The sequence below is a fragment of the Sphingomonas hengshuiensis genome, from assembly GCF_000935025.1.
GTDB classification, from domain to species: Bacteria; Pseudomonadota; Alphaproteobacteria; order Sphingomonadales; family Sphingomonadaceae; genus Sphingomonas; species Sphingomonas hengshuiensis.
The window spans coordinates 1,880,972-1,938,642 of record NZ_CP010836.1; the positions used below are offsets into that span (position 1 = coordinate 1,880,972).

Consider the following 57,671-nt stretch of genomic DNA (forward strand, 5'->3'; position numbering starts at 1 on the left):
GGCACCGTGGTGAACAACGGGGCGACGGTGCAGCTCACCAGCATCGTCAACATCACCGGCAATTACAGCCAGGCGTCGGGCACGCTCGCGCTCGGGCTCTCGTCGCTCCAGGTCAGCGGCGTGGCGAACCTCAGCGGCGGCCGCATCACGACCGACCAGTTCGATACCTCGGCAAATTACATCGTCGGCAACAGCGCCGGGACCTTGGTCTCCGGTGGCGCGGGCTCCAGCTATTCGGGCGTCAGCATCTCCTCCGGCATCACCGGGCTGGCCGTGACCACCGCGACCGGCACCATCGGCAGCACGGTAAGCCTGCTGCTCTCGGCGCGGAATGACTATATCGGCGGTTCGCTCGCCAATCTGGTGAACAGCGGCGCGATCACCGCCGTGACCACCGCCGCCTATGTCGCTGCCTCGGGCAGCATCGGGACGCTGTCGAACACCGGCGTGCTCGACGGCACCCTCTATGGGCTGAACAACAACGGCACGATCGGCCTGATCGACAATAACGGCGCGATTGCTGGGGTTGTCGGCGTGTACAACACGGGCGAAATCGGCACGATCCTGAACAGCGGGAGCATGATCGACACGCCTGCGGTACTGGCCGCCGGGCTGAACAATGCGGGCACGATCGGCTCGGTCGTCAATCTTGGCACGATCAGCGGCGAATCGCGTGGGCTCTACAATAGCGGTACGATCGCAAGCGTCGCCAACAGCGGCACGATCGCCGGCGCGCTGGCCGTCTACAATGGCGGCAGCATCGGCAGCTTCACCAATAGCGGGCTGGTGCTGGATACCGCCGCCCCGACCAGCGCGGCGCTCAACAATGCGGGAACGCTGGACGTCGTGACGAACAGCGGCACGCTCTCGGGCGCGACCTATGGCGTCCTCAACAGCGGCACGATCGGCCAGTTCAGCAACAGCGGGCTGATCCAGGCGACGATCGCGATCTCTAACCAGTCGACGGGCGCGCTGCCAGTAATCGCCAACACCGGCGTGATCGCGGGCAATATCGAGAACGCCGCGGCACAGGCGCTGACCTTCACCGGCGGGAGCGGGTCGAGCGCCGGTACGCTGACCGGGCTCGCGGGCGGACGCGGCACGATCACCAGCGCGGGTGGGGTGGCGTTCACCTCGGGCAACATGCTGCTCAACGACGATATCGTCGCATCCGCCGTGACGAACAGCGGCGCGGTACTGGGCCTCGCCGAGAGCGCAGCAATCACCGGCGATTACAGCCAGACCGCAGGATCGCTCTTGCTGGCGACGGGCAAACAGCTCAATGTCAGCGGCGCGGCCAGCCTCACCGGCGGCAGCGTGGCGACCACCCTGCCCGATGCGGCCAACTATCTGGCGGGGACGTCGGCGGGCACTTTGGTCACCGGCGGAGCTGGCTCCAACTATACCGGGGTCTCGGTCACCACCGGCCCGATCACTGGCCTTGCCCTCAGCGCAGGCGCGAGCGGCAACAACCTAGTCGTTACGGCGCAGAACAACTATATCGGCGCCGGGCTCGCGAGCCTGACCAACAGCGGCAGCCTGGTCGCCGACTACCCGGTGTATGTGGCGGCTAGCGGCAGCCTGGGCGCGCTCAGCAACAGTGGCACGCTCAGCGGTTCGATCGCGGCGATCTACAATGCCGGCACGCTGGGTCCGATCACCAATAGCGGCCTGATCGAGGGCAATATCGAGAATATCTCGGCACAGGCGCTGACCTTCACCGGCGGCACCGGCTCCACGATCGGCACGCTCACCGGGCTCGCAGGCGGACGCGGCACGATCAGCAACAGCGCGGGCGCTGTCGTGTTCGCCTCGGGCAACATGCTGCTCAATGACGATGTCGTGGCGAGCGCCGTCACCAACAGCGGCGCGGTGCTGAGCCTCGACAACAGCGCAGCGATCACCGGCGACTTCGCCCAGACCGCTGGCTCGCTGGTCCTCGCAACCGGCAAGCAGCTCAACGTCAGCGGCGCGGCGACCCTTTCCGGCGGCACCGTCTCGACCAGCCTGATCAGCGCGGCCAATTACTTCGCGGGCAGCGCGGCGGGCACGCTGGTCACCGGCGGCGCCGGATCGAGCTACACCGGGGTGTCGGTCGTCACCGCACCGATCACCGGGCTCGCGCTCACCTCGGGCGCCAGCGGCAACGACCTCGTCGTGACCGCGAACAACAATTATATCGGTGCGAACCTCGCGAGCCTTGCCAATAGCGGCAGCCTCGCCGTCGATTATCCGGTCTATGTCGCCGCCAGCGGCAGCCTCGGCGCACTGGCCAACAGCGGCACGCTCAGTGGTTCGATCGCCGCGATCTACAATGCCGGCACGCTGGGCCCGATCGCCAACACCGGCGTGATCGCGGGCAATATCGAGAATGTCGCTACACAGGCGCTGACCTTCACCGGCGGCACCGGGTCGACGATCGGCACGCTGACCGGCTTGGCTGGTGGACGGGGTACGATCACCAACAGCGCGGGCGCTGTCGTGTTCGCTTCGGGCAATCTGCTGCTCAACGACGATGTCGTGGCGAGCGCCGTCACCAACAGCGGAGCGGTGCTGAGCCTCGACAGCAGCGCAGCGATCACCGGCGACTTCGCCCAGACCGCAGGCTCGCTGGTCCTGGCGACCGGCAAGCAGCTCAACGTCAGCGGCGCGGCGACCTTCTCCGGCGGCACCGTCTCGACCAGCCTGGTCGGCGCGGCCAATTACTTGGCGGGCAGCACGGCGGGCACGCTGGTCACCGGCGGGGCCGGGTCGAGCTACACCGGCGTGTCGGTCGCAACCGCGCCGATCAACGGGCTCGCACTCACTTCGGGCGCCAGCGGCAACAACCTCGTCGTGACCGCGAACAACAATTATATCGGTGAAAACCTCGCGAGCCTGGCCAACAGCGGCAGCCTCGCCGTCGATTATCCGGTCTATGTCGCCGCTAGCGGCAGCCTGGGTGCGCTCAGCAACAGCGGCACGCTCAGCGGGTCGATCGCGGCTATCTACAATGCCGGCACGCTGGGCCCGATCGCCAACACCGGCGTGATCGCGGGCAATATCGAGAATGTCGCTACACAGGCGCTGACCTTCACCGGCGGCACGGGGTCCACGATCGGCACCCTGACCGGGCTCGGCGGCGCGCGCGGCACGATCAGCAACAGCGCGGGCGCTGTGGTGTTCGCCTCGGGCAACATGCTGCTCAATGACGATGTGGTGGCATCCGCCGTCACTAACAGCGGCGCAGTGCTGAGCCTCGACAACAGCGCAGCGATCACCGGCGATTTCGGCCAGACCGCAGGCTCGCTGGTCCTCGCAACCGGCAAGCAGATCAACGTCAGCGGCGCCGCGACCCTCTCCGGCGGCACCATCTCGACCAGCCTGGTCAGCGCGGCCAATTACCTCGCGGGCAGCGCGGCGGGCACGCTGGTCACCGGCGGCGCCGGATCGAGCTATGCCGGGGTGTCGGTCATCACCGCACCCATCACCGGGCTCGCGCTCAGCGCAGGCGCCAGCGGCAACAACCTCGTCCTGACCCCGATCAACAATTATATCGGCGCGAGCCTCGCCAGCCTGACCAACAGCGGTAGCGTCGTCGCCGACTATCCGGTCTATATCGCCAGCGCCGGCAGCCTCGGCACGCTCAGCAACAGCGGCACGCTAAGCGGATCGATTGCGGCGATCTATAATGCCGGCACGCTGGGTCCGATCGCCAATACCGGCGTGATCGCAGGCAATATCGAGAACCTGTCGACCGCGGACCTGCGCATCGCGGGCGGGTCCGGCACGGTGTTCGGCACGCTCACCGGCTATGCGTCGGGGAGCCAGGGCACGATCAAGAACCTGCTGAGCAACATGGTGGTGACCGGCAACCTCCTGCTCAACGATGCGGTCAATGTCGGTACGCATAGCCTGATCAACAATGGCGGCACGCTGCGCATCAACGGCGTCGTTCCGGTCACCGGCAATTATAGCCAGACCGGGGGAACGCTGCTGGTCGGCGTGACTTCGACCGCGGCCTATGGCCAGTTGCAGGTCAGCGGCACTGCCAGCCTGACCAATGCGACGGTCAAGCTGGTCGCGCTGGGTACGGGCACCATCGCAGCCGGCGATTCCTATACGGTGGTCAAGGCGACCGGCGGGCTTACCTATAGCAACCTCACCGCCTCCGCCGGGGCATTTGGCGGCACCTTCTTCTCCGTCGCCAGCGGCGGTGCCACGGGACTGGTGCTGACCGTCAGCGAATCGGTCCAGCCGACCAGCTTCACCGCGACGGGCGTAGTGGCAGGGGGTTCCGGCGTCGGGACCGGCGCGGCGCTCGACGCGATCGCGGATCAGGGCGGCACCGCGGGTACTCCGATCATCACCAACATCCTGATCCCGCTGGCTGCGCTGACTCCGAACGAGCAGGAGCGGGGCATCATCCAGCTCTCGCCCACGCAGTTGACGCCGCAGGTGGTCGCGATCGCGGTGTCGCCGGCGGTCAATGCGATCGTCCAGCACCAGGAAGTGCTGGCGGCCAATGCCAGCGGGCGCGAGGAGCGCGGCCTCGCCGCCGGGTCACAGGGCCAGCGCGGCGCCGTGTGGGGGCAAATGCTCTTCAACACGGCGAAACGCGGCGTCGACACCGGGGCCTCGCCCTATAAGGCGAGCAGCTATGGCGTAATGGTCGGCGCCGACCTGTTCGCCACGTCCAACCTCGTCGCGGGCGGCGCACTAAGCTGGGTCAACAGCACCGCCGACGGTCGCGCCGACCTGACGGGCAGCAGGACCCGGCTGGACAGTGTCCAGGCTACCGGATATTTCACCTGGCAGCCGGGCGATCCAGAGACGGCGGGCCTCGCGATCGACGGCCAACTCGGCTTCGGCTATAATTTCTATCGCCAGCAGCGCCGGATCGATTTCCTCGGAAAGACGGCGAAGGCCTCGTTCGACGGTCAGCAATATCTGGGCAATCTGCGGGTCAGCTACACCGTCCCGCTCAGCGACACTGCATCGGTCACGCCGTTCGCGGGGGTCCGCGAGGTGCATCTCAAGAACGCGGGTTATGCCGAGACCGGCGGCGGGTTGAGCAATCTTCAGGTCCGCTCGCTGAATGTCGACTCTTTCGGGCATGAGGCAGGCATCCAGGCATCGGGCATCTTTGACAGCGCTTCGGGCCGGTTCCTGCCGTCGCTGAAGGTCGGTTGGGTGCATAATTACACCAACGGCCCGATCCCGCTGACCGCGGTCCTGGGTGGCGTGGCATTCACCAGCACCTCATCGCGGGGCGCACGCGATGGTGCGAGCCTCGGCGCCGGGCTGTCCTTCCTGAAGGACGACCGCCTCCAGATTGGGGTGCAATATGATGGCGAGGTGCGTCGCGCCTTCCAGAGCCATTCCGCCACGATCCGGGTGAAGCTGAACTTCTGACCCCGAAGTGCGCGGAAGATCAGTAACGGTCGTACGATACGGCGCCTGACCCCGGTCAGGCGCCGCGCCGGCCCGTGATCGCTCGCAGCGCTTTCAATCCCAGCGTGCTGTACGCGCGCGGATCGGCCTTTGCGGGATCCTGTTCGGCTTCGACCACGATCCACCCATTATAGCCCGCCGTCTCCAACGCGCTGAATAGCGGAGCGAAATCGAGGTCGCCGTCCCCCGGCACGGTGAACATGCCCGCGATCACCCCGTCAAGAAAACTGCCGCCCGCCGCCGCGGTGGCGGCATGCCGCGCGGCGCGAACGTCCTTGCAGTGGACATGCGCGATCCTGTGCGGATGGTCGCGCACCACTGCGACGGGATCGATGCCCCCATAGTGCGCATGGCCGGTGTCCAGCGTGATCCCCACGCCCTGCCCCGTTACCGCCAAAAGCCGCTCCAGGTCGTCGCCATTCTCGACGACCGTGCCGAGGTGATGGTGATAGGCCAGCCGCAGCCCCCGTCGGGCGACATGAGCGGCGACCCGGTCGAGCTTGCCACCAAAGCTCGCCCAGTCCGACGCCGCCAGCCGCGGCGGCCCGTCGAGCCGGCTCGTCCTGTCGCCATGGACGGCGTTGCTCGTCTCGGCGAGCACGACCACGCCGGCGCCGGTCCGGGCGAGGAGGTCCAGATGCGGGGCCATCGCCGCAATCTCCGCATCGGCGTCGCGCGTCAGGAGGCTCGCGCCATACCATCCGCCCACCAGTGCGAGCTCGTAACGCGCCAGCAGCGGCGCCAGCACCGCCAGATCGCGGGGAAAGAGATGCCCCAGTTCGACCCCCTCGAACCCGATCGCCTGCGCATCCGCCAGAATCGTCTCGAGCGTGGTGCCGCCGCCCAGTTCGGGCAGGTCGTCATTCGCCCAGGCGATCGGGCTGACGCCCCAGCGGAGCGTCATGCGCCCTGCCCGTCGCGCGCGCGGTCATAGGCGCTGCGGGCGGCCTGTACCTCGGGCTGGCGCGAGACTTCTGCCACCGCCACGTCCCACCAATGGCCACCAATGTGCGTGACGCGCGCAGGATCGGCGCGGATCACCAGCACGCTGCTACGCCCCGCCGCCCGCGCCCGCGCCATTGCCGCGCCGAGCGCCCCCACATCGGGCACCGCCTCCGCCAACGCGCCCAGGCTTCGGGCATGGGCGACGAAATCGATCACCGGCGCCTCTAGCGTGTTGTTGAACGCACGCCCCGCAGTCGCGCGCTGGAGCCGGTCGATACAGCCAAAACCGCGATTGTCGACCAGCACTACGATCAGCGGGAGCCCGAGCGCCACCGACGTCGCCAGTTCGGCGTTGAGCATCATATAGCTGCCGTCGCCGACCATCACGATCACCTCGCGATCGGGCATCGCCATACGCACGCCCAGCCCGCCCGCAATCTCATAGCCCATGCAGGAGAGGCCATATTCGGCATGGTAGCCGCCGGCGCGGCGTGTGCGCCACAGCTTGTGCAACTCGCCCGGCAGCCCGCCGGCGGCGCAGACCACCACTGCGTCCGGATCGGCGGCGGCGAGCACCGCGCCGACGACCTGCGCGTCGGACGGCATCGCCGCGTCGGGCGCCGTCGCCGCGTCCAACGCCCGGTTCCAGGCCGCCACCTCGCCGAGATACGTGGAACGCCAAGCCGCCGGAACGTGCCACCCGTCCAGCGCCGCCGTCAGTGCCTCGATCACGACCCGGGCGTCGGCGAGCACGGGTATCGCGTCGTGCTTGGCCGCGTCGTGCAACGCGATATTGACCTGGCAAAGTCGGGCTCCGGGCGCGAACAGCGTGCGCGATCCCGTGGTGAAGTCCTGAAGCCGCGTGCCGATACCGATGACCAGATCGGCACCCCGCGCCGCGCCGTTGGCGGGATCGGTCCCGGTGACTCCGATACCGCCCAGCGCCTGTGGATGGTCCCAGGGCAGCGCCCCCTTTCCCGCCTGTGTCTCAGCGACCGGAATGCCGGTAGCCGCAGCGAACGCCGCCAGCGCAGCTTCCGCGCGGGAATAGAGCACGCCCCCGCCCCCCACGATCAGTGGCGCGCGCGCCTCGCGGATCGCGGCGACCAGCCGCGCAAGCTCGCCTGCGTCGGGCGCCGGCCGGCGGCGGTGCCAGATGCGGGTGCGGAACAGATGCTCGGGATAGTCGAACGCCTCGGCCTGCACGTCCTGGCACAGCGCCAGCGTCACCGGGCCGCATGCCGCTGCGTCGGTCAGCACCGCCATTGCACGCGGCAGGGCGTCGATCAGCTGCTCGGGCCGGGTGATGCGATCGAACAGCCGCGAGACGGGGCGGAAACAATCGTTCGCCGATACCGTCGCGTCGCCGAAATCCTCGAGCTGCTGAAGCACCGGATCGGGGCGGCGGCTGGCGAAGACGTCGCCGGGCAGGAACAGCACCGGCAAACGGTTGAGATGCGCCACCGCCGCCGCCGTCACCATGTTGGTCGCGCCCGGCCCGATCGAACTGGTACAGGCCATTGCGCGCTCGCGGCGGTGGGCCTTGGCATAGGCGATGGCGGCATGCGCCATGCCCTGCTCGCTATGCGCGCGAAACACCGGCAGCGTGTCTGGCGCGCCCGCCAGCGCCTCGCCCAGCCCGGCGACATTGCCATGGCCGAAGATCGCCCAGACGCCTCCGAAAAAGGGCAGGATCGCCCCGTCCACTTCGCTGTGCTGTGCCGCCATCCAGCGGACCAATGCCTGCCCGGCCGTAAGCCGGACGGTAGCGGGCGCGATCAAAGCGCCGCGCGCGCCTGGCGCCATGCCTCCACCAGCGCGCGGAAGTTCGCCGCGATCCGCTCTATCGCCTCCGAGTCGTCGATCGTGCCGGTCAGCCATTGCTGCGCGCTATCGTGCCAGATCGTCCGACCAACGGCAAAGCCCTTCACGATGGTGAAGGGCGCCGCCGCCGCGAATCGCTCGACCAGCACCTGCGGCGTTGCCGAAAGCCCGAGCAGCAATACCCCCTGGCAGAGCGGGTCGTGTCGCGCGATCACGGCGTCGATCGCCGCCCAGGTGGCGGGATCGCCGTCGGGCTCGAGCTTCCACCAATCGGGATAGACGCCGAGCGTGTAGAAATGCTCCAGCACCTGCGCCGTGGTGTCGACCGCAACCAGGCCGTGCGCCGACACGATCACTTCGACGAGCAATTCGTGGCGTGTGCCGCGACAGGCATCGAACAGCCGCAGCAACTGGCGATCCTGCATCGCGCGCAGTTCCGGGGGATCGTCGAGACGATAATAGACGAGGCACTTCACCACCTGCTGCACCGGCCATTCGCGCAGCGTGATGCCGACATCCGCACCGCCCTCGAACTGGAGCGGCCGCGACCCCGGCACTTCGATCGGGCTCCCAACCCAATAGGGCAAATCCGCCGCCGCCTCCAACGCGCGGGCGCCGTCGCGACCGTCGAGCAAGGTGCCGAAGCGGGTGTCCCCCTGCGCCAGCCGGTGCGTGGCGCGCAGAACCAACGATTTGAAACCCGCGATCCGGTCACGCGGAACGCCAAGGTCGACGACCATCTCGTCGAACTGGCTGCGATGATCGACCGCCAGCACCGTCAGCGCGTCATAGCGGCGCGCGCGGTGCGCCGCCCAGTGATGCTGCGCCAGTCCGACGTCCGAGCGCAGGCGGAACGGCCAGTCGGTGCGGGCAAGGAACGCCTGAAGCTCATCCCAGCCCGGCATCGCCGGCGCGCAACCATGCCGCGACACGACCAGCGCTCCGCAGGCATTGCCCCATCGGCAAGCGACCGCCAGCGGCTCGCCGCGCAGCCAACCGCGGAGCAACCCGGCCATGAAAGCGTCGCCCGCGCCGAGCACATTGAACACCTCGATCGGGAAGCCGGGTACGGCCAGCCCCTGTTCGATTGCATCGGGGATCGCGCCTTCGAACGCGACGCATCCCTGCGCGCCGCGTTTCATCACGATCGGCGCCCGGCTCTGGGTGCGGATCGTCTGCAGCGCAGTGATCGTGTCGGTCGCGCCGCCAAGGATGTGGATCTCCTCCTCGGTACCGACGATCAGGTCGACCAGCGGCAGCACCTGCTGGAGTGTCGCGGTGACATGCGCATCGGGTACGAAACGCTGCTCGCCCATCGCCGGTTGAGCGACACCCCAAAGCACCGGGCGATAGTCCACGTCGAACACCACGCGCCCGCCCTGTGCCCGCATCGCCCGTGCCGCCGCCACGCTGGCAGCGAACACGCCCGGGCGCGACAAATGCGTGCCGTTGATCAGCACCGCCCCCGTCGAGGCGAGCAGCGCGGGATCCACGTCCGCCGCGCACAGCGCCATGTCGGCGCAATCCTCGCGATAAAAGAGCAGCGGGAAGGTCTCGGCGTCGCGGATACCGAGCACCGCCAGCGCCGTCAGCCGATCGGGATCGGTCCGCACGCCGCGCGTGTCGACGCCCTCGCGATCGAGCTGCTCGCGGATGAAGCGGCCCATATGATCGTCGCCGACCCGTGTCACGAGGCCCGCGCGAAGCCCCAGCCGTGCCGCGCCAACCGCCGTGTTGGTCGGGCTGCCGCCGAGATATTTGGCGAAGCTCGCCATGTCCTCCAGCCGCCCGCCGACCTGTTCGCCGTACAGGTCCACGCTGGAACGCCCTATGGTGAGCAGGTCCAGTGATGTCGGGCTATCAATCCTGCCGCTCGTCATGTCCGCCCATCGATTGCTCCTGACGAAATTCGTATTTCATACGGAGAGACATCGCAACTCCCGTTCCATATTGCGCCGCGCTGTTGCGTAGGTGGGCCAAGCTGTGGAATGGGCAAGGCCGAAAGGAACGCGGCATGCACGCAATTGCGCTGATCGGCGCTGGGCGGATCGGGCGTATCCATGCGGCCAATATCGCCGCGCATTCACGGTTGCGGCTGCTGCATGTCGTGGACCGGGATGTCGACGCCGCAGCCTCGCTCGCGGAGCGCCATGGCGCGCGAAGCGCAGACGCCGATGCCGCAATCAACGACCCGGAGGTGGCCGGGATCATCGTCGCGAGCGCCACCGACACCCACATCGCCTATACGATCGCCGCCGCCGAAGCGGGCAAGCCCGTCCTATGCGAAAAGCCGCTCGACCAGAGCCTTGCCGCCGCGGTTGCTGCCGCCGACCGGCTGGATGCTCTTGGCGCGCGCGTGTTGCTGGGGTTCAACCGGCGCTTCGACCCGCATTTCGCAGCGCTGCGCGCGCGGCTGGCGGGCGGTGCAGTGGGGGCGCTGGAGTCGCTGCATATCGTCAGCCACGATCCCGCCCCGCCGCCGCCTGCCTATGTCGCGGGATCGGGCGGCATGTTCACCGACATGGTGATCCATGATTTCGACATGGCGCGATGGCTGCTGGACGAGGAGCCAGTGGGGGTGTTCGCCAGCGCATCGTGCCTGATCGATCCGGCGATCGGCGCGGCGGGGGATGTCGACACCGCGCGCACCGTGTTGCGCACCGCCAGCGGGCGGCTGTGCAGCATCAGTTCCAGCCGTCGCAGCGGCTATGGCTATGACCAGCGGATCGAGGCGTTCGGCGCACGCGGCATGCTGCGCGTCGGCAATGTCGCCGAGACGATGGTGGAAACCTGGCACGAGGAGGGCGCGACGCGCGACCGGCTCCAGAATTTCTTCCTCGATCGCTATGCCGCGGCCTATCGTGCCGAGCTGGACCATTTCGCCGAGGTGATCGCCGGCGCGGCGCCCGCGATCACCCACCGCGACGGCGTGGCCGCGCTGGCGCTGGCCGCGGCGGCAACGCGGTCGCTCCACATCGGTCGGATGGAAACGCCCTGACGCCCTACGCCAGCAGCGCCGGGCGTCGCGCTGCAAGGTCGACGATCAATTCGCCGAACATCGCATTGGCCCAGGCGAACCAGCTTCGGGTGAACTTCGCCGGATCGGCGGCGGCGAACGCCTCGTGCATGAAGCCGGTGTCGGCATGGGTGGTCTTCAGCACCTGCAGGCACCGGCGGATCACGGCGTCGTCGTCGCTGCTCAGCCCGCGAACGATCAGCGACATCGGCCAGATCATGTCCAACCCGACATGCGGCCCGCCAATCCCCTCACCCGCCGGCCCGCGGAAGAAATAGGGGTTGGCGTCGCTCCAGCACCGCGCCTCGGTCCGCCGGAACAGCGCGTCGTCCCGGGGCACGCAGCCGAGATAGGCGAGCGACGACAGGCTGGGCGCATTGGCATCGTCCATGAACAGCGTGTTGCCATAGCCATCGACTTCATAGGCCCAGACCGCATCGGGGCCCGCCCCGATCCGGCCATGCGCGCGCAGCGCCACCGTGACCTGATCGGCCAGCGCGACCGCCTCCGCCGCCAGCGCCGCGTCGCCGCACGCCTGGTGCGCGATCTCGGCCAGCCAGCGCAGCGCCGTCACTGCGAACAGGTTTGCCGGGATGAGGAACGGATAAGTACAGGCGTCGTCGGACGGGCGGAACATCGAATGGATCAGCCCGATTTTGCGCGTCGGGGCGCCCTGCCCCTCGAGGATCAGCGTATCGGTGGCGCTCTCTGCCGCGCGCTGGAAGCGATAGGGGCCCGGGCCGTCCAGCCTTTGCTGAGCGCGGAAGGTATCGACGATCGTCCGCGCAGCCTTTGCCCATAGCGCATCGAACGGCGCGGGATCGCGCGTCGCGCGCCAATAGCCATGCGCCAGCCGCAGGACATGGCATAGCGAATCGACTTCCCATTTCCGCTCGGCGACGCCGGGCAGCATCGTCGTCATGTCGTCCTTCGCCCAGGATAGCGGCGTCGCCGCGCCGGGGTCCCGCGTAAAGGCATTGGCATAGGGATCGATCAGGATGCAGCGGGCATGCCGCGCGATCAGCCCGTGGAACAGCCTGCGCAGCGCCGGGTCGCGCCGCGCGAGCGGGAGATAGCCGTGAACCTGCGCGGCGCTGTCGCGCAGCCACAGGCACGGGATGTCGCCGGTGATCAGGAAGGTGTCGGGCCGCCCCTCGACAATGCCTGTCTCCACGGTCGTATCGAGCGTGTTGGGATAGCAATTGGCGAACAGCCAGGCGAGTTCGGGGTCGCCGATCCGCGCCGATACCCGCGCAATCTCCGCCTCCACCGCGGCGCTGGTGAAGCGCCGTTCCGCCGGAACCGGGCGCTGCGAGACCCGTGCATCGCGCGCCAGCGAGGGGAGCGGGGCCAGCATTCCGATCATGCCGCCCAGCACCGCACGGCGATCAGTCTTGTTGGAGCAAATATGAGTCATGCCGGGCATCCCATCACAGGAATAGAAAGAAATCTAGCAAATATGCTCATCTTGGAATATTTGAACCGGTGTACTCTGGAAATGCGAGGCACGGCACATGATCGATCGGGCGGAAGACACAAGTTTGATGTTCGCCGAGGCTGGCGAGGCCGCCGCCGCCGTGGCCCGGTTGCTCGACCATAACCAGTTCGCGATCACCGCGCTGGCGGAACGGCTGCGGGCCACCCCGCCCCGGCTGGTCGTCACCTGCGCCCGCGGCTCGTCGGATCATGCCGCGACCTATGGCAAATATCTGTTCGAGGCGATGCTGGGAATTCCGGTGGTCTCCGCTGCGCCATCGATCGCGTCGGTGTTCGATGCGCCCGCCGGGGGGGCGCCGGACACGCTGTGCATCGCCATCTCGCAATCGGGCCGCAGCCCCGATCTGCTCGCCACGGTCGAAGCGCATCGGCGCACGGGCACGCACATCGTCGCGCTGGTCAACGACGAGGAGTCGCCGCTGGCGGATGCCGCCGACACGATCATCGCGTTGCGCGCCGGGCCGGAAAGGTCGGTCGCGGCGACCAAATCCTGCCTCGCGGCGATGGCCGCGCTCGCGGCAATCGTGGCCGAGACGGCACAGGACGCGGCGCTGCACGCGGCGGTGCGCACCCTTCCCGCTACGCTGCGCACGGCGTTCGCACAGGATTGGTCGCCGATGGTCCAGTCGCTGACCGGGGCACGCAACCTGTTCGTGATCGGGCGTGGCTATGGGCTGGGGATCGCGCAGGAAATGGCGCTGAAGCTCAAGGAAACCTGCGCGCTCCACGCCGAGGCGTATAGCGCCGCCGAGGTGCGTCATGGCCCGATGACGATCGTGGGCGCGGATTTCCCGATCCTTGCCGTCGCCGGCTCGGATCGCGCCGGGGACAGCGTCCGCGCGGTTGCCGCCGAGTTCGCCGCTCGCGGCGCGCGGATATTGCTGGCCGATGCGGGCGACGCCGGGGGCATTCTCCCCACAGCGGCGGCGCATCCGGCGATCGAGCCGCTGCTGGCGCTCCAGAGCTTTTACCGCGCCGCCAATGCGCTGTCGCTGGCGCGCGGGCTCGACCCCGACGCGCCGCCGCATCTGGCCAAGGTCACGCGGACGGTCTGACCGCCCCGAACGATGGCGGACGATCGGCCGGATCGCGCCCGAAGGCGGGGTTCGGCCGATTGCCCATCTGGAACACCAGCCGACCGCCCTTCGCGAGCTCGGCATGGTCGATCCAGCTCTTGCGCCACGGCGTGCCGTTCCAGGTAACGCGCTGGACATAGACCGTATCGGGCCCCACGCCCGGCGCCTCGACCACCAGCGTCTTCCCCTCACCCACGTTCAGCGTCGCGCGACGATGCACCGGCGACCCGAACACATACACGCCGCTGACCGGATCGACGGGATACAGGCCCAGCGCGCTCATGATGTACCACGCGCTCATCTGGCCGCAGTCCTCATTGCCCGAAAGCCCGTCGGGCGCCGCGCGATACTGGCCCTGCAACAGCATCCGCACGCGCGCCTGCGTCTTCCATGGCGCGCCGCAATAGGCATAGAGATAGGCGACGTGGTGGCTCGGCTCGTTGCCATGCGCATATTGCCCCACCAGCCCGCTGACATCGGGAGGCGCGTCGACAGGGAGCGTGCTGTCCGCCGCGAACAGCGCGTCGAGCTTCGCCTCGAACGCGGCATCGCCGCCGAACAGGTCGATCAGGCCGTACACGTCATGCTGGTTCAGGAACGTCGCCTGCCACGCATTGCACTCGGTGAAGTCGCGCCAGTGGTTGGTGTCATGCCCCAGCGAACGCGGATCGAACGGCTCGGCCCAGCTGCTATCGGCCAGTCGGGGCCGGATGAACCCGGTTCCGGCATCGAACAGGTTGCGATAGTTGCGCGAACGCGCCCGCAGCGCCGCCGCATCCGCCATCGCCCCCGCCGCCTCGGCCAGTCGCGCCATCGCCCAGTCATCATAGGCATATTCCAGCGTCTTGCTCGCAGCCTCGGCCACCTTGTCGCTGGGGATGAAGCCCAGGCGGCGATAGGGGTCGAGCCCCTTCACATCCTCGTCGAACGCCAGCTTGCGGAAGCGCGGCCACACGCCAGCATAGTCGATGCCGGGCACCCCCTTCGCCGCAGCCTCCGCGATCACCACCGCCGAATGCCAGCCGATCATGCAATGCGTCTCGATCCCCTGGAGCGGCCAGATCGGCGGGCCATGCGGGCTTTCCAGCGTCATGCGGGCAAGCCCGCGCACGAGATCGGCGTTGCGCTGCGGCTGCACCAGCGTCAGCAGCGGGTGGAGCGTGCGATAGGTGTCCCACAGCGAATAGGTGCTGTAGTTATGGCTCCCCGCAGGCACTTGGTGGACCGCGGTGTCCATGCCCCGATACCGCCCGTCGACATCCGAAAACAGCGTCGGCGCCAGCAGCGCGTGATAGGCGGCGGTGTAAAATATGCGCGCCTCGTCGGCGCTGGCGGGCTCGACCTGCATCCGCGCCAGTTCGGCTTCCCACGCGGCGCGCGCCTCGCGGTGGACGCGCTCGAAATCCCAGTCCGCCGCCTCTGCATCGAGGTTGCGGATCGCGCCCTCGATATCGACGCCCGACAACGCGACCTTCGCCAGCAGCGGCGCGGCACCGGCGTCGGGAAACATCAGAGCGACCTTGAGCGCGGCGCCGTCGATCGCGGCGGTGCCCGCCGCCGCTTCGGAATCACTGCTGAAGAAGCGCGCTTCGGCAAAGGGCCGCGACAGCCGCATCGCGAAATGGATCACGCGGCCACCGGCCCATTGCTGGACCCGGCGGCTGCCCACCAGCATGTCGCGCCCGACCAGCCGCAGATGCGCGTCGGTGACGGGGGTGGGCTTGGGCGGATCGAAGCCGATGCTCGCCGCATCGGGCTCGTCGCGCGATCCATGCGCAAGGTCGACCAGCAGATGCCCGGCGCCCGGAAAGCGATAGCGGTGCAGCCCGACGCGATCGGTGACGGTCAGTTCCGCGCCGATGCCGCTATCGGGAAAGGCGACGGCGTAATAGCCCGGAGAGGCGCGCTCGTCGGCGTGCGAGAAGCGCTGGCGATAGCTGCCCTCGGGCTTTTGCAGCGATCCGGGCTCCAGCACCACCGGGCCGGTGCGCGGCACCACCAGCACGTCGAGCAGGTCGCCAACGCCGGTGCCGCTCAGGTGCGTATGCGAAAACCCCAGGATCGAGCCATCGTCATGATGATAGCCCGAACAGGCATCCCATCGGGCATTGTCGGTATCGGGGCCAAGCTGGACCATGCCGAAGGGCCGGGTCGCACCGGGATAGGTGTGGCCGTGCCCGCCGGTGCCGATGAACGGATCGACATGGCGGCACAGGTCCGCCCCGGGGCCGGCGGGTGCCGCAAGGGCAGCCCGACCGGTCGTCGTGGCGGCGGCCGCGATTGCCAGCCCTCCGGTCAGCAGATCACGGCGCGTCGATTTCATGGGTATCGTCCTCAGAACTTGTAGGTGCCGGTCAGCAGCGTCGTCGTGCCCGAATTCACGATGTCGGATACGGCGAGACTGTCCTTACCGATATGCGCCCAATAGCTGTAGTTGTTGAAGACGTTCGCCACCGACAGGTCGAGCTTGAACGCCCGCGTCACTTCCAGCCCGGCATGCAGGTCGACCCGGTTGGTCGGGCGGACCCAGGTATCGTCCCAGGTCGAACCCTTGCCCAGCGTGTCATACACCGAGACATAGGCGCCGCTGTGGGTGTAGTTCACGTCGAAGCTGACCGGCCCGGCCTCGTAGAAGAGCTGGACGTTCGCCATCAGGTCGGGCGCGTTCTGGATGCGGTCCATGCGGGTGCTGTCGCCGAGCACGTCGACCTTGGTCCATTGGCGCGTCACGTTCGCCCCGATGCCCAGGCCGCTCAGCAACCCCGGAAGCGCCGACAGCTTCTGCCGTGCGCTCGCCTCGATGCCGTACACGTCGCCCGACCCGCCATTTTGCGGCTTGTAGGTGATCGTGCCCGTCGTCACGCCCAAATTGCTGCCGGTGACGATGCCCGCGCTGCTGCCATTGTCGTAGATGTAGTTGCGCAGCCGCTTGTAGAAGCCGGCGAGCATCAGGTGGCCGCCCTGGCCGAAATCCCATTCGCCCGACGCATCGACGTTCAGCGCGCGGATCGCCTTCAGGTCGGGATTGCCCTGCGTCACCGTCGTCACGCCGCCCGAGACATTGGTGCTCGAACCGCCGCCCAGCTGGAGGAAGGGCGGGCGGACATAGCTGGTCCACACCGATGCGCGGTACACCGCGTTGCCGCTCGGGCGGTAGTTCACCGCGACGCTGGGCAGCAGCGCGTCGAACTTCGCGGTGTTGCTGGCGAATGCGCCGGTGCCGGTCACGCCGTTGACCGTGGGCGTGACCCAGAAGGTGTTGTCGATATCGGTATGCTCATAGCGCACGCCGGGGATCACTTCGACATCGCCGAACTTGAACTGCGCCATCGCATAGGTGGCATAGACCTGTTCGGTCGCCTTTTGCGTGTTGCAGTTATAGCTGTTGATCGGATTGCTGCCGCAGGTGTCGATCGTCGCATCGGTCGCGCCGCCCAGCCGGTTGAACAGGTCGAACAGCTTGCTCTGGTCGATTTCCGGCACGTCCCACCCATAGCGGCCCGGCCATACGCTGGAATAGGTGTCCGAGATGATACCCAGCTGGCCAAAGGTCGACGCGCCGCCATAGCCCGACACGGTATAGTCGCGGTTGGTGATCTCGCGCTTGCTCTTTTCGTAGCGAACCCCGCCCTTGACGAACTGGAGTGCGCTGTCGTCGAAGTCATAGCGCAGGTCGAGCTTGGCACCGCCCTTCTTCTGCTCGCTGGTCTGCGGGGTGTATTCGGGGGCGCCGCCATTGGCGGGCATTCCCGCGATGTTGTTGAGCGCGGCGTACATCTCCGACGACAGCAGCGGCGTCGGATAGCCGTTCTGGTAGCCGAACAACGTCGACCCGCCATAGGCGATGCCGTTGCCCGCAGTACGCGCCGCGACTTCGATATGGTTGGGACGCTCGTTGCTGCCCCAGCTGTAGAAGACGTTCGGCGCGACGGTCAGATTGCCCGAACGGAACTCGCCGCCCAGCTGCGCGGTGCCCAGCGTCGCGAGCGCGGGGTTGGTCTCGTACCAGAAGCGCGTCGAGACATTGCTCAGGATCGGCGCATACAGGCCGTTGCCGAGCGGCGTACCGTTGGACCCGGTCTTCTTGTCCATCGCGATGACCTGAGTCAGCGCGCTGTTCTGCTCGGTGTTCGCCTTGGCATAGGTGACGCGGGCGTAGAGCGACGTGGTATCGGTGGGGCGCCAGTCGAATGCCGCGTTGCCGCCATAGCGTTCGGTATAGCCCGACGACATGCCGAAATTGGCGCCGGTCATGATCAGGTTCGACGCGGGATCGATGTTGCTCGGGTTCGAGCCATCGGCGTTCTGGACCGCGAAATCATAGCCGAAATCGCAGCAGCCCGATGCCTGGATCCCGCCGACAAGGCTGTTGGCGTAATGGCGGATGTCATAGAAGCCGCTGACATACAGGCCGAATTGCTGGTCGGCGCCGAATTTGCCCGACAGGTCGCCGGCGACGTTATAGCCCAGGCCGTTCTTGCCATAGGCGCGCGCGCGGCTTTCCATCCGCCCGCCGACCGTCACCGACCCGCGCAGATCGTCGCTATAGTCAAAGGCAGAGGGAGTGCGGAAATCGATCGTGCCGCCGATCGCATCGCCGAGCATGTCTGCCTGCGACGTCTTGTTGAGCACGATCGTCTGAAGGCCCGACGGCGGCAACAGGCTGAGCTGGACGCCGCGGCTGTACGGATTGCCCTGCGCCACCGAGACGCCGTTGATCAGGTTGAGGTTGTATTCGGCGTTCAGCCCGCGGACCGACACGAACATGCCCTCGCCGCGCGAGGCACCGTCGACACCGCCGGCAAAGGCCGAGCCGGTGTTCATCACGTTGATGCCGGGCAACAGCCCCAGCGCCTCGGCAACGTTGTGGACCGCAGTGTGCGACAGATCGTCGGCGGAAAGCACGCTGGTCGTGTTCGACGAGCGCATCTGGAGATCGGTGGCCTCGTAGCGATTGCCGACCACGACAATTTCACCGATCGTGCTGCCGGCATCGTCGGCCTGCGCAGGCGCGGACTGCGCCACCGTCGAATCCTGTGCCGGTGCGGTATCCTGCGCCGCGGCGATCCCCGGTGCGAACACCATGCCGGCCATCAACATCGTGCCACAGAGTAGCCGGACGCGCGTCTCGAACCCGTACATAGAAACCTCCCTGTGCGCCGGCATCGTGCCCGCGCTTTCGTTACGCAGAGGGAATGCGATTGTCATTTCCATGTCAATATGCATTTTCCGTTTGATCTGTATTTGATTTGTAATTTCTATATTTTAATCGGGGGCTGCGGCTTATCGATCACAGGGGGCTCCAGCGGCGCGTGCCCGACGCACCAATCCGCTGCCCGAATCGGGCATTCGAAAGGGAACGCGATGCCGCGATGGACCGCGTTCAGCGCAGGTAGATCGGGTTGCCGACGAGCCAGATACTGCCGTCGCCACGGCGGACATTCGCGCGGAACCAGCGCCGCGCGGCGGGGAGCGTCGTTTCGATGACGCCGTCCTGCGTTATCGCGCCGTTCGCAAGCGGCACAATGCGCCCGTCGACCACCAGTTCGACTCGACCGCCGACGACCCCCGCGACTTGAATCCGGACGGCAATCGGCTTTCGTCCCTGCGCCGGCAGGGTCCCGCCCATCACTGCGCCCGCGGTTCCGCGCCGGGCGGACAGATCGAGCAGCCGCCCCCTGCCCTCGCCCAGATCGATAAACACGCGCCCGCTGCGCAGCCCGGCCAGTACCGCGCCCTGTGAAAGCGCATCGGCATGGACAACGGTGGCGAGACTGCCGATCGGCGCCTGGGGGCCGATCGGCGAGTTGCCGCGATATTGGAGGGCATCATGGTTGTCGCTGCCAGCGACGCCGACGAGCCGGTAACCGCGATCGAGCAGCGCCTCCCACCAGTGGATCTGCTTCTCGATCGCCGCCTCGCGATCGCCGGGGGTTTCGAGCGTCGATCCGCCGTTCACGGCCTCGATCGCGTCGACCTGGGTGTAATCGGTGTCTTTCGGCGCCCATCCGCAGCCCAGGCAATCCTCCCCCGTCGGGCGCGAGGGATGGTTGATCGTCAGAAAGCCGCCGGTTGCGTGCGCGCTGGCTATAAGCTGGGCATCGGTTTCCGCCCCCGGGCGCCCGATATCGGTTTCCACGAACCCCATATAGCCGAGCAGATTGGCATGCCCGTCGCGCGTCGTGAGCTCGCGGCCGGGCAACAGCAGCAGCGTGTCGAAATGCGGCTGGAGATAGCCCATGTCGATGAAGTGCGAGGTGACGTTGTGATCGGTGAGCGCGACGAAATCGAGCCCGTGCGCCGCCGCTTCCTGAAAGGTGTAGAAAGGCGGGCACCCGGCCTCGCGCCCCGCCAGGCTGCGGCACCGCGCATCGCTCTGGCCGCTATGCGAGTGGAGGTCGCCGCGATACCAGCCCGCGTTGGGGCGGATCGGGCGCGGGGAGAAGGACACTTCGTCGAGGTTGCTCTCCCGCGAGAACCAGATGCGCGCATGCCATGCGGAGCGCTCTCCGTCGCGGATGCTGGGCACGGTCATCATCAGCCGCCAGCGGCCCGCCGGGATGGGACCCGGCAGGAACGACGGCGTCGCATAGGCGTCCGCGATCGAGAATTCATATTTGGTGCCGCCGCCCCAGCCGCGAAACCGCTGGGGATCGGCAACGCCGAGCGTGATCGTGGTGCCGCGATCACGCCCCTCGAACGTGAAGGCGACATGGACCTGCGCGGTGCCCATGGGAACGTCGAACGGCAGGTCGCGGGTGGTGGCCCGGTCCCTGCCCTCGATCATCCCGTCGAGCGCGACATCGGCGGCGCGCCCGAATGCGTCGGCGGGCGCACCGGGGTCCGCTGCGGCGAAGTCTGGTGCGGCGGTGGCCGGCGAGGCCATCAGCATCGCCACCGCAAGAAAGCATCGCCGCACCATGACCCCCGTTCCTTACATCTTCAACGTCAGGCTGAGCTGGAAGACGCTGCCGGTCTTCATATAGCCGCCGTTGCGGTCGTTGGAGATATAGGTCTTTCCCTTGCCGACCGTCGCCCAATAGGTGTGCTGGTCCAGGATGTTGCGACCGGAGATGCCGACTTCGAGGTTTGGCGTCACTTCATAGGCAACACCGAAATTGAGCTCGCCGACCGGCTGGACATAGATGTCGGGCTGGCTGTCCTGCACCGTCGCCAGGATGCGGCCGGTGTAATTGTACCACAGGTTCGCCCGGATGCCGCCGCCGCCGTAGAAAATCTCGGCATTGTAGATCAGGTCCGGCGCCTGGGGCAGGCTGGTGGTGCGAACGTCGGTGTTGGTGATGGCATAGGTCGCGCGCGTCTTCTGGTAGGTGACGTTGCCGCCGACACCCAGATTGCCGAGCACGCCGCCGCCGACCAGATCGCCCAGCGTGAAGCGCCCCGAGGCCTCGACACCCTTGGCATTGCCGGTGCGGCCATTGGTCGGGCGGATATAGACGATGCCGTCGATCGTCTCACCGATCGAGCGGGTGCCCGTGGGGACGACGATGTTCTTCAGGTCCTTGTAATAGACCGCGAGCTGGAAATAGCGTCCGACCCCGCCGTAATAATCGAAGCCCGCGTCATAGCTCCATGCCTCGACCGGCTTGAGATCAGGGTTGGGCTGGGTGATCGAGACGATCGCGTTGCTTTCGGCGTCGCGCGAAATCTTGGTCGTGCCCGCAATCTGGTCGAACGAGGGACGCGAATAGCTGGAGCGCACCGCACCGCGGACGACGAAGCGGTTGTCGGGACGCCATGCGACCAGCAGGCTGGGATCGACATGGTCGTAATCGCGTCCGGCGTTGACGAACCGCGCGCCGTCCGAATCCGACAGCCAATACTGCGCCGAGAAGCTGTTATCCTCATACCGGATGCCGGGCATCACTTCGACCAGGCCCGACTTGAGCGTCGCGGTGGCATACAGCGCCTTGCGGTCCTCGGTACCCTTGGTCAGCCCCTGGTTCAGGATCTCCTGCGAAATGACCTTGGGCGCGACATAGGTTGCGACCTGTTCGTCGAGCGTGCTGCGCGACAGCACCTTGATCGGGCGCGGCGGATAATAATCGAGGAAGCCGTTGATCACCGCGCCGCCATATTGCGCGATGCTCGGCCCCTGGACGGTCCCCGCCTGAAGCGGGGTCAGGAAGCGATAGCGGGTATTGTCGGGCGCGAGGCTGCGGCCATCGCGGTCCGAATCCTCGTACAGTCCGCCGACCGACACGCTCGAGAGCAGCCCCTCGCCTTCCCAGCCGAGGCTGGCCTTCACGGTCTTCTTGGTCTCCGACAGATAGTCATAGCCCTGCTGGACGTAGAGCTGGGTCGGGCGGTCGAGCGACGAGATATAGGCGGTGGCACCCGACGACAGCACCGGGCGCGGCGATTTGACGTTCGACAGGTCGACGACGACGCCCTCGGTCGCGGCGCCGGTATTGCCGGCCGCGCCGTTATAGGCGACGCCGCGGAACGCCGCCTCGATCCGGTTGGGCTGATCGAAGCGGCCATCGGCATAGGCGCCCTCGATCGACGCAGTGAAGCCGTTCCAATGCGCCTTCGCCCCGATCTGCGCCGAGAACAGCTCCTGCTCGACATCCTCGGTGCGGAAATAGCTGGCGGGGTTGATGCCGAGCGGGGTGTAGACACCCGCGGCGTTATAGGCGCCGCCATTGGGGTTGGTCTGGCCGCTGGTCAGCTCGTTGCGCAGCCCGGTCTGGTTCATCGTGTTGGTATTGTTGTAGGTCGCGTAATTGACCCGCGCGAACAGATCGACCGCATCGCTCTTGAAATCAAGCGCGCCGCTGGCGCCGTAGCGCTTGATTTCGTTGTTGTAGAAATTCCACTGCACGCCGTCGGCCGAGAGCGACCCGCCGGCCTCATAGACCTGGCGCACGGTCTGGGTGGTCTTGTTGGTCGCCTTATAGTCGTTCTGCACCGCAGTCGATTCGGCGGCGTTGGCGCGGTTTTCGTAATAGGCGGCGACATAGAGGCCGAACTGATGGTCCGACCCGAAGCGGCGGGCCGCGTCGACGCCGACCGCTGCGCCGGTGCCTTCCTGCTTGCGCGAGCGCGCGAGGCTGGCGAGCTGGCCGAGCGCACGGGCGCGGACGAAATTGCCGCTGAAGTCGAACGCCGTGGGCGTGCGCAGGTCGATGATGCCCGCGATCGAATCCGAATCCTTGGCGGCGCCCGGCGTCTTGTCCGCCGCGATCCCGCCGACCGCGAAGGGCGAGAACAGGTTGAGCGAGATCGCGCGCGACGAGCCCGCAATCTGCGGCAGGCGCATGCCGTCGAGCGTGTAGGCGTTATAGCTGGTATCGAAGCCGCGGATCGAGACGAACTGGGCCTCGCCGGTCGCGCTCTGGTTGCGGCCCTGGTCGCGGCTGACCGAGATGCCGGGAAGCTGCTTGGCGAGGTCGGCGACGCTGGTCTGCGAGCGGATCGCGATGTCGCCGGTGGTGACGATGTCCACGGTGCCGGTGGCATCGCGCTCGTCGTTGAGCGCAGTGCGCTCGCGCTTGCCGTTGACGACGATGTCCGAGGTGAGGCTGTCGTCGACATCGGCGGGCGATGCCTGGGTGGCGTCCTGCGCGCTGCTGTCCTGTGCCCATGCCGGCGCCGCCGCACCCAGCGTCACGATCGCGACGACCCCCGACAGCAGCCGCGCCTTGCTCATTCCCGTTTTCATTATCGTCCCCGATGGCGATTGCGACGCCCCCACCGAGCATCGTCCACGGGCCATTAGAGAACAGATTGGTCAGGTTTGTGTCAATATAAAATATTCATATTATTCCGTCGCAGAATTTATATTTCATTGGATATCAGTCACCTAGGATGCGTCGGCGGGTTCGGGCTGGCGCTTGGTCGCGGCGCCAATCTCCTTTTCATAGGCCAGGCCGACCACCAGCGCCTGGGCCACACACAGCGACGCGGATAGCGAACGGAAGCCGCGCACCTCCGATTCGCGGACCAGCAAAGTGTGGTCGGCGAGCTTGGCGATCGGGCTCAGCAGGCTGTCCGAAATCGCGAGCACCCGCGCACCGGCGGCAACCGCCGCCTCCGCCGCGCTGACGGTCTCCATGGCATAGGAGTGGTAGCTGATCGCGATCAGCAGGTCGCCGGGCCGCATCGCGCGGAACTGCTGGAAGGCGAGCCCGCCGACGCCGTCGATCAGCATCGTCGGCTTACCCGCCTGCGGGATGGCATAGGCCAGATAGGCCGCCACCGGAAACGCGCGCCGCATCCCCGCCAGATGGACGACATTCGCCTCGCGGATCATCGCGACGGCATCCGCCAGCCCGGCATGGCCGATCACTTCGCGCGCATTCTGGAGCGCGAGGATGTCGCCCTCGGTAAACTCGTCGATCAGCGCGCCGACGCCCTTCTCCGACACCGACTGGCTGACCGAGGCGTTGAACTGGTGGACACGCTCGCCATAGCCGAGCGCCGCATTGCGGGCGAGCAGGCTCTCGCGCAACAGCTTCTGCATCGGCCCGGCGCCGGTGAACCCCAGCGACTTGGCGAAGCGCACCACCGCCGAGGGCTGTGCGCCCGAGCGTTCGGCGATCACCATCAGCGTCTGCAGCGCCATATCCTCGGGATGGTCGAGCACATAGCGTGCGACATGCTGGAGCCGCTTGCTGAGCGAGTCGTAGCGCGCGAGAATCGCATCGCGCAATTCCTCTCCGGTCGCCGGCACCGCCGCGTCAATATCGTTCATCCTCGTCTCCCTCGCGTGGAGAATAGGAAAAGCGCGAAACTTTGCAACGATCGTGTTTGGAATAGAAATTTCATATTGACTTGCGGCTGACATGAATTGTCTAATGCCGGTGTCGGTGGGCTGGGGAAGCAAAGGAATGCGGAGTAAACGGGCAGTGCCCAACGGACCCGCGGCATGGTGACCGCACCAGGCGACGCGCTCGCGCCGCGCCGGGGCATCGGCCTTGTCGGCGGGCTTTCGGCCAATCTCCTCAACATGATCGGCATCGGGCCGTTCATCACGATCCCGCTCGCGCTCGCGGCGATGGGCGGGCCGCAGGCGCTGCTCGGCTGGCTGCTGGGCGCGGTGCTGTGCCTGTTCGACGGCTTTGTCTGGGCGGAGCTGGGCTCGACGCTGCCGCGTTCGGGCGGCCCTTTCCACTATCTGCGCGAGGCATTCGGCCCGTCCAAGCTGGGCCGCCTGTTCGGGTTTCTATACCTGTGGCAGACGCTGCTGATCGGCCCGATGTCGATCGCATCGGGCACGGTCGGGCTAGCGCAATATGCGACCTATCTCGTCCCCTCGCTGACCGGCTGGGGCATCGCCGCGCTGGCCGCGGGCGTCTGCCTGCTCAACACCGGGCTGCTCTGGCGCGACGTGCGCTCGATCCAGCGGCTGTCGATCACGGTCAGCGTGATCGTGATCGGCGCATGCCTGTGGATCATCCTGAGCGGCGCGCTCCATTTCAACGCCGCCCGCGCCTTCGACTTTCCCGCCAACGCCTTCTCCCCCACCCATGGCTTCTGGATGGGGCTGGGCGCCGCGACGCTGATCGGCGTCTATGATTATGGCGGCTACAATAATGTCTGCATGCTGGGCGGCGAAGTCCGCGACGCCCAGCGCACCATCCCGCGCGCCGTGCTGCTGTCGATCCCGATCGTCGCGGCGCTGTATATCGGGTTGAACCTCGCGATCCTGGGCGTGCTGCCGTGGCGCGAGGCGATGCAGTCCAAGGCGGTGGTCGCCGAGTTCATGCAGGCGCTCTACGGCCCGATCGGCGGCATCACCGTGGCGATCCTGATCCTGATCGCGAGCTGGGGATCGGCGCTGGTCGTGCTGCTCGGCTATTCGCGCGTGCCCTATGCCGCCGCGGTCGAAGGCGAGTTCTTCGCGCCCTTTGCCCGGTTGCACAAAAAGGGCGGCTTCCCGGCGATTTCGCTGCTGTTCATGGGCATCGCCTCCGCCGTCGCGTGCCTGGTGTCGCTCGACAACCTCATCGCGGTGCTGATCGTCATCCAGACGCTGTTCCAATATACCGCGCAATGCTTCGCGGTGGTGATGCTGCGGCGGCGCAATCCAGTCGCGCAGCCGGGGCAGTTCCGCATGCCGCTCTACCCGCTGCCGGTGATCGTCACGCTGGCGGGGTGGCTGTACATCGTCGCGACGGGCAAGCCGGTGCATATCCTTGCGGGCATTGTGATGATGCTGCTCGGCACCGGGCTGTTCCTGCTGCTGTCCAAGCGGCGCGCAAGCTGGCCGTTCGAACGATGAGCGGCCCGCTCGACGTCGCGGTGGTCGGCGAAATCTATATCGACCATGTCTTCAGTGGTTTCCACGCCTGGCCGCAGCCGGGCGAGGAAGTGACCACCGACGCCTATACCCGCGAGATGGGCGGCGGCGCCGCGGCGACGGCCTGCGGGCTCGCGCGGCTGGGCCGTTCGGTGGCGCTGGTCGGGCTGGTCGGCGCCGACGACCTGCCGTGGTTCAGCGCGCGCCTCGCCGCCTATGGCATTTCGCCGAGCGGGCTGCGCGTCGGCGCGGGCGCGAGCGGGACGACGATCAGCGTCTCCACCGCCGAGGACCGCTCGTTCTTCACCCATATCGGCGTCAACCGCCAGATCGGCGCGCTGGCCGCCGGCGATGGGCTCGCGGTGCTGACCAACGCCCGGCACGTCCATTTCGCGATGCCGCTGGCGCGCGACGTGGCCGATGCGGTGCTGCCGGTGCTGGCGGCGGCGGGGATCACGACGTCGCTCGACATGGGGTATCAGCCCGAATGGCTGGCCGATCCCGCCAACGCCGCGACGATGGCCGCGATCGACCATCTCATCCCGAACGAGAAAGAAGCCGAGCTGCTGTGCGGCAGCACCGAGGTCGATGCCTATTTCGAGCGTGCCGCCGCACTGGGCATCGCGCATCCGATGCTCAAGCTGGGCGCACGCGGCGCCGCGGCGCGGGAGAATAGCGAGACCGTCATCGTGACCCCGCCCCCGGTCGTCGCCGTCGACGCCACCGGCGCGGGCGATGCGTTCGACGCCGGCTTTATCGACGCACTGCTCGACGGCACCGATGCGCGGGGCCGCTTGCAGCGCGGCTGCATCACCGGCGCGCTTTCCACTCGCAAACCCGGCGCGCTGGCCGCCATTCCCGACCGAACGGAACTCTGGAGCATTCATGACCGCATCTACTGACCGCAAGCTGACCCTGATCGGTGGCGGCGGGGTTCGCACGCCCCTCGTCACATTCGGCGTCAACGATGCCGCCGAGGCGCTGGGCGCCCGCGAGCTGGTGCTGTGGGACCCCGATGCCGACCGGCTGGCGATCATGGCGGCGCTGGGCCGCGCGATCGTCAAGGCCGAGGGCGGCAGCCTGATCGTGCGCGAGGCGGCATCGATCGAAGACGCCGTCGAGGGCGCAGCGTTCGTGATGAATTCGATCCGCATCGGCGGCATCGCAGGTCGCGCCGCCGACGAGCGCACGACGATCGACCATGGCTTTCCGGGTCAGGAGACCACCGGCCCCGCCGGCGCCGCGATGGCGCTGCGCACCGTCCCCGTCGCCATTCAGCAGGCCAGGCTGGTCGAGACGCTGAGCCCCGATGGCTGGATCGTCAACTTCACCAACCCGGCGGGCCTGATCACCCAGGCGATCGCCAACCACACCAACGCCAAGATCGTCGGCATCTGCGACACGCCGACCGAGCTGTTCCACAATATCGCGCATGCGCTGGGCGCGACGCTGGCCGATGTCGAGTGCGACTATGTCGGGCTCAACCATCTCGGCTGGGTTCGCGGCATCCGGCTGCACGGCGAGGATGTGTTCGATCGCGTGCTGGGCGACGATGCGGTGCTCGACAAGCTCTATTCGGCGCCGGTGTTCGACAAGGCGATGATCCGCGCGCTGCGGCTGATCCCCACCGAATATCTGTTCTTCTATTACGAGCGCCGCCGCGCACTGGCCAACCAGTGCAAGCACGGATCGAGCCGCGGCACCGAAGTCGAGGCGCTCAACATCGAGCTGATCAAGACGCTGCGCGACCGGCTGGGCGCCGATGACGGGCCGGGCGCGATTGCCGCCTATGCCGCCTATCTCAATCGCCGTTCGGGTTCGTACATGAAGCTGGAGGCCGAAGGCGGATCGGCATTCGATCCCGAATCGACCTTTGACATCGATCCGTTCCGCGTCGCCAGCGGCTATCACCGCATCGCCATCGACGTGATGAGCGCGCTAACCGGCGCGCGTCCGGCGACGATCGTGGTCAACACGCGCAATCGCGGCGCCCTGCCCGACCTGACCGATCGCGACATCGTCGAGACCTCGTCGCGGATCGAGCGTGACAGCATCACCCCGCTGCCGATCGCCCCCTTGCCCGACCCGGCGATCGGGCTGGTCCACGGGATCAAGGCGTATGAGCGCGCGGCGATCGACGCGGCGCTGACGGGTGAGCGGCCGACGGCGCGCAAGGCGTTGCTGATCCATCCCGCGATCGGCGAATGGGACCCGACCGGCGCGCTGCTCAACGACCTGCTCGACCCGACCTGCGCGCATTGCTGACCGAGCGATGATCGTCCGCCCGTCGCCCGAACCGTGCCCCGCCCCTGTGCCCGCCCTGGCGTGCGCAGCGGGGCGGGTCGATGCGGCGGCGTTGAATATCCTGTTCGCGCTGGCGGCGCCGCCGGCCCCCACCGGCGGCAACGCCCGCGCGACCCTGCGGTGGATCGAGTGAAGCGCAAACCCCTCGCGCTAGCTCTTCTGCCGCTGATCGGCGCCGCACCCAGACCGGATGCGGCGCCGATCCTGATCGCAGTCGACGCACGCGATGTCGCGCACGGCATCGTCACGGTCACCGAGACGCTGCCCGCACGGCCCCCCGGAGCGCTGACGCTGCGCTATCCCCGTTGGATACCGGGCACGCACCACGCATCCGGGCCGATCGCGCGGCTGGCCGGATTGCGGTTCACGCAGAATGGCAGGCCGGTGGCGTGGGTGCGCGACGCCGTCGATCCGTATAGCTTTCACCTGACCTTGCCCGCGCGGGGGCCGCTGGTGGCGCAGTTCGCCTATTTGTCGCCGACCGACGGCGCGCAGGGCGACGTGACGATGACCCCGGCGATGCAGATCCTGTCGTGGCACACCGTCTCGCTCTATCCTGCCGGCGTGCCGGTGGCGGCGCTTCGGGTGCAGGCGCGCGCGACCTTCCCGCAGGGCTGGCGTTCGGCAAGCGCATTGGGGCCGGAGGATGCCGGGGACGACGTCGCCTATCCCGAGACCGACTATGCCACGCTGGTCGATTCGCCCGTGCTCGCGGCGCGCGCGATGCGCCGCGAGACGCTGGCACCGGGGGTGCGGCTGAACATTGCCGCGGACACGCCGGAACAGCTTGCCGCCACCCCCGATCAGATCGCCGCGCATCGCGCGATGGTGCGCCAGGCGCTCGCGGTTTTCGGGGCGCGTCCCTTCCGCCGCTACGACTTCCTGTTCTGGCTGTCGGACACGATGGACGGCCAGGGGCTGGAGCATCGCGCATCGTCCGAGAATGGCGTCCCTGCGGGCTATTTCACCGACTGGGCGCATATGGCGGCGCGGCGGAACCTGCTCGCGCATGAATTCACCCATAGCTGGAACGGCAAGTTCCGCCGCCCCGCCGGGCTGCTCACCCCCGATTTCGCGACGCCGATGCGCGGCGAGCTGTTGTGGATGTATGAGGGGCAGACGCGGTTCTGGGATTATGTCCTGCAAAGCCGCAGCGGGCTGGTCGACCGGCAGGATACGCTGGACGGGCTCGCGCGGATCGCCGCCTATTACCAGTCCGCCCCCGCCTTTGACTGGCGCAGCATCGCCGATACCGCGAACGACGTGCTGATGCCCGGCGACCAGGGTCGGGGATGGGCCGATTATCAGGGCTCGTCGGATTATTACGAGGCGGGCAAGCTGGTGTGGCTCGACATCGACCAGCTGATCCGCGCGCGCACCGGCAATGCCCGCTCGCTCGACGATTTCGCCGCGATCTTCTTTGCGGGGGGGAGTGCGGGGGCGCCGGTCTCGCCCTATGGGCTGCCGGACATCGTCGCGGCGCTGAACCGCGTGATGCCCTATGACTGGATGCGCTATCTGCGCAGCCATCTCTACACGCCCGCGCGGCCGCCGCTCGACTGGATCGCGCGCGGTGGCTACCGCCTCGCCTTTGTCGACACGCCGCCGCCCTATTGGCAGTCGATCGAGCTGCGCGCGGGCGCCAGCGACCTGCGCCACGCGATCGGGCTGTCGGTCGGCGCGGATGGCGGGGTGCGCGACGTCGCGTGGGAGGGGCCGGCGTATCGCGCCGGGATGGCGCCGGGCGCCACGATCCTCCAGGTCGCGGGCCAGCCCTTCACCACCGCCGCGCTGCTGCGCGCGATCCGCGAGGCCAAGGGCGGCACCCGACCGATCGACTTGACCGTGCGCCAGTCGGGGGAGGTGCGCGCGGTGTCCATCCCGTGGTTCGGCGGGCTGCGCTATCCGACATTGGAGCGGGTCGGCACTGGCCCCGCCGGGCTCGACCAGATGCTGGCGCCGCGATGACGGGCCCCGCTTCCACACGGCGCGGGTTCCTGGGCGGATCGGCGGCGGCGGGCGGGATGGCGGCGACTGGGCTGCCGATGCCGCTGGCGGCCACCCCGGCGATTGCGAAAAGCCCGCGCGAGACGCTGTCGCTCGACGGCGGGTGGCGGTTCCACGAGGGCGATATCCCCTTCCCCCCGATCCTCGACCACGAAGCCGCCTATGCCCATGCCAAGGCGGGCAATGCCGAGGGCGCGGCGGCGAGCGATTATGACGATGGCGACTGGCGCCGGGTGGCGCTGCCGCACGACTGGGCGCTGGGGCAGCCGTTCGACGCGGCGGCGAATATCGATCAGGGCTATCGGCGGCGCGGGATCGGCTGGTATCGCCGCACCTTCGCGCTGGCGCCCGAGGATCGCGACCGCGCGCTCGAACTGCGCTTCGACGGGATCGCCACGCATGCGACGCTGTGGATCAACGGCACGCTGGCGCATCGCCAGTTTGGCGGCTTCACCGGCTTCACGATCGATCTGTCGCCGTTCGCGCTCTATGGCGACGACCTCAACACGCTGGCAATCCGCGTCGATGCCGATGCCACCGAGGGTTGGTGGTACGAAGGCGCAGGGATCTATCGCCACGTCTGGCTGATCAAGCGCGCGCCGGTGCATATCGTCAGCGACGGCGTCCATGCCGATCCGCGCCGCGACCCCGCCGGGCAGTGGCGCGTGCCGGTGACGGTGGCGCTTCGCAACAGCGGCGATGCCGCCGCCGGGGTGACGGCTTCGGTTCGGCTGACCGGCCCCGATGGCGAGCCCGCGGGCGGCGCGACGACAACGCTGACGATCCCCCCGGCGGGAAGCGCAACCGCCAGCGTGTCGCTCGCGGTCGCATCGCCCCAGCTCTGGTCGCCGGACGGCCCCGCGCTCTACCGTGTCGAGACCCGGTTGGTGCAGGACGGCGCCGTGGTGGATGCGACCGAGACCCGAATCGGCTTCCGCACCCTCCGCTTCGACGCCGACCATGGCTTTTTCCTCAACGACCAGCCGCTCAAGATCCGCGGCGCCTGCGCGCATCAGGACCATGCCGGGGTCGGCGTCGCGGTGCCCGACAGCCTGTGGGATTTCCGGCTGCGGCGGTTGAAGGCGATGGGCGCGAATGCGCTGCGCTGTGCGCATAATCCCCCGGCGCCCGAATTGCTCGACGCCGCTGACCGGCTGGGGGTGATGATCCTGAACGAGCATCGCGAGTTGAGCGCCGCCGCGGACATACTCGAGCGGCTGGCATTCCTCGTGCGGCGCGACCGCAACCACCCCAGCGTGATCCTGTGGTCGCTGTGCAACGAGGAATCGCTGCAATCGAGCGGGATCGGCGTGGCGATGGTCCGGCGGATGAAGGCCGTGGTCCGCGCGCTCGACGACAGCCGCCCGATCACCGCCGCGCTGAACGGCGCGATGTTCGCGAGCCCGAACATCGCGGGCGAACTGGACGTGGTGGGGTTCAACTATGGCACCGCGCAGTTCGACCGCTTCCATGCCGCATTCCCCGACATGCCGCTGCTGAGTTCGGAGGACACCTCCGCCTATATGACGCGCGGCGCCGCGACCACCGACCGGGCGGCGCATGTCCTGGCCGATGACGACAGCGAACATGCCGGGTGGGGCCTCACCCACCGCGCGGCATGGGCGGCGGTGGCGGATCGGCCCTTCCTCGCGGGCGGGTTCTTCTGGACCGGGTTCGACTATCGCGGCGAGCCGACGCCGTTCGAATGGCCGAGCGTGGGGTCGTTCTTCGGCGCAATGGACCTTTGCGGGTTCGCCAAGAGCGGGTTTCACATCCGTCGCGCACTGTGGAGCGACGCGCCGGTGCTCGAGCTGTGGCCGCATTGGAACTGGGCGGGGCGCGAGGGGCAGCCTGTGCCGCTGCTCGCGATCACCAATGCCGAGCGCGTGGTGCTCCGGCTGAACGGGCGCGTGGTTGCCGACCTTCTCCTGGCGGGCGATGTGCTCGCGCGCGCGACGCTCGCTTATGCCCCCGGCGTGCTGGAGGCGATTGGCTATCGCGACGGCAGGCCGGTTGCGCATCGGCGGATCGAGACGGCGGGGCCGCCGGTGGCGCTGCGGCTGACGCCCGACCGCGCGACGCTGGCCGGCGATGGGCGCGACACCGTGCCGGTGACCGTCGAGGCGATCGACGCCCGAGGGCGCGCAGTGCCGGTCGCGCAGGACGCGATCGGCTTCCATATCACCGGCGGTACGATCCTCGGCGTGGGCAATGGCGACCCGAACAGCCATGAAAGCGACCTGCCCGAAGCAGACGGCACCCGCGCGCGCCGCCGCCTGTTCAACGGGCTCGCGCAGATCCTCGTCCAGGCGCCCGGCGCCGGGCCGGTCCTGCTCACGGCACAGGCCGACGGACTGCGCCCCGCTACGCTAAAGCTCACGGCATCCGCCGGAGCGCAGCCGACGGTGCCGCCGCTGGACGGCCGCCAGCAGCTCACCGAGTGGCGCGTCGCCCCCGCCAGCGCGACTCCCCCCGAGCCGAACCGCGCTCTTGCGGCGGGCGACATGAACAGCTGGGCGTGGCTGAAGCCCGGAACGGTCGAGCCGGGGAACCCGGAGGCCCGCTTTGTCGTTTTCCGGCTGACGTTTACGTCTCGCGCCGCTGTCTCGGCACGCGGGGGGCAGCTGCTCTTCGCCAGCCTTGCAGGCGCGGCGCGCGTGTCGCTGGACGGCCAACAGGTCGCCGCCAAAACCGATCCTTCACCCGCGCGCCTCTCGATCCCGCTGCCCGCGGGGAGCGGCGCGCATGTGCTGGAAATCCTGTTCGACAGCGGCGGGACGACCACGCCCTTCGGGCTGGCCGGCAGCGTTTCCGTCCTGCCCGCCCGCTAAGCCCCCGCCCTTTCACCGAAAGCCGTTCCTTGTCCTCTCTCTCTGTCTCGCATCCCCACGCCGCTCCGCGCCGCACTGCCCCCGTCGCGCTCGTCCATCTGGCGCTGGCGATGGGCGGCTTCGCGATCGGCACGACCGAATATGCGACGATGAGCCTGTTGCCCTTTTTCTCGACGGGGCTCGGCATCGACGAGCCGACCGCGGGCCATGTCATCAGCGCCTATGCACTCGGCGTCGTCGTCGGTGCGCCGCTGCTCGCGGTCGTCGCGGCGCGGCTCAGCCGGCGAGTCGTGCTGATCGCGCTGATGCTGCTGTTCGGCCTTGCCAACGGGCTGAGCGCGCTGGCACCCGATTATGGCTGGATGCTGTTCTTCCGCTTCCTCAGCGGACTGCCGCATGGCGCCTATTTCGGCATGGCGTCGCTGGTCGCGGCGTCGCTGGTGCCGACCGAGATGCGCACCCGCGCGGTGGCGCGGGTGATGCTGGGGCTGACCGTCGCGACGATCGTCGGGGTGCCCTTCGCCAATTGGGTGGGGCAATTGCTCGGATGGCGCTGGGGGTTCGGCGTGGTCGCGCTGATCGCCCTGGCGACCGCGGCGATGATCGCATGGGTCGCCCCGCGCGACGTGCCCGACGCAGGCGCCAATCCGCTGTCCGAGCTGCGCGTGCTGCGGCGGGGGCAATTGTGGCTGACGCTGGGGATCGGTGCTATTGGCTATGGCGGGCTGTTCTGCGTCTATACCTATCTCGCCTCGACTTTGCTTGAGGTTACGCAGGTATCGGCGGCGATGGTGCCCGTCGCGCTCGCGGTGTTCGGCGCAGGAATGACGCTGGGCAATCTGATCGCGCCGCGCTTTGCCGACCGTGCGGTGATGCCGACTGCGGGCGCGCTGCTGATCTGGAGCATCGTGGCGCTCGCAATCTATCCGTTTGCGATCGGGCAGCTCTGGTCGATCCTGCTCGTCGTGCTGGCGATCGGCATCGGCGGCGCGCTGGGCACCGTGCTCCAGACCCGGCTGATGGACATTGCGCGCGAGGGCCAGGGGCTGGCGGCGGCGCTCAACCATTCGGCGTTCAACGTCGCCAACGCCATAGGGCCCTGGGCCGGCGGGATCGCGATCGCGGCGGGGCTGGGCTGGCGCTCGGTCGGCTGGGTCGGCGCGGGGCTGGCGCTGGGCGGGTTGCTGCTCTGGGCAATCGCGATGGTAACGGCGCGTCCGGCGCGCAGCTGAGCGGCGCTACCGCGTCTTCGCGGCGGGGCCGAGCAGCAGCGCGATGCACCAATCGCAATGATAGCGCATGATCGCGTCCCCGGCGGCGCCGTCCCCCGCAAGCACCGCGTCGGTCATCCGCTGATAATTGCTTACATATTTGGGAGCATGCACCGACAGGTCGATCGTCTTCACGAGGAAGCGGTTCCAATATTCGATGTTCACGGCGCGGAGCACGAAATCGACATAGGGCCGCTCGCCGATCGCGTTGAGCAGGTAATGATAGTCGTTGAGGACGAGATAAAAGCCGACATGCGGCGCCATCTCCTCACCGGCGCGGCGGATGCGCGCCATTGCCGCCTCGACCCGCGCGGCATTGTTCCCCTCGCGGATGCGCCGCGCGGCGGCGCGCACGCCCACCGCCGCCACCGGCCCGGTAATCTCATAAATCCCCGCAAGGTCGTGCGGGCTGAGCGGGCGGAGGATCGCGCCGCGATCGGGATGCAGTTCGACGAGCCCCTGCCCCGCCAGCACGGCCAGCGCCTCGCGCACCGGCGCGCGGCTCAGCCCCATGCGATGCGCCAGCTCGGAGGCGACGATGCGGTCGCCCGGCTGGAGCACGCCGCTGTCCAGCGTTTCCATGATCGCGGCATAGACATTCTGGACAAGCGAAGTCTTCAGCCCGCCACCGGCCAACAGCTTGGGCGTTCCGAAAGGAGTCGCCGAGGGCGTCGGCGCCTTTGTCCTCGGCGTTCTCGCAACGCGCGCCATGATCCGTCTCTCCCGTCCGTCCGCATTGGCCGGGCGCCGGGTTTCCGGTCGCCCGTCGTGCCGCAGGACATGATCCCCTTGCACGGATATATTGGCCGAGGATCACCGCAATTGACAGTCATCGCCCCGCGATTTTGACGATATTTATAGCGTGCGGGCCGGCGCCGCGAAATGCGCCTCAGCGCATTTTCAAACGGCCTCTCAGCGCCCGCTGGCCGCCACGCCCCCCTGCCCCGCGGTCTGCCAGCCGCCGCCCAGCGCCCGGAACAGGTCGACCTGTGTCCCCGCAATCTGCGCATCCGCCGCCGCCAGACCGGCCTCGGCATCGGCGAAGGTGCGTTCGGCATCAAGCAGCGCCAGCGAGTCGATATCGCCCTCGCGTTGCCGGGCCCGCGCGATATTGACCGCTACTGCCGCCTCGGTCTGCGCCGCCTGGAGCGCGGTGCGGCGTTCGAGCGCATGCGCATAGGCGGACAGCGCGGTCTCGGTCTCCTCGATCGCGCGCAGCACGGTGCCGTCGAACCCGGCAAGCGCCTCCTGGCTATCGGCTTCGGCGGCGGCGATCCGCGCGCGCGCCGGCTCCGGATTGGCGGTCCAGCTGATCAACCCGCCCAGCAGCCAGCGCAGCGGCCCCGCGCCGAAAATGTCGCCAAACCCCGTGCCGGTCGACCCGCCCGACCCACCCAGCGTGATCCGCGGATAGAGCGCGGCGGTGGCGACTCCGATCCGCGCCGTCGATGCCGCGAGCCGGCGCTCGGCAGCGCGGACATCGGGCCGCCGCGCGAGCAGCGCCGCGCCGTCGCCGACCGGGATCGGCTGGTCGAGCCGCAGCGTCGTGGTGCGTGCACGTACTGCCTCCGGAAGCTCGGCCGGAGTGCGCCCGGTGAGAGTCGCCAGCCGGAACAGCGCGGCATCCCGCGCGGCGGCAAAGGCCGGCACTTCGGCCTGACGCTGGTTGCGCAGTGCGCCGATCCGCGCCGTATCGAGCCGAGTCGCGAGCCCGACGCCGCGACGCCGCTCGGTCAGCGTGATCGACTGGTCGAGCAGCGCGACGATGCGCTCGGCCACGCCCAGCCGTTCGGCGGCGGAGACCGCATCGGCATAGGCGCGCGCCGTATCGGCGGCGACGATGACGCGGACCGCATCGGCATCGCCCTGCGCCGCGGCGAGATCGCCGCGGGCCGCTTCGACGCCGCGCGACACGCGCCCGAACAGGTCGACTTCATAGCTGACGTCGAGCCCGGCATCGACCTGCCAGTTTTCGCGGTCCATCCCCGGCACGCGCTGGATCGCCGGCGTGCGCCCGTAATTGGCGCTGCTGCTCGCCTCGGCCTGGGGGAGCCGGTCGGCGCGGGCGCCGCGCAGCCCCGCCCGCGCGCGCTCGATCCGGGCGACGGCACCGCGAACATCGGTGTTCGCCGCCAGCGCGTCGGTGACGAGCCCGTCGAGCACGGGGTCGTTATAGAGCCGCCACCAGTCGCCCTGAACCGGCTGGGGCGTGACTGCCGCGCTGGTCGCGACAAAGGCGCCGGCTGCGGTCTGGGGGTGGGCCGGCGCGGTATAGTCCGGCCCTGCAGCGCAGGCGGCGAGCGCCAGCGCCGAGGCGGTGATCAAAAGGCTGCGCATCGAGAGGGTCCTTATTCGGCAGGTTGCAGGTGCGCCGAGGGCGGCACGGCGCGGCGCGTGCGCGCCAGCCGATCGCCCAGCGCGCGGCACACGACATAGAAGGTCGGCGTGAAGAGCAGCCCGAAGCCGGTGACGCCGAGCATTCCGAAGAACACCGCGGTCCCCAGCGCCTGGCGAAGCTCCGCCCCCGCGCCGGTGGCGATCAGCAGCGGCACGGTGCCGAGGATGAACGCGAACGACGTCATCAGGATCGGGCGGAGGCGATCGCGCGCCGCGCGCACCGCCGCATCGATCGGCGACAATCCGTCCTCATCCTCGGCCTGTTTGGCGAACTCGACGACCAGGATCGCATTTTTCGCCGCCAGGGCGATCAGCACCACCAGCCCGATCTGAGTCAGGACATTATTGTCCATCCCCCGCAGGTTGATCCCCGCCATCGCCGCCAACAGGCACATCGGCACGATGAGGATGATCGCGAGCGGCAGAGTGAGCGATTCATATTGCGCCGCCAGCACCAGGAAGACGAACACCACCGCCAGCGCGAAGACCAGCCCGGCGGTGCTGCCCGCCATCTTCTGCTGGAACGCGATGCCGGTCCATTCGGCCTTGTACCCGGCGGGTAGTTCGGCTGCGAGGCTCTCCATCGTCGCCAGCGACCGGCCCGAACTATACCCCGGCGCGGTATCGCCATCGACTTCGACCGCGGGGAACAGATTGTAGCGCGTGACGCGATACGGCCCGGTCTTGCTCTCGAAGGTCGAAACCGATCCGATCGGGACCATCGCCCCCGAATTCGACCGGGTCTTGAGGTTGGCGATGTCCGCCTCGGTCGCGCGGAACGGCGCATCGGCCTGGGCAGTCACGCGATAGGTGCGGCCCAGCATGTTGAAGTCGTTGACGAAGGTCGAGCCGAGATAGACGTTCAGCGCCTCGAACACCCGCTCCGGCGGCACCCCGAGCATATTGGCCTTGCGCCGATCGATATCGGCGAAGATGCGCGGCGTCGCGGTGTTGAAGAAGGTGTAGATCTGCTGGAGGCCGGGGGTCTGGTTGGCCTTGCCGATCAGGCCATAGGCAGTCTTGCCGAGCTCCGCATAGCCATGCTCGCCACGGTCCTGGATCATCATCCGATAGCCACCGGCGGACCCGATCCCCTGGATGACGGGCGGTGGCACGACCAGCAGCATCGCTTCGTTGATGTCCGCGGTGCGCTTGCGCGCCTCGTCCATGATCCCGGCATAGGTTACGCCCAGCTTGGCGCGCTCCTCGAACGATTGCAGCGGCACATAGGCGGCGGCGCTGTTCGGGGCGAGCGTCTGCGACGGGCCGTCGAAGCCGGCGAGCATCACCGACCCCTTGACCCCGGGGATCGGCAGGATGCGCGCGACGACCTTGCGCAGCACTTCATCGGTGCGTTCGAGCGAGGAGCCCGGCGGTAGCTGGACGACGGTCAGGAAATAGCCTTGATCCTGCGCGGGGACGAAGCCCACCGGCGTGACCCAGAACATCGCGATCGTCGCCGCGATCAGCCCGACATAGCCGAGCATCATCCGCCGCGGCCGCGTGACCAGCGCCATTGTCAGCCGCGAATAGCCGTTGCTCAGCCGTTCGAAGCCGCGGTTGAACGCATCGGCACCGCGCTGGGTAACGCGGGCGATCCGGCCCTTGGGCGGGCCCTCATGCCCGCGCAGCAGCATCGCGGCCAGCGCCGGCGACAGCGTGAGCGAGACGAACAGCGAAATCGCGGTCGCCGCCGAGATCGTCACCGCGAACTGCTTGTAGAAGGCGCCCGACAGCCCGTTGAGGAACAGCGTCGGCAGGAACACCGCGAGCAGCACCAGCACGATCGCGACCAGCGCGCCCGACACTTCGTCCATCGAAGTCCGCGCCGCCTCCAGCGGAGACATGCCGCGCGCGAGGTTGCGCTCGACATTCTCGACCACGACGATCGCATCGTCGACGACGATCCCGATCGCGAGCACCAGCCCGAACAGCGAAAGGTTGTTGAGCGAATAGCCGAGCGGCAGCAGCACCGCCATCGTGCCGATCAGCGATACGGGGATCGCCACCACCGGGATGATCGCCGCGCGCCATTTCTGGAGGAACACGATCACGACGAGCACGACGAGCAGGATCGCCTCGCCCAGCGTGTGGTAGACGGCGTCGATCGACTGGGCGATGAACTCGGTCGGGTTGTAGATGACGCGATATTCCAGCCCCTTGGGGAAGTCCTTCGACATCGTCTCCAGTTCGTGCTCGATCGCCTGTGCGGCGGCGAGCGCGTTCGATCCCGGGCGCTGGAACACCGCGAGGATCACCGTCGGCTGGTTCGAGAGATAGGTGTTCGAGGAATAATCGGCGGCGCCCAGCTCGACGCGCGCGACGTCGCTGACGCGCACCTGATGCCCGTCGGGATCGGTGCGGATCACGACCTGGCCGAACTCGCCGGGCTCCTTGAGCCGGCCCTGCGTCTCGACATTGAGCTGGAACGCATTGCCTCCGGGGGTTGCGCCGGGCTGGCCGAGCGAGCCGGCGGCGACCTGGATATTCTGCGACCGCAGCGCCTGGACGATATCGCCCGCAGTCAGGTCGAGCGCGGCGGCGCGGCCCGGATCGATCCACACGCGCATCGCATAGTCGCGCGCGCCGAACATCCGCACATCGCCCACGCCCTCGACGCGGGCGAGCCGGTCCTTGACCTGAGTCAGCGCGTAGTTGGAGATATAGCTGCGATCGACCGAATTGTCGGGCGAGATCAGGTTGACCACCATCAGGAAGTCCGGCGTCGTCTTGCGCGTCACGACGCCGAGCCGCTGCACTTCCTCGGGAAGGCGCGGCACCGCGACTGCGACGCGGTTCTGGACCAGCACCTGCGCGGCGTCGAGATTGGTGCCCGACTTGAACGTCACGGTGATCGTGACATTGCCGTCGCCGGTCGATTGCGACGACTGGTACAGCATGTCGTCGACGCCGTTGATTTCCTGCTCGATCGGCGCGGCCACCGTCTCCGCGACGGTTTCCGCCGAGGCGCCGGGATAGCCGGCGGTGACCGTCACCGTCGGCGGGACGATGTCGGGATATTGCGAGATCGGAAGCGCGAAATAGGCAATCGCGCCCATGATGGTGATGATCACCGAGAGGACGGCCGCGAAGATCGGGCGCGTGATGAAGAAACGCGAGAGGCGCATGGCCGTCTCCTCGTTGGAGGGATTTAGCGAAACTGCGAAATGGGTCCTGCCGCCGGGCCTGTTTGGGGACCGCCCGGCGGCAGGTCGGTCAGCGGGCGAAGGTCGCTTCGCCCGTGACCGGAGCCGAGATCTTGGGCGCGGGCGCGGCGGCGGTCGGCGCGATCTGCCCCGCCTTGGCCTGCACCGGGGTGCCGGGCGGGATCATCGCCGCGCCCGCCAGGATCACACGATCCTGCGGCGTCAGGCCAGACCGAACCACGCGGAGCCCGTCGACCACCGGCCCGGTTTCCACCGGGCGCGGCTGGACGGTGCCGTCCTTGCCGAGCACCATCACAATCTTGCGCGCCTGATCGGTCGAGATCGCGGCATCGGGCACCAGCAGCGCCTGGGCGGTGCCGCCCGCGGACAGCCGCATGTTGCCGAACATCCCCGGCGTCAGGAACATCCCCGGATTGGCGAGCACCGCGCGCCCGCGGATCGTGCCCGAGCGGGCGTCGAGCCGGTTGTCGGTAAAGTCGAGCTTGCCCTTCCAGCGATAATCCGCCTCGTCCTGAAGCTGGATCTCAACCGGGGACTCGCTCGCCCCCGCCGCCTTTGCGCGCTTGGTCTTGAGGAACAGCGCCTCCGACCCGTCGAACGTGAAGTAGATCGGATCGAGCGCGTTGATCGTGGTCAGCAGCGAACCGCCCTGCCCCTCGCCCGCGGCGACCAGATTGCCGGCATCGACCTTGCGATCCGAAATCCGGCCACCAATGGGCGCGCGAACCTGGGTGAACTCGACGTCCAGCGCCCGCGCACGGACGCGGGCCTGCGCCGCAGCGACCGATGCATTGGCGGCGCGCACGCGCGCCTGGAGCCGCTCGACATCGCTTTTGGACACGGCCTCGACATCCACCAGCCGCTGGGCGCGGCCAAGATCCGACTGGGCGAGCGCGAGTTCGCTCTGCGAACTGGCGAGTCCCGCGCGCGCCTCGGCCAGCGCCGCGGCGAACGGGCGTGCGTCGAGCGTGAAGAGCAATTGCCCCTTCTGGACGATCGCGCCGTCGGTGAAATGGACGCCGACGACCGCGCCCGAGACGCGCGGACGTACCTCGACCGTGCGGCTCGGCTCGAACCGGCCGACATAATCGTCCCATTCGTTGATCTGGCGCAGCAGCGGGGTCGCAACCGTGACGGTGGGCGGCGGCGGTGCGGCGACCGCGGGGGCCGAACGATTGGCCAGCCCGACGCCGCCCGCGACCAGCGCCACCGGCAGCACCAGCAATGCGCCGCGCTGCCAGCCGGGCATCCGCTTCAACCGGGCAGCAGCGCCCTTGTCGTCCTGCGCCGGGTCGGCGGGATCAATGCGTGCGATCATGTTCATGTCGTGTCCCCTGATTCAGTGCCGCGCGACCGCGGCTGATGCTGGCGAGCAGCGTCTCATATTGTTCGGTGGTGAAGCCGGCGTCGTGAAAGGCGCGAACCTCCGACGGCGGCAGCGTGTAACCCTTGTGCCAGGCGAGCACCGCGAGCCGGCGCAGCGCCTCCAGCCGGGGGTCCGCCAGCCGCGGATTGGCGCGCTCGCCCCCGAAGATCATGCCCAGTGCGACCGCCAGCCGGCCCGGCTCGGACAGCGTCGACAGCCGATCGCGCTGTGCGATCGCCACGACCTGCCACTCCAGCGCCGAAAGACCGGTGCGTGCGGGTGCGGGTACGGGCTCGACATCGCTGGACGCGACGATCGGGTTGCCCTGCAGCGACGCGAATTCAAGATAACCCATTGCTGTTCCCCTGTTCGACCGGCGAGCACGCACGCTCCCCACCGCCCGGGCGAATGCCCCGGCGACCGGCGGTTTTCCTTCCACTATGGTCTGCCCACGGCGCGTTCGCGGCCAGATGTCCGCGCGCCCGTTTCCGCTACACTTGCGTATAGTCCATCGATCCGAACCGGTGGAGGCTCGAAGGCGAGGTTGAACGCTGTGCAGCAATCAGGCGAGGCTTACGGCCCCGCGTTGTAATCGGTGTGTGAAGACTGGCGCATCGCAGCGACCTTTCCATTGGCGAACCGGAGCCGAGTCGTTCGGCTCCCGTTCCATACCAATCGGTATATAAAGCGTGCTGCGCTGCGTCAATGCCCTTTTTATACCGGGCGGTATTTTTTGTCTAGCGCTTTGGCCACATGGCCAGGCTGACGGCGATCAAGCCCTCCAGTTCGGCGCGCGTGGCGCCGGCGCCGGCCTGCATCGCGAGCCCCTGGAGGATCGCGATAAGGTAGCTGGTCAGCGCCACCGTATCGGTACCCTCAGGCAAATCCCCTTCCTCGATCGCGCGTTCGAACCGGGCGACCAGCGCGCGCTTCGCCACTGCGCCGCGTTCGAGCACCTCGGCGCGGATCGACGTGGCCTCGCTGCCGCAGGCGACGGAGCTGATGACGCCCAGGCATCCCTTCGGATCGCAATTGCTCAGCTGGTTTTCGAGCGCGCCCTGCAACAGCCGCTCTGCGACACCGCGCGCCGACGGCGCATCGAGCGCCGTGTGCATATATTCGAGCTTCTCGCGCTCATAGAGGTCGAGCGCCTTGCGGAACAGCGCCTCCTTGTTGCCGAACGCAGCGTAAAGGCTGGGGCGCGTGATGCCCATCGCCTCGGTAAGGTCGCTCAGCGAGGCGCCTTCATAGCCCTTGGTCCAGAACACGCGCAGCGCGGAGGTGAGCGCCGCATCGACGCAGAACTCGCGCGGGCGACCTTTCGGGGGGGAGATCACGGCATCTTTCATAACGATCGGTATATATGAAGCCCGCGGCCAAAGGTCCAGTGCAATCGATTTGTGTAACATACTGATACAAAGAGATAACTCCGGAGCCTACCGGCGCCGTCGCCCGGCAACTGCACGAAGGTGCAGATTTCCGAGCCTCCGCCGACGCCGCGACTCGGCACAACCTGCGCCCGTCGCTTCGCGCGCTACTCGATCGATACCCATTCGAAATGCCCGTCGGCAGCGCGGACTCCGCCGATCCCCGGATAGGCGATATGCGCGGCGGCGATCCAATAGCCCTTGGCGGCGGCGTCCTGGAACAGCGCCAGCCGCGCGGCCTGCGCAGAGGCGGGATCGCTGTCGAAGCGGATCGCGATCGCCGGGTCGGTGAACTGGACATCGGCGGCGTGGACGATGTCGCCCCAGGCGAGGAGCACCTGCCCGCCGCCCTCGATCCGATAGCCGGCATGCCCCGGCGTGTGCCCGGCCAGCGCCACCGACGTCACCCCCGCCACAACCTCTTGCCCCGGTGCGAAGGTCGAGACCTTGCCCGCAGCGATATAGGGCGCGAGCGCGGCGGCAACGGCGTCGAACGTCCCCTTGGCGGCGTCATCGGCCTTTTCGCGGTTCGCCGGGTCGGTCCAATAGGCGCGCTCGGCGGTCTCGATCCACACCGTCGCGTCGGGGAACGCCGCCTTGCCCTCGGGCGTCACCAGCCCGCCGACATGATCGGGGTGGAGATGGGTGATCAACACCGCCTCGATACTGTCGGGCGCGATGTTCGCCGCCTCCAGCGCCGCACCGACCTTGCCCAGCGCAGGCCCCAAATTGGTCCCGCTGCCGGTGTCGATCAGCACGCGATGCCCATCGCGCTCGACCAGAAAGGCGTTGACCGCCGTGGGGAGCGTGGCGGGCTTTCCGGCCTTGGCCAGCAGTTCGGCGACTTCGCCGGGGCGCGGCTCGATCAGCAGCGCCTCGGTCGACAGGTCGAAAGTCCCGTCGCTCAGCGCAATCACTGCGGTGTCGCCGAGTTGCAGCCGATAGGGTGCCGTCTGCGCCGCTGCGGGCGTCGCGGCCATCGCCAGGGCGAGAAGCAATGTACGGGAGAGCATCATCGAGCGTCCTCTTCTCAGAATCGATAGGCGGTTTCGAACGCCGCCATGTGGATCGGTCGCGCCGGCCCAGTCTCGCGAAGGAAGCGACCCGCGCGAAACAGCGAGGCGGATGCGGAGAAGGACAAAGCGCGGTTCGCCTGCCATTCGATCAGAACCTCCGCCTGCTCCCCTATGTCGCGCGAGCGGGAGCCCTTGCCGCTGCGTATCAAATTGCCCGGCACGCCGTACAGCCCGTCGCCGCGGCTTTCGCGCCAGTAACGCACCGCCGCCAGCCCAAGGTCGACGCCGTGGCCCAGCGTGAATGTAACGCCGGGGTGAAGGTTCACGATGTTATACGGCCCGAGCGGGGACAGCTCGCCGAAATATTTGCCCTTGGGATAGAGCGGGTCGAAGGTCTGGAGCACCCGGTCCGCGGGATCGCGATCGCCGCTCACCACATTGGCGCGCAGCCGCACCAGCGGGGTGAGCGGGGCATGGGCGAAGCGATAGCCGGTCTCGCTCGCCACCGACCATGCCCGGATCGGCGCGCCGGCAAAGCGCCCGCGCTGGACCATCGCCTCCCAGTTCCAGCGCAGTCCGCCCGCCGCGCCGAACAGCCGCAGCCCGAAGCTCTGGCGATGCTCGCGCCCGCTGCCCTGGTCGAAATGCGCGGCGCGGTTGATGGCGTCGAGATAATAAAGGTCGCCGCTCCCGATCGGCAGCCGGGTGGTGGCATAGGCACCCGACAGCCGCTTGGTGGTGGAGGTGCGGTCGTCGAAATCCCCCGGCCCGATCTGGACGGGTCGCAGGCGGAGCAACTGGACGCGGGTCGCCCCGGCATCGAGGATCGCGCGGAGCCCGTCAAACGCCTGCGGAATGTTCGGTCCCCAGCGTGCGCCGACCAGCCGCTCCGAGCCGAGCGCGACAAGTTCGCGCCCCCCACGCACCGTCAGCGTGGCGCTGCCGAGCGACAGGCGGAGGTCGGCGAACCCCTGCAACAGGTCGACGCCGGTGCGGTCGACCGGCCCGCTGATCGGCCGCACGCCGCGCGCATAGCCCGCGATCGGCTGGACAAAGGCGCGCAGGCTGCCGACGTGGAGATCGGCATAGGGCAGCGCCCGCAGCCAGAGATAGCCATCGTCGGGCGCCGCACCCGATCCCCATTCGTTGCCGGTAAACCCCTCATAGCGCACCCGCGCGTCGATGCCGGTGGTTAGCGTGACGCGCCCAGCGGCATCGAGCGGTACATATTTCGCCGGGAGCCACCAGGGGGCGCCGGGCCGCTGCGCCCGGTCGCGCAGACCCGACCAGTCCTCGTCATAGCGCCAGTTGACGGTCTCGGGCAGCGCCTGTGCCCGCGCCGCTGGGACCCCCAGCAGCATCAGCGCCAGCGCGTGCCTCACCGGCGCACCGCGACCATCGCCGCCGCCGCGGCGATCAGCGCGGTAGCGAGGAACAGCGGCGGCGCGAGGCTCCACTGCGTCACCATCCACGCCCCCGCCCCCGCCCCGACCAGGATCGCGACGACGCTGGCCAGCCGCCGCTGCCAATTGGGATTACTGCCCCCCGCGAGCGAGGAGTCGGCGGCGAGCCCGGTCAGCGTGAGCGTGAGCACCGTCGTCGTCATGTCGACGACCTTCAGGTGGCGCACCGTCGCATTGCGGAACCCCATCGCCACCGCGGTCAGCGCGATGATCGCGTATAGCCGCACCTCGGGCTGGAGCGTCGCGCTGTCATAGCCGATCGCGAGCAGGGCAGCGGCGAACAGCAGCAGCGCCTCGACTGCGAAGTGACGGACGACCCAATGCCGCATCGTCAGATGCTCCAGTGCGCGGGCGCTATACCCGGCCACCAGCGCGCCGAACAGGAACAGCAGCAGGGCGACGAGCAGCGGCTTGAAGTGGAACCCCGGGGTGCCCGTCGCGGCAAAGCCGAGGAACACGACATTGCCCGTCATGTTCGCAGTGAACACTCGCCCCAGCCCCAGCACGCTGACCGCATCGATCAGCCCGGTGACTGCCGACATCAGCAGCAGCGGCGAAACCAGTTCGGGCGGACGCGCGCCGATCGACGCCATCAGCGCGCCTCCCGCCGCTGCGCCAGGATCGCGCCGAGCATCAGCCCGCCGATCAGCCCGACATGCTCCAGGAACGTGTTGCGCTCGTGAAACCGCGCGACCGGGTCGGCCAGCGTCCAATAGGGATGCGCGATCAGCGTCGCCAGCGCCGTGAACACCCCCAGCGCCCCCGCGCCCAGCCACGCCGCGCGCCCTGCGATCAGCAGCGCGGAGCCGCCGATCTGCACCAGGATCGTCGCCGCCACGGTCAGCATCGCCGGCTGCAACCCGAAATGCGCCGCCTCGCCCAGCGCGCCGGGCAGGTCGAACAGCTTGGCGATTCCGCTCGTCGAGAACGGCAGCGTAAGCAGCGCGCGCGCCGCGACGCCGAACCAGCGCGCATCGAGCAGCGCCGCGATGGGGGGCGGCGTCGTCATACCGCCCAGCAACTGCAACCGAACGCACCCCAGAACCCGGCATTGTCGCGGGCGGGCACGCTCGCGGCCAGCGCGCGGGCATGGTCATGGCCGTGCACCCCGCATCCGCTGGCGCAACCGCATGCGCTGGCGAGCTGGCGGCGCTCGGCGACATGGTATCCGCCAAAGGTCGCGACCGGCGACCAGTCGGGCATCGGCGCAGGCAGTGGCGGCGCCAGCCCGCGATAATCGCCGCTGCCGCTGACCACCTTGCCGCCGAGCATCGTCAGCACCGACCGGATATGGACGATCTCGCTTTCGGGGACGCTGAAATAATCGTCGGAGAGCAGCACCAGGTCGGCGAGCTGCCCCGCCTTGATCTGCCCCTTCTTGCCCTGTTCGGTCGAGAACCAGGTGTTCGCCTCGGTCCACAGCCGCAGCGCGGTCTCGCGGTCCAGCCGGTTGGCGGCGGGGTACAAGGTCGTGCCGCCGACGGTCTTGCCCGTCACCATCCACGAGAGCGAGACCCAGGGATTATAGCTCGCCACCCGCGTCGCATCGGTGCCGCCGCCCACCGGCAGCCCGGCGCGCAGCATCTTGGCGATCGGCGGCGTCGCCTCGGCGGCGCGGGCGCCATAGCGCTCGATATAATATTCGCCCTGATAGGCCATGCGGTGCTGCACCGCGATCCCGCCGCCCAGCGCGGCGATGCGATCGATGCTGCGGTCGCTGATCGTCTCGCAATGGTCGAAGAACCAGTTGAGCCCGGCCAGCGGCACGTCGCGATTGACCTTCTCGAATACGTCGAGCGCCCGGCTGATCGTCTGGTCATAGGTGGCGTGGAGCCGCCACGGCCAGCGCCGCTCGGCGAGCAGCCGGACGACCGGCTCGAGATCGCCTTCCATGTTCGCGGGCATTTCGGGGCGCTCGACACGGAAATCCTCGAAATCCGCCGCCGAATAGACGAGCATCTCACCCGCGCCGTTATGGCGATACAAATCGTCGCCCTGCCCCGGCTTGACCTGGGTAGACCAGCTCGCAAAGTCCTTCAGCTCTTCCTTGGGCTTCTGCGTGAACAGGTTGTAGGCGATGCGCAGCGTGAGCTGGCCGTCGCGGTGCAGCTCCTCGATGATCGCATAATCGTCGGGGTAGTTCTGGAACCCGCCCCCGGCGTCGATCACGCTCGTCACGCCCAGCCCGTTCAGCTCACGCAGGAAATGACGCGTGGAGTTCTTCTGATAGTCGGCGGGCAGCTTCGGCCCCTTCGCCAGCGTCGCGTAGAGGATCATCGCATTGGGCTTTGCCAGCAACAGGCCCGTCGGGTTGCCCGCCGCATCGCGCACGATCTCGCCTCCCGGCGGGTTGGGCGTGTCCCTGGTATAGCCGACCTGGCGCAGCGCGGCGGCGTTGAGCAGCGCGCGGTCGTAGAGGTGGAGGATGAACACCGGCGTATCGGGCGCGGCGGCGTTGAGTTCGTCGAGCGTCGGCAGGCGCTTCTCGGCGAACTGGTTCTCGGTAAAGCCGCCGACGACGCGCACCCATTGCGGGCTGGGCGTGCGCGCGACCTGTGCGCGCAGCATCGCCATCGCGTCGGACAGGCTGGGCACGCCGTCCCAGCGGAGTTCCATATTATAGTTCAACCCGCCGCGGATGACATGGATATGGCTGTCGATCAGTCCCGGGATCAGCCGCCGCCCGCCCGCGTCCAGTATCTCGGCATCCGGGGCGGCGGCAGCGCGCACTTCGGCTTCGCGGCCCACCGCGAGGATGCGCCCGTCGCGCACCGCGACGGCGTCCGCGACCGGATTGGCGCGGTCGAGCGTCGTCACCTTGGCATTGACGAGGATCAGGTCGGTCATCGTGGTTCCTGTGGCAAAGGAGGGCGCGCGGGCGAGAAGGGCGGCGGCACCGGCTGCGGTGATCGCCGAACGGCGGGTGAAGCTCATCCGCTCTGCTCGGGATCGCAGCCGCGCCGCGCCTGCGGCCCCAGGATATGCTCGGCGCATTCGGTGCGGACATAGGGCAGCACCGGCTCGCGCGCGATCAGCCGGCGCACGACCGGCACCGCCTGTTCGCCGACGAGCATCCCGAGCAGCCCCATCAGCGCGATGACCGGCGGCGCGGGCGAACGGACGCCCATCATGCCGTACAGCACGCCGACCAACAGGCCGATGCCGAGTGAGAAGAGATACGGCTTCATCGATGCTCCCCGCCCCCGCAGGGGCCGTGCAGTGCAAAGGGCGCGCCGCCACCCGCCGGATGGCGGCGCCGGTCGGGCTCAGGCCGCCTGGGCGTGGCCACCTTCGTGCGCGTCGAACATCGACCGGGCATAGGCGATGCCGAGGCCATAGCTGCCCGCATATTTGCGCGCGATCCCGGTGGTCATCGCATAGGTCTCGCCACGGCCCCAGTCGCGTTGGAGTTCGAGCAGATACTGGACCGCCGTCATCGGCTTGGCCCCGGCCTGGACCATCCGGTCCATCGCGCGGTCATGCGCCTCGCTCGATACATCGCCGCACGCATCGGCGATGACATAGACGTCGAAGCCCTGGTCGATCGCCGAGACCGCCGGGCCGACGATGCACACCCCGGTCCATAGCCCGGCGAGCACCACGCGCGGCTTGCCGATCGCGTTGACCGCCGCGATCACGTTCGCGTCTTCCCAGCAGTTCATCGTGGTCCGGTCGATCTGCGCTGCGTCGGGAAAGGCCTCCAGCACTTCGTCGAATACCGGCCCCGAAAAGCTCGTCGCGGCAACGGTGGTGACGATCGTGTCCACGCCGAAGCCCGCAGCCGCCTGCGCCACCAGTGCGGTGTTGGTGCGCAATGTCGCGCCGTCGATCGATTTGGTCGCGAACGCCATCTGCGACTGATGGTCGATCAGGATCAGCGTGTGGTCGGCGGGAGTCAGCAGCGATTTGCCGGGGGTCGGCGTGGCAGTGATGGACATGGCAGATGCTCCATTTGGGTAGGTCTGCCCAGACCCTAGCGGGCGTGCCCCGTCCTGCCCTTCGCACCTTGGTATGCCGTCGCGGACGGATGGCGTGCCTTGGTCATACGATGGTATGTGCGCCCAATATGCGCCGCGCTTGATAGGGTGCGCCCGCACGGAGGACGCTTTGCACGCAGAGAGCCTGGTCTACATCGTCGACGACGATGAATCGCTTCGACTGACGCTGGACAGCCTGTTCCGCTCGGTCGGCATGGCGACGCGGCTGTTCGCCTCGGCTGCCGAAGTGCTCGCCGCGCCGCGCCCGGACGGCCCGTCGTGCATGGTCCTCGACGTGCGCCTGCCCGGCATCAGCGGGCTGGATTTCCAGGAACAGCTCGCCGCCGCCGGGATCAGCATTCCGGTGGTGCTGATGACCGGGCATGGCGACATCCCGATGAGCGTGCGCGCGATGAAGGCGGGCGCGGTCGATTTCCTGCCCAAGCCGTTTCGCGACCAGGACATGCTCGACGCCGTCACTGCCGGCATCCAGCGCGACCGCGAACGCCGCGATGCCGAGCACAAGATCGCCGAGCTGCGGTCGACCTTCGCCACGCTCACCCCGCGCGAGCGTCAGGTGATGGCGCTGGTCACGGCGGGTCAGCTCAACAAGCAGGTCGCCTATACGCTGGGGCTGAGCGAGATCACGGTGAAGATCCATCGCGGATCGGCGATGCGCAAGATGAGCGCGCGCACCCTGCCCGAACTGGTCCGCATGGCGGAGGCGCTGGAAATCTCGCCGCTTACCGAAGTGCCCGCCTCGGCGGCCTAAGGCCGTTTGGAAATGCGCTGCGGCGCATTTCGCGGTGCCGGCCCGCTCCCCGCCCGGCCACCCGACGACAGTACTCTATGGGTGGCCGGGCGGGGGAGCGGGCCGGCACCGACTTGAAATTCGCTCTTTCGCGAATTTTCAAACGGTCGCTCAATCGCCCGAATAGCGCTCCTCGGCCCAGGGATCACCGCGCAGATGATAGCCACTGGCTTCCCAGAAGCCGGGCCGATCGCGCCCGATCACTTCGATCCGCGATATCCATTTGGCGCTTTTCCAGAAATAGAGGTGCGGCACCATCGCGCGCACCGGGCCGCCATGCGATCGCGTCAGCGGCTTGCCCTCCCATTGATGGACGAGCAGCGCATCCTCGGCGGCGAAATCGGCGAGCAGCAGGTTGGTGGTATAGCCGTCATAGCTGTGCAGCATCACCGCCACCGCTTCGTCGCGCGGCTGGACCAGGTCGAGCACCGCGCGCGTCGCTACGCCCCGCCAGCGATTGTCGTAGCGCGACCAGGTCGTGACGCAGTGGATGTCGCTCACCCGATCGACCTGCTCCAGCGCCTGGAACCCCGCCCAGTCGAGCATCACCGGGCGCTCGACCATCCCGTCGACTTGCAACCGCCAGCGGTCGAGCGCGACCTCGGGCTGGCGGCCCAGATCGAGCACCGGCCAGTCCTTCACCAGATGCTGCCCCGGCGGCAGTCGCTCGGCCTCGGCCCGCGACACCCGCCCGGTGAGGAACTTGCCCTGCTCGGCCCAGGCGCGCTTCGATCGAGTGAGCTTGCTGTCCTCGGGGGGAAGGTCGTCGGCCATTGCGGGTCTCCTTCAGGCGCGTCCGGCGCCCAGCGTCGCATCCAGATGCGCGATCAGCGCGGCGGCGGGAAACGGCTTGCGCAACAGTCCGCGCGCGCCGCACTCCAGCGCCCGCCCCTCGAGGTCGGGGCTGGTCCCTGCGCTCACCATCACGACCGGCGTATGACACCCGCGCTCGCCCAGCCGCCGCACCAGCGCGAACCCGTCCATCCCCGGCATCTCGACATCGGTGATCAGGCATCCGGTACGCTCGGGCGCATCGGCGGCGAGATAGGCCTCGCCGGATTCGAACGCCTCGGCAGTGAAGCCATAGGACCGCACCAGCCCACGCATCGCGATCCGCACCGATTCGTCATCCTCGACGATCGCGACGATCTGGGCAGCAATCCTCGTCACGCGATGTTCTCCGACAGGCAGCGATCCGCTGTGCGTTCCGTCGCACAACCACGGCATGGGCAATAGTATACCCTGGTGTTACGTATAACACACGGATCGCGCCAAGCGGTTCACTGCGTCTTCGTGGAGGATTGCGTGCCATTGTCGGACCCCCTGCGATGACGACGGCCGGCCATGATGCCGATCTGTTCGATATGGCCCATGACAGCATCGTGATCTGCGACGCGGCGGGGCGGATCGTCGCGTGGAACGCGGCCTCCGCACTGCTGTACGGCTGGCAGGGGACCGAGGCGATCGGGCGCGTGGCCGACGAGATGCTTCGCACCCAAGGTCCCGAAGATACTGCGCGGCGCCGCAGGTCGCTTCTCGAAAGCGGTCGATGGGAAGGCCAGTTGCGCCGCGCCGCCGCCGACGACCGCCCGCTGGTCGTCGAAGTCCGCCAGCGCGTGCGGCGCGACGCGGGCGGCGCCCCGGTCGCGATCGTCGAGACCGCGCGCGAAGTCACCGACCGCCTCAAGCTGGCCGAGAGCGAGCGGAAATACCGGCTGTCGTTCAACGAAATGCCGATCGCGCTGTGGGAACTCGACGCCAAGCGGTTCGGCGAGATGTATTTCGGGCTGCACGAACGCGGCATCGCCGATTTCCGCGCGCATGCCGCCGCGCATCCCGAATTCCTGGCGGAAGCGCTGGCGACGTTGCGCGTGCCCGCAGCGAACGGCCAGGCGCTGCGGCTGTTCGGAGTGCGCGATCTTGCCGCGCTGCTTGCGCACATGCCCGCGCTCTGGGCGGACGATGCGACGCTGCTCGATGCCTTTGCCGCGCATATCGCCGGTGCGCCGACCTACAGCGCCGAGACGCGCATCCACACGCTGAGCGGCGAGGTGCGGCATGTGCTGTTCAGCGTGTCCTTTGCCGACCAGAGCCGGCCCGAGAGCCTGAACATGGTCGGCGCGATCGACATTACCGAGCGTGTCCGCGCCGAGGAAGCGCTGGAGCGCATCCGCGAGGATTTCACCCATGCCGCGCGGATCGCGATGCTGGGCGAACTGACAGCGTCGATCGCGCACGAAGTCAACCAGCCGCTCGCCGCGATCAGCGCCGGCGCCGAGGCCAGCCTGCGCTGGCTCGCCGCGGCCCAGCCCGACCTCGACGAAGTCCGCGCGCTGGCGACGCGGATCGTGAGCGATGCCCGCCGCGCCGCCGACATCATCGACCGCGTCCGCGCGATGGCGCAGCGCCGCGTCGGCCAGCGCGAGCCGATCGGGATCAACCGCATCGTCGAGGACGTGCTGTTGATCCTGCGCCCCGAACTGCGCGCCCGCGGCGTGGCGGTCGAGCTCGACCTCGCGCCGGCCGATCCGCCGATCGAGGCGGATCGCACCCAGATGCAGCAGGTGCTGGTCAACCTCGCGCTCAACGCGGCGCAGGCGATGGACGCCTGCCCCCAGCCTTTGCTGACGCTGCGCACCGCGCGCGAAGGCGACCGCGCGCTGCTGCGCGTCGAGGACAACGGCCCCGGGATCGACGAAGCGGCGATGCCACGGCTGTTCGACAGCTTCTTCACCACGCGCGCCGCCGGGCTGGGCATGGGGCTGCGCATCTGCCGCTCGATCGTCGAGGCGCATGGCGGGCATATCCGCGCGGGCAACCTCCCCGGCGGCGGCGCATGCTTCGAGATCGCGCTGCCGATCGCGGGATAAGTCTGTCGACAACGGGTTGGCGACGCGTTTGCAACCTCTTGACGGTGTGCGCAAAGGCCTACTGACAATGCGTGGGCAAGCTGTGGATAAGCTGTGGACAGGCGGTGGACCACGGCCATGCCGGGGCGCCGGCGGCGTGCGCCGGAAGCCCCGCCCGGCATCGTAGCTCTACGTATTTCGAGCGCACCCGCCCACCCCCTAGGTCGGGCGCAGGGATGGGGCATAGCGTCCGGCGCGGTTTGACTTTGGTCAACACGTCCGGCGCCGCGCCCGCCCAAGAGCGGGGCCGATCCGGCGCATCTAGGGGCTGAGAAACATGGACGAAGTCGTCACCAGGTCGATTGCCTGGTTCTTACTCGCGGTGCTGGCGCTGCTAGCGCTCGCGACTACCGCCGATCCCGGATTCGGGGTGCATATGGCGTTGTTCGCGGGCGCGGCGCTGCTCGCCGCATTTTATGCGATGAAGGGCGCGGGAAAGCCCGCGCCGATCCCGACCCCGGGCGAGTATGACGACGACGTCATCCGCTGGGGCACGATCGCGACCGTCTTCTGGGGCGTGGTCGGGTTCCTCGCGGGGCTCTATATCGCGCTCCAGCTCGCCTTTCCGGCGCTGAACCTGGGCCTCGAATATACCAGCTTCGGGCGCCTCAGACCGCTGCACACTTCGGCGGTGATCTTCGCGTTCGGCGGCAATGCGCTGATCGCGACCAGCTTCTACGTCGTCCAGCGCACCTGCCGCGCGCGGCTGGCCTTTCCCGGCCTCGCGAAGTTCGTGTTCTGGGGCTACCAGCTCTTCATCGTGCTGGCCGCAACCGGCTATCTGATGGGGATCACCGAGGGCAAGGAATATGCCGAGCCCGAATGGTATGTCGACATCTGGCTGACGATCGTCTGGGTCTCGTATCTCGCGGTGTTCGTCGGCACGCTGGTCAAGCGGCATGAGCCGCATATCTATGTCGCCAACTGGTTCTATCTCGCCTTCATCGTCACCGTGGCGATGCTCCACCTCGTCAACAATCTGTCGATGCCGGTGCATCTGCTGGGCGCCAAGAGCTACTCCGCCTTTGCGGGCGTGCAGGATGCGCTGACGCAATGGTGGTATGGTCATAACGCGGTCGGCTTCTTCCTGACCGCCGGCTTCCTCGGCATGATGTATTATTTCGTGCCGAAACAGGCGCAGCGCCCGGTTTATAGCTACCGGCTGTCGATCGTCCATTTCTGGTCGCTGATCTTCCTCTACATCTGGGCGGGTCCGCACCATCTTCACTACACCGCGCTGCCTGACTGGGCGCAGACTTTGGGCATGGTCTTCTCGGTCATGCTGTGGATGCCGAGCTGGGGCGGGATGATCAACGGCCTGATGACGCTCCAGGGCGCATGGGACAAGATCCGCACCGATCCGATCATCCGCATGCAGGTCCTGGCGCTCGCCTTTTACGGGATGAGCACCTTCGAAGGGCCGATGATGTCGATCAAGAGCGTCAATTCGCTCAGCCACTATACCGACTGGACGATCGGGCACGTGCATTCGGGTGCGCTCGGCTGGGTCGGGATGATCAGCTTTGCGGCGGTGTATTTCATGACCCCGCGGCTGTGGAAGCGCGAGCGGCTCTATTCGCTGCGCATGATCAACTGGCACTTCTGGTGCGCGACCGCAGGCATCGTCGTCTACGCATCGTCGATGTGGGTTGCGGGCATCATGCAGGGGCTGATGTGGCGTGAATATGGGCCCGACGGCTATCTCGTCTACAGCTTCGCCGAGGTCGTGGGTGCGATGAAGCCCTATTACCTGATCCGCGCATTCGGCGGCGGGCTGTACCTTCTGGGTGCGCTGTTCATGGTCTGGAACGTCTGGATGACGATCGCCGGCAAGCTGCGCGTCGAGAAGCCGCTCCACGACGCCGATTATGATCCCGCCGCCGACAAGCCGCTCCCCAAGGGGGTCGTCGGCCATGCCGATCCCGCCCTGCTGCCCGCCGAATAAGGACAGAGCAAATGGCTAGCAAAATCTTCGACCATGGCCGTATCGAGCGCAACGTCACGCTGCTGCTCGTGCTGGGCCTCCTCACCGTGGCGATCGGCGGTATCGTCGAGATCGCACCGCTGTTCTGGATCGACTCGACGATCGAGAAGGTGGAGGGGATGCGCCCCTACACCCCGCTCGAGCAGGCCGGGCGCAACATCTATATCCGCGAGGGCTGCTACAACTGCCACTCGCAGATGATCCGCCCGTTCCGCGACGAGACCGAACGCTATGGCCATTACAGCCTGGCGGCGGAGAGCATGTACGACCATCCGTTCCAATGGGGATCGAAGCGCACCGGGCCGGACCTGGCGCGCGTCGGGGGCCGCTATTCGGACGAGTGGCAGGTCCAGCACCTTAAGGACCCGCGCTCGGTCGTGCCCGAATCGATCATGCCGACCTACACCTTCCTCGCCTCGCGCGAACTGAAGGCGGAGACGATCGGCGACGATCTCACCGCGCTGCGCCGCGTCGGCGTTCCCTATACCGACGAGGACGTGAAGAAGGCCTATGACGACCTCCGGCTCCAGGGCACGGCAGGCGGCGACCAGGCCGACCTCCAGAAGCGCTATCCCAAGGCACAGGTGCGCGATTACGACGGCGACCCCGCCAAGCTGACCGAGATGGATGCGCTGGTCGCCTATCTCCAGATGCTCGGCACGCTCGTCGACGTGAACAAGGCCGAAGCCAAGGAGCAGTTCAAATGAGCCGCTACGAAACCCTCCGCCATTTCGCCGACAGCTGGGCGCTGGCCGTCATGGTCGGATTCTTCCTGCTCGTCGTGTGGCGCGCGCTGCGGCCCTCGGCCCGGCAGCACATGGAAGAAGCCAGCACCATCATCTTGCGTGACGAGGAGCCCGCGGAATGAGCGAGCAGGACAAAAAGCAGATCGATGCCGCCACCGGCGTCGAGGTCAACGCCCATGAATGGGATGGCATCCAGGAACTGAACACCCCGCTGCCGCGCTGGTGGCTGTGGAGCTTCTATGCCTGCATCGTCTTCGCGCTTGGCTATGTCGTGGTCTATCCCGCCATCCCGTTCCGCCATAGCGCGAGCGCGGGGACGCTGGGCTGGACCAGCCGCGGCGAGCTGAAGAAGGAACTGGCCAGCGCGGAGATTGCGCGCGCCGCCACCGTGAAGGCGCTGGCCGACACCCCGATCGAGGCGATCGATCCCAAATCGCCGCTGATGCGCGCAGCGGTCGAAGGCGGAAAGGCCGCGTTCAAGGTCAATTGCGTCCAGTGCCATGGCTCGGGCGCGGCGGGGAGCAAGGGCTATCCCAACCTCAACGACGACGACTGGCTGTGGGGCGGAAACCTCAAAGAGATCCACGCCACGCTCGAACATGGCATCCGCCAGCCCGGCGACGACGCGACGCGCATCTCGCAAATGCCCGCCTTCGGGCGCGACCAGCTGCTGACCGCGGCGCAGATCCAGGACGTCGTGTCCTATGTCCGCCTCGTCTCGCGCCAGGACCCCGCGACCGCGTCCGCGCAACAGGGTGCAAAGCTGTTCGCCGACAATTGCGCGGTCTGTCACGGCACCGATGCGAAGGGGAACCGCACGCTCGGCGCGCCGAACCTGACCGATCCGATCTGGCTGTACGGCGGCGACCGCGCGTCGCTGACCGCCACCGTCACCAATGCGCGGGCGGGCGTGATGCCGGCCTGGGGCCAGCGGCTCGACCCGGTCACGGTCAAGATGCTCGCCGCCTACGTGCATTCACTAGGCGGCGGCGAGTAAGCTTTGGAGTAGCGGATCGGCCATGTCCAACCACGCCAACCGCACCGGAAAGGCCGGCGGGCTCTATGCCCGCCGGCCCGACATTTTCCCCCGCGCCGTCGACGGTTTCTACCGCCGGCTGAAATGGGCGGTGATGGCCGCGACGCTGGCGGTCTATTACGTCACCCCGTGGATTCGCTGGGATCGCGGCCCCTATGCCCCCAACCAGGCGGTGCTGGTCGATCTGGCGAATCGCCGCTTCTATTTCTTTGCGATCGAGATCTGGCCGCACGAATTCTATTATGTCGCCGGGCTGCTGGTGATGGCCGGGATCGGGCTGTTCCTGCTCACCGCCACCGTGGGTCGCGCCTGGTGCGGCTATGCCTGCCCGCAGACGGTGTGGACCGACCTGTTCCTGCATATCGAGCGGATGATCGACGGCGATCGCAATGCCCAGATGCGGCTGCGCAACGCGCCGCTCAGCGTGACGAAGGTCGCCAAGCGCGTATCCAAACATTCCGCCTGGCTCGCGGTCGGGGTGCTGACCGGCGGTGCGTGGATTTTCTACTTCGCCGACGCGCCGACGCTGCTGCGCGCCTTCGTCACCGGCACCGCCGCGCCGGTCGCCTACAGCACGGTCGCGCTGCTCACCGCCACCACCTATGTCTTTGGCGGGTGGATGCGCGAGCAGGTGTGCATCTATATGTGCCCCTGGCCGCGCATCCAGTCGGCGATGCTCGACGAGCGCTCGCTGATCGTCACCTATAAGGACTGGCGCGGCGAGCCCCGCAGCCATGGCATCAAGCGCACCGAGGGCGTGCCCACCGGCGACTGCATCGATTGCAACGCCTGCGTCCAGGTATGCCCGACCGGCATCGACATCCGCAACGGGCCGCAGCTCGCCTGCATCACCTGCGCGCTGTGCATCGATGCGTGCGACGACATGATGGCCCGGATCGGCCG

The 57,671-nt window shown here is 67.9% G+C and carries 41 protein-coding genes (2 of these 41 running past the window's edge); 17 read left to right on the top strand and 24 right to left on the bottom strand.

Annotated elements, in window-relative coordinates; genetic code table 11:
• Positions 1 to 5,394, top strand: partial view of a hypothetical protein gene (locus TS85_RS08285; RefSeq protein WP_155006344.1) — the 3' portion only. Its footprint begins 6,972 nt before the window's first position; only the last 5,394 of its 12,366 coding nucleotides appear in the window; the start codon falls outside the window, past its left edge; the stop codon is at positions 5,392 to 5,394.
• A 55-nt stretch (positions 5,395 to 5,449) separates the two neighbouring features.
• Here TS85_RS08285 and iolE read toward each other — a convergent pair whose 3' ends face one another.
• From iolE to TS85_RS08300, 3 genes are read right to left on the bottom strand one after another with little or no spacing between them, the layout of a single operon-like run.
• Positions 5,450 to 6,337, bottom strand: coding sequence for a myo-inosose-2 dehydratase (iolE, locus tag TS85_RS08290; RefSeq protein WP_044331580.1), 888 nt, complete (start codon positions 6,335 to 6,337; stop codon positions 5,450 to 5,452).
• Positions 6,334 to 8,160 carry a 3D-(3,5/4)-trihydroxycyclohexane-1,2-dione acylhydrolase (decyclizing) gene (gene iolD, locus TS85_RS08295; protein WP_227698722.1) on the bottom strand — a complete coding sequence of 609 codons (1,827 nt, stop codon included), beginning with the start codon at positions 8,158 to 8,160 and terminating at the stop codon, positions 6,334 to 6,336. Before iolD ends, iolE begins: the two co-directional genes overlap by 4 nt.
• Positions 8,157 to 10,082: a bifunctional 5-dehydro-2-deoxygluconokinase/5-dehydro-2-deoxyphosphogluconate aldolase gene (locus TS85_RS08300; RefSeq protein ID WP_044331582.1), complete on the bottom strand. Its 1,926-nt coding sequence runs from the start codon at positions 10,080 to 10,082 to the stop codon at positions 8,157 to 8,159. The genes iolD and TS85_RS08300 overlap by 4 nt, the downstream gene beginning before the upstream one ends.
• A gap of 134 nt (positions 10,083 to 10,216) precedes the next feature.
• On the opposite strand from TS85_RS08300, the gene iolG reads away from it, so the two are divergent.
• Entirely contained in the window at positions 10,217 to 11,200 is a 984-nt protein-coding gene (gene iolG, locus TS85_RS08305; RefSeq protein WP_044331583.1) for an inositol 2-dehydrogenase, read from the top strand.
• A 4-nt stretch (positions 11,201 to 11,204) separates the two neighbouring features.
• Here the strand turns inward: iolG and TS85_RS08310 are convergent, their stop codons facing one another.
• Complete coding sequence (locus tag TS85_RS08310; protein ID WP_044336066.1) at positions 11,205 to 12,635, bottom strand: glycoside hydrolase family 125 protein; 1,431 nt, start codon at positions 12,633 to 12,635, stop codon at positions 11,205 to 11,207.
• Between the two features lie 97 nt (positions 12,636 to 12,732).
• Between TS85_RS08310 and TS85_RS08315 the strand changes: the two genes are divergently transcribed.
• Entirely contained in the window at positions 12,733 to 13,770 is a 1,038-nt protein-coding gene (locus tag TS85_RS08315) for an SIS domain-containing protein (protein ID WP_044331584.1), read from the top strand.
• On the opposite strand, the gene TS85_RS08320 is transcribed toward TS85_RS08315, so the two are convergent.
• The 5 genes from TS85_RS08320 to TS85_RS08340 all read right to left on the bottom strand — a co-directional run bounded on the left by TS85_RS08320 (position 13,754) and on the right by TS85_RS08340 (position 24,508).
• Positions 13,754 to 16,114: a GH92 family glycosyl hydrolase gene (locus TS85_RS08320; RefSeq protein WP_077228523.1), complete on the bottom strand. Its 2,361-nt coding sequence runs from the start codon at positions 16,112 to 16,114 to the stop codon at positions 13,754 to 13,756. The two genes, TS85_RS08315 and TS85_RS08320, sit on opposite strands and share 17 nt — an antisense overlap.
• An 11-nt stretch (positions 16,115 to 16,125) precedes the next feature.
• Positions 16,126 to 18,933 (bottom strand): TonB-dependent receptor, encoded by a 2,808-nt coding sequence (locus TS85_RS08325; RefSeq protein ID WP_077228524.1) that lies wholly within the window; start codon positions 18,931 to 18,933, stop codon positions 16,126 to 16,128.
• 241 nt (positions 18,934 to 19,174) lie between these two features.
• Positions 19,175 to 20,713, bottom strand: a complete 1,539-nt coding sequence (locus TS85_RS08330) for a CehA/McbA family metallohydrolase (RefSeq protein ID WP_044331585.1) — start codon at positions 20,711 to 20,713, stop codon at positions 19,175 to 19,177.
• Between the two features lie 12 nt (positions 20,714 to 20,725).
• Complete coding sequence (locus TS85_RS08335; RefSeq protein ID WP_162184706.1) at positions 20,726 to 23,476, bottom strand: TonB-dependent receptor; 2,751 nt, start codon at positions 23,474 to 23,476, stop codon at positions 20,726 to 20,728.
• Positions 23,477 to 23,617: 141 nt separating this feature from the next.
• A complete protein-coding gene (locus tag TS85_RS08340) occupies positions 23,618 to 24,508 on the bottom strand; it encodes a MurR/RpiR family transcriptional regulator (RefSeq protein ID WP_044331587.1) in 891 nt (296 codons plus the stop codon).
• A gap of 174 nt (positions 24,509 to 24,682) precedes the next feature.
• On the opposite strand from TS85_RS08340, the gene TS85_RS08345 reads away from it, so the two are divergent.
• The 7 genes from TS85_RS08345 (at position 24,683) to TS85_RS08370 (ending at position 34,430) form a co-directional block, all read left to right on the top strand.
• Positions 24,683 to 26,038: an APC family permease gene (locus TS85_RS08345; RefSeq protein WP_044331588.1), complete on the top strand. Its 1,356-nt coding sequence runs from the start codon at positions 24,683 to 24,685 to the stop codon at positions 26,036 to 26,038.
• Positions 26,035 to 26,958 carry a carbohydrate kinase family protein gene (locus TS85_RS08350; RefSeq protein ID WP_044331589.1) on the top strand — a complete coding sequence of 308 codons (924 nt, stop codon included), beginning with the start codon at positions 26,035 to 26,037 and terminating at the stop codon, positions 26,956 to 26,958. Before TS85_RS08345 ends, TS85_RS08350 begins: the two co-directional genes overlap by 4 nt.
• Complete coding sequence (locus TS85_RS08355; protein ID WP_044331590.1) at positions 26,942 to 28,321, top strand: family 4 glycosyl hydrolase; 1,380 nt, start codon at positions 26,942 to 26,944, stop codon at positions 28,319 to 28,321. The genes TS85_RS08350 and TS85_RS08355 overlap by 17 nt, the downstream gene beginning before the upstream one ends.
• Positions 28,322 to 28,328: 7 nt before the next feature.
• Positions 28,329 to 28,493: a hypothetical protein gene (locus TS85_RS25310; RefSeq protein WP_155006345.1), complete on the top strand. Its 165-nt coding sequence runs from the start codon at positions 28,329 to 28,331 to the stop codon at positions 28,491 to 28,493.
• Positions 28,490 to 30,328, top strand: coding sequence for a M61 family metallopeptidase (locus TS85_RS08360; RefSeq protein WP_052507813.1), 1,839 nt, complete (start codon positions 28,490 to 28,492; stop codon positions 30,326 to 30,328). Before TS85_RS25310 ends, TS85_RS08360 begins: the two co-directional genes overlap by 4 nt.
• Positions 30,325 to 33,198 (top strand): beta-galactosidase GalA, encoded by a 2,874-nt coding sequence (gene galA, locus TS85_RS08365; RefSeq protein WP_052507814.1) that lies wholly within the window; start codon positions 30,325 to 30,327, stop codon positions 33,196 to 33,198. Before TS85_RS08360 ends, galA begins: the two co-directional genes overlap by 4 nt.
• A gap of 110 nt (positions 33,199 to 33,308) precedes the next feature.
• Positions 33,309 to 34,430: an MFS transporter gene (locus TS85_RS08370; protein WP_044331592.1), complete on the top strand. Its 1,122-nt coding sequence runs from the start codon at positions 33,309 to 33,311 to the stop codon at positions 34,428 to 34,430.
• Between the two features lie 6 nt (positions 34,431 to 34,436).
• Here TS85_RS08370 and TS85_RS08375 read toward each other — a convergent pair whose 3' ends face one another.
• From TS85_RS08375 to TS85_RS08435, 13 genes are all read right to left on the bottom strand, one after another.
• A complete protein-coding gene (locus TS85_RS08375; RefSeq protein WP_077228526.1) occupies positions 34,437 to 35,180 on the bottom strand; it encodes a GntR family transcriptional regulator in 744 nt (247 codons plus the stop codon).
• A 201-nt stretch (positions 35,181 to 35,381) separates the two neighbouring features.
• On the bottom strand, positions 35,382 to 36,806 hold the full coding sequence (locus TS85_RS08380) for an efflux transporter outer membrane subunit (protein WP_044331594.1): 1,425 nt from the start codon (positions 36,804 to 36,806) through the stop codon (positions 35,382 to 35,384).
• A gap of 11 nt (positions 36,807 to 36,817) precedes the next feature.
• Entirely contained in the window at positions 36,818 to 39,994 is a 3,177-nt protein-coding gene (locus tag TS85_RS08385) for an efflux RND transporter permease subunit (protein ID WP_044331595.1), read from the bottom strand.
• Positions 39,995 to 40,082: 88 nt separating this feature from the next.
• The gene (locus TS85_RS08390; protein WP_044331596.1) at positions 40,083 to 41,357 is read right to left on the bottom strand and encodes an efflux RND transporter periplasmic adaptor subunit; all 1,275 of its coding nucleotides are present in this window, start codon (positions 41,355 to 41,357) and stop codon (positions 40,083 to 40,085) included.
• Positions 41,335 to 41,754 carry a hypothetical protein gene (locus TS85_RS08395; RefSeq protein ID WP_044331598.1) on the bottom strand — a complete coding sequence of 140 codons (420 nt, stop codon included), beginning with the start codon at positions 41,752 to 41,754 and terminating at the stop codon, positions 41,335 to 41,337. Before TS85_RS08395 ends, TS85_RS08390 begins: the two co-directional genes overlap by 23 nt.
• Positions 41,755 to 42,136: 382 nt before the next feature.
• Positions 42,137 to 42,748, bottom strand: coding sequence for a TetR/AcrR family transcriptional regulator (locus TS85_RS08400; RefSeq protein ID WP_044331599.1), 612 nt, complete (start codon positions 42,746 to 42,748; stop codon positions 42,137 to 42,139).
• Positions 42,749 to 42,933: 185 nt separating this feature from the next.
• Positions 42,934 to 43,842 (bottom strand): MBL fold metallo-hydrolase, encoded by a 909-nt coding sequence (locus tag TS85_RS08405; RefSeq protein ID WP_044331600.1) that lies wholly within the window; start codon positions 43,840 to 43,842, stop codon positions 42,934 to 42,936.
• A gap of 14 nt (positions 43,843 to 43,856) precedes the next feature.
• Complete coding sequence (locus TS85_RS08410) at positions 43,857 to 45,224, bottom strand: alginate export family protein (protein WP_227698723.1); 1,368 nt, start codon at positions 45,222 to 45,224, stop codon at positions 43,857 to 43,859.
• Positions 45,221 to 45,898, bottom strand: coding sequence for a YoaK family protein (locus TS85_RS08415; protein ID WP_044331601.1), 678 nt, complete (start codon positions 45,896 to 45,898; stop codon positions 45,221 to 45,223). Before TS85_RS08415 ends, TS85_RS08410 begins: the two co-directional genes overlap by 4 nt.
• The gene (locus TS85_RS08420) at positions 45,898 to 46,314 is read right to left on the bottom strand and encodes a DoxX family protein (RefSeq protein ID WP_044331602.1); all 417 of its coding nucleotides are present in this window, start codon (positions 46,312 to 46,314) and stop codon (positions 45,898 to 45,900) included. The genes TS85_RS08415 and TS85_RS08420 overlap by 1 nt, the downstream gene beginning before the upstream one ends.
• Positions 46,311 to 48,152, bottom strand: a complete 1,842-nt coding sequence (locus TS85_RS08425; protein ID WP_044331603.1) for an amidohydrolase — start codon at positions 48,150 to 48,152, stop codon at positions 46,311 to 46,313. The genes TS85_RS08420 and TS85_RS08425 overlap by 4 nt, the downstream gene beginning before the upstream one ends.
• An 83-nt stretch (positions 48,153 to 48,235) precedes the next feature.
• Positions 48,236 to 48,493: a XapX domain-containing protein gene (locus TS85_RS08430; protein WP_044331604.1), complete on the bottom strand. Its 258-nt coding sequence runs from the start codon at positions 48,491 to 48,493 to the stop codon at positions 48,236 to 48,238.
• 78 nt (positions 48,494 to 48,571) lie between these two features.
• Positions 48,572 to 49,243 (bottom strand): hydrolase, encoded by a 672-nt coding sequence (locus TS85_RS08435; RefSeq protein ID WP_044331605.1) that lies wholly within the window; start codon positions 49,241 to 49,243, stop codon positions 48,572 to 48,574.
• A gap of 169 nt (positions 49,244 to 49,412) precedes the next feature.
• Here TS85_RS08435 and TS85_RS08440 point away from each other — a divergent pair, with 169 nt between their 5' ends.
• Positions 49,413 to 50,054, top strand: a complete 642-nt coding sequence (locus tag TS85_RS08440) for a response regulator transcription factor (protein WP_227698724.1) — start codon at positions 49,413 to 49,415, stop codon at positions 50,052 to 50,054.
• 150 nt (positions 50,055 to 50,204) lie between these two features.
• On the opposite strand, the gene TS85_RS08445 is transcribed toward TS85_RS08440, so the two are convergent.
• Positions 50,205 to 50,867: a sulfite oxidase-like oxidoreductase gene (locus TS85_RS08445; protein ID WP_044331609.1), complete on the bottom strand. Its 663-nt coding sequence runs from the start codon at positions 50,865 to 50,867 to the stop codon at positions 50,205 to 50,207.
• A gap of 12 nt (positions 50,868 to 50,879) precedes the next feature.
• Positions 50,880 to 51,263, bottom strand: coding sequence for a response regulator transcription factor (locus TS85_RS08450; protein WP_162184707.1), 384 nt, complete (start codon positions 51,261 to 51,263; stop codon positions 50,880 to 50,882).
• Between the two features lie 158 nt (positions 51,264 to 51,421).
• Here TS85_RS08450 and TS85_RS08455 point away from each other — a divergent pair, with 158 nt between their 5' ends.
• The 6 genes from TS85_RS08455 to ccoG all read left to right on the top strand — a co-directional run.
• Positions 51,422 to 52,963: a PAS domain-containing sensor histidine kinase gene (locus tag TS85_RS08455; protein ID WP_052507816.1), complete on the top strand. Its 1,542-nt coding sequence runs from the start codon at positions 51,422 to 51,424 to the stop codon at positions 52,961 to 52,963.
• A gap of 316 nt (positions 52,964 to 53,279) precedes the next feature.
• On the top strand, positions 53,280 to 54,947 hold the full coding sequence (gene ccoN, locus TS85_RS08460) for a cytochrome-c oxidase, cbb3-type subunit I (RefSeq protein ID WP_044331611.1): 1,668 nt from the start codon (positions 53,280 to 53,282) through the stop codon (positions 54,945 to 54,947).
• Between the two features lie 11 nt (positions 54,948 to 54,958).
• On the top strand, positions 54,959 to 55,693 hold the full coding sequence (gene ccoO, locus TS85_RS08465; RefSeq protein ID WP_044331613.1) for a cytochrome-c oxidase, cbb3-type subunit II: 735 nt from the start codon (positions 54,959 to 54,961) through the stop codon (positions 55,691 to 55,693).
• The gene (locus tag TS85_RS24560; protein ID WP_077228529.1) at positions 55,690 to 55,854 is read left to right on the top strand and encodes a cbb3-type cytochrome c oxidase subunit 3; all 165 of its coding nucleotides are present in this window, start codon (positions 55,690 to 55,692) and stop codon (positions 55,852 to 55,854) included. Before ccoO ends, TS85_RS24560 begins: the two co-directional genes overlap by 4 nt.
• On the top strand, positions 55,851 to 56,729 hold the full coding sequence (gene ccoP / locus TS85_RS08470; RefSeq protein ID WP_044331615.1) for a cytochrome-c oxidase, cbb3-type subunit III: 879 nt from the start codon (positions 55,851 to 55,853) through the stop codon (positions 56,727 to 56,729). Before TS85_RS24560 ends, ccoP begins: the two co-directional genes overlap by 4 nt.
• 22 nt (positions 56,730 to 56,751) lie before the next feature.
• On the top strand, positions 56,752 to 57,671 hold the 5' portion of the coding sequence (gene ccoG, locus TS85_RS08475) for a cytochrome c oxidase accessory protein CcoG (protein ID WP_044331618.1). 535 nt of this gene lie beyond the right edge of the window; 920 of the gene's 1,455 nt are visible here — the first part of the coding sequence; the start codon lies at positions 56,752 to 56,754; its stop codon lies beyond the right edge, outside the window.

What these genes read in the sequence shown, in the direction of transcription:
- iolE (WP_044331580.1), bottom strand. Translation starts at nt 6,337, where the DNA reads ATGACGCTCCGCTGGGGCGTCAGCCCGATCGCCTGGGCGAATGACGAC.
- TS85_RS08300 (WP_044331582.1), bottom strand. Translation starts at nt 10,082, where the DNA reads ATGACGAGCGGCAGGATTGATAGCCCGACATCACTGGACCTGCTCACC.
- iolG (WP_044331583.1), top strand. Translation starts at nt 10,217, where the DNA reads ATGCACGCAATTGCGCTGATCGGCGCTGGGCGGATCGGGCGTATCCAT.
- TS85_RS08310 (WP_044336066.1), bottom strand. Translation starts at nt 12,635, where the DNA reads ATGACTCATATTTGCTCCAACAAGACTGATCGCCGTGCGGTGCTGGGC.
- TS85_RS08315 (WP_044331584.1), top strand. Translation starts at nt 12,733, where the DNA reads ATGATCGATCGGGCGGAAGACACAAGTTTGATGTTCGCCGAGGCTGGC.
- TS85_RS08320 (WP_077228523.1), bottom strand. Translation starts at nt 16,114, where the DNA reads ATGAAATCGACGCGCCGTGATCTGCTGACCGGAGGGCTGGCAATCGCG.
- TS85_RS08325 (WP_077228524.1), bottom strand. Translation starts at nt 18,933, where the DNA reads ATGTACGGGTTCGAGACGCGCGTCCGGCTACTCTGTGGCACGATGTTG.
- TS85_RS08330 (WP_044331585.1), bottom strand. Translation starts at nt 20,713, where the DNA reads ATGGTGCGGCGATGCTTTCTTGCGGTGGCGATGCTGATGGCCTCGCCG.
- TS85_RS08335 (WP_162184706.1), bottom strand. Translation starts at nt 23,476, where the DNA reads ATGAAAACGGGAATGAGCAAGGCGCGGCTGCTGTCGGGGGTCGTCGCG.
- TS85_RS08340 (WP_044331587.1), bottom strand. Translation starts at nt 24,508, where the DNA reads ATGAACGATATTGACGCGGCGGTGCCGGCGACCGGAGAGGAATTGCGC.
- TS85_RS08345 (WP_044331588.1), top strand. Translation starts at nt 24,683, where the DNA reads ATGGTGACCGCACCAGGCGACGCGCTCGCGCCGCGCCGGGGCATCGGC.
- TS85_RS08350 (WP_044331589.1), top strand. Translation starts at nt 26,035, where the DNA reads ATGAGCGGCCCGCTCGACGTCGCGGTGGTCGGCGAAATCTATATCGAC.
- TS85_RS08355 (WP_044331590.1), top strand. Translation starts at nt 26,942, where the DNA reads ATGACCGCATCTACTGACCGCAAGCTGACCCTGATCGGTGGCGGCGGG.
- TS85_RS25310 (WP_155006345.1), top strand. Translation starts at nt 28,329, where the DNA reads ATGATCGTCCGCCCGTCGCCCGAACCGTGCCCCGCCCCTGTGCCCGCC.
- galA (WP_052507814.1), top strand. Translation starts at nt 30,325, where the DNA reads ATGACGGGCCCCGCTTCCACACGGCGCGGGTTCCTGGGCGGATCGGCG.
- TS85_RS08370 (WP_044331592.1), top strand. Translation starts at nt 33,309, where the DNA reads ATGGGCGGCTTCGCGATCGGCACGACCGAATATGCGACGATGAGCCTG.
- TS85_RS08375 (WP_077228526.1), bottom strand. Translation starts at nt 35,180, where the DNA reads ATGGCGCGCGTTGCGAGAACGCCGAGGACAAAGGCGCCGACGCCCTCG.
- TS85_RS08380 (WP_044331594.1), bottom strand. Translation starts at nt 36,806, where the DNA reads ATGCGCAGCCTTTTGATCACCGCCTCGGCGCTGGCGCTCGCCGCCTGC.
- TS85_RS08385 (WP_044331595.1), bottom strand. Translation starts at nt 39,994, where the DNA reads ATGCGCCTCTCGCGTTTCTTCATCACGCGCCCGATCTTCGCGGCCGTC.
- TS85_RS08390 (WP_044331596.1), bottom strand. Translation starts at nt 41,357, where the DNA reads ATGAACATGATCGCACGCATTGATCCCGCCGACCCGGCGCAGGACGAC.
- TS85_RS08395 (WP_044331598.1), bottom strand. Translation starts at nt 41,754, where the DNA reads ATGGGTTATCTTGAATTCGCGTCGCTGCAGGGCAACCCGATCGTCGCG.
- TS85_RS08400 (WP_044331599.1), bottom strand. Translation starts at nt 42,748, where the DNA reads ATGAAAGATGCCGTGATCTCCCCCCCGAAAGGTCGCCCGCGCGAGTTC.
- TS85_RS08405 (WP_044331600.1), bottom strand. Translation starts at nt 43,842, where the DNA reads ATGATGCTCTCCCGTACATTGCTTCTCGCCCTGGCGATGGCCGCGACG.
- TS85_RS08415 (WP_044331601.1), bottom strand. Translation starts at nt 45,898, where the DNA reads ATGGCGTCGATCGGCGCGCGTCCGCCCGAACTGGTTTCGCCGCTGCTG.
- TS85_RS08420 (WP_044331602.1), bottom strand. Translation starts at nt 46,314, where the DNA reads ATGACGACGCCGCCCCCCATCGCGGCGCTGCTCGATGCGCGCTGGTTC.
- TS85_RS08425 (WP_044331603.1), bottom strand. Translation starts at nt 48,152, where the DNA reads ATGACCGACCTGATCCTCGTCAATGCCAAGGTGACGACGCTCGACCGC.
- TS85_RS08430 (WP_044331604.1), bottom strand. Translation starts at nt 48,493, where the DNA reads ATGAAGCCGTATCTCTTCTCACTCGGCATCGGCCTGTTGGTCGGCGTG.
- TS85_RS08435 (WP_044331605.1), bottom strand. Translation starts at nt 49,243, where the DNA reads ATGTCCATCACTGCCACGCCGACCCCCGGCAAATCGCTGCTGACTCCC.
- TS85_RS08445 (WP_044331609.1), bottom strand. Translation starts at nt 50,867, where the DNA reads ATGGCCGACGACCTTCCCCCCGAGGACAGCAAGCTCACTCGATCGAAG.
- TS85_RS08455 (WP_052507816.1), top strand. Translation starts at nt 51,422, where the DNA reads ATGACGACGGCCGGCCATGATGCCGATCTGTTCGATATGGCCCATGAC.
- ccoN (WP_044331611.1), top strand. Translation starts at nt 53,280, where the DNA reads ATGGACGAAGTCGTCACCAGGTCGATTGCCTGGTTCTTACTCGCGGTG.
- ccoO (WP_044331613.1), top strand. Translation starts at nt 54,959, where the DNA reads ATGGCTAGCAAAATCTTCGACCATGGCCGTATCGAGCGCAACGTCACG.
- TS85_RS24560 (WP_077228529.1), top strand. Translation starts at nt 55,690, where the DNA reads ATGAGCCGCTACGAAACCCTCCGCCATTTCGCCGACAGCTGGGCGCTG.
- ccoP (WP_044331615.1), top strand. Translation starts at nt 55,851, where the DNA reads ATGAGCGAGCAGGACAAAAAGCAGATCGATGCCGCCACCGGCGTCGAG.